The organism is Aeromonas sp. MaB10011B (assembly GCF_017939325.1).
GTDB classification, from domain to species: Bacteria; Pseudomonadota; Gammaproteobacteria; order Enterobacterales; family Aeromonadaceae; genus Aeromonas; species Aeromonas caviae.
This window is the reverse complement of the sequence record NZ_JAGKRK010000014.1, coordinates 1-54,458: the sequence shown is the minus strand read 5'-3', so window position 1 is coordinate 54,458 and position 54,458 is coordinate 1. Positions and strand designations below refer to the sequence as shown.

Below are 54,458 nucleotides of genomic sequence, written 5' to 3'. Positions count from 1 at the left end.
CAGCCCGCTCACCAGTCCCTCGGCCCAGTGCAGTATGGTGTCGATGATGACGCCGTGCTCCATCACCACATAGATGCCGCGCGCCACCGCTACCACCAGGGCAACCCCGATGAGATCCCGCGCCCCGTTCAGGAAGGTCGCCACGTAGTTGGACTCCGGCATCCGGTTGATGAGGGCAATCAGGATGGAGGCGCTGAAGAAGAGGGTGGAGAGCTCGTCGAACCACCAGCCCAGGGTGGGCAGCAGATCGATGCCCAGATCGGACCAGGGCACCACCGCATAGATCATCAGCAGGAAGGTGCCGAAGAAGACCAGCATGGTGAGCTTCTGCTTGCCGCTGAAGGCGAGGTTGCCGCTCTTCATCTGGGAGAACTCGTCGTCATAAACGATATCGGCCAGCACGGAGCGGGACTTGTCCTGCTGCACCTGCCTGGCGTAGCGCATCACGAACCAGGAGGCGAAGATCACCAGCAGCAGCCACTGGATGACCCGTAGCCCTATCCCCTCACCGATGGGGATACCCGCGAAACCAGAGGCGATGCCGGTGGCAAACGGATTGACGGTGGAGGCGAGCACCCCGACCCCGGAGCCGAGCAGGATGATCCCGGCCGCCACCATGCGATCGAAGCCCGCCGCCATCATCACCGGCACGATGAGTGCCCAGAAGGCCACCGTCTCCTCCGCCATGCCGAAGGTGGAGCCACCCAGGGCGAACAGGGCGATCAGCACCGGGATGAGCAGCCGCTCGCGCCCGGCGAAGGTACGCACTATGGCCCCGACCCCGGCATCCAGCGCCCCGCTCTGCATGGTCACCGCCAGAAAGCCGCCGATGATGAGTACGAACAGTGCTACGTCCGCCGCCTTGTGAAAGCCCTGGATGGGCGCCTTGAGCACATCGAATACCCCCTGGGGTTGGGAGGGGAGCTCGGTGTAACTGCCGGGTACCGGCAGCAGTCGCTCGTCACCGCTGTAGTCGGCCACGGCCGCTGCAGCCACCGGCTGCTGGGTCTTGGCCGTCACATAGTTGTATTTTCCCGCCGGCAGCACCCAGGTGAGGGCCGCCATCAGGGCGATGATGATGAAAAGCAGGGTATAAACCGTGGGGAGCTGGCGCTTCTTGGGCGCCTCATGGGATGTGGTCATGGCTTTCGTACCTCGGCGGTGCCGTCTGTGATCCGGACAGCGCAAGCCTAGCGGGTTTGTTCGGGGAAAAAGGTGATCGCGGATAATAAACCTGAGGCAACAGGTTGAGTCTGCTGCAAAAAAACAGGGCCCCGCAGGGCCCTGTCTGTGCTTACGACCGACTTACAGCTCGACCACGTCGAATTGCACGTCCGGATTCACGTCCGCATCGTAGTCCACCTCGTCCAGGCCGAAACCGAACAGGCGCAGGAACTCCTGCTTGTAGCCGGTGTAGTCAGTCAGCTCGGAGAGGTTCTCGGTGGTGATGGAGGGCCAGAGATCACGGCAGGTCTGCTGCACGTCTTCACGCAGCTCCCAGTCATCCATGCGGATGCGGGCCTGCTCGTCCAGCGCCATGTCGGCGCCGTACAGGCGGGTGCGCATCATGCGGTCCACCTGCTCCATGCAGCCCTCGTGAATGCCCTTCTCCTTCATGATCTTGAAGGCCATGGAGATGTAGAGCGGCATCACGGGAATGGCAGAGGAGGCCTGGGTCACCACGGATTTGAGCACGGCCACGTGGGCGGTCCCCCCCTTGGCAGCCAGATCGCCACGGATGGCGGTGGCGGCGCGGTCCAGATCTTCCTTGGCACGCCCCAGGGTACCATGCCAGTAGATGGGCCAGGTCAGGTCGGTACCGATGTAGGAGTAGGCCACGGACTTGGCGCCGTCAGCCAGCACACCCGCATCGCGCAGAGCCGCCATCCACAGTTCCCAGTCCTGGCCGCCCATGACGGTGATGGTGCTTTGGATCTCTTCCTCATTCGCCGGCTCGACGGTGGCGGTGATGATCTGATCCTTGTTGGTGTCGATGGCGGTGGAGGTGTAGACCTCGCCGATGGGTTTGAGGGCGGAGCGCACCACTTCGCCGGTGTCCGGCAGCTTGCGCACCGGAGAGGCCAGAGAGTAGACCACCAGATCGATTTGACCCAGATCCTGCTTGATGAGCTCGATCACCTTGGCACGGCACTCGTGGGAGAAGGCATCGCCATTGATGCTCTTGGCGTAGAGGCCGGCCTCTTTGGCGGCCTTGTCGAAGGCGGCGGAGTTGTACCAGCCGGCGGAGCCCGTCTTGGTCTCGGAGCTCGGCTTTTCGAAGAAGACACCGATGGTGGCAGCTCCGCTGCCGAAGGCTGCGGCAATGCGGGAGGCCAGACCATAGCCGGTGGAAGCGCCGATCACCAGCACCTTCTTAGGGCCATTCTCGATGGCGCCCTTGGCTTGGGTGTAAGCGATCTGGCGACGAACATTGGCTTCACAACCGACCGGGTGGGTGGTGGTGCAGATAAAGCCGCGAACCTTGGGTTTGATGATCATGTGTTGTCTCTTATCCGTTTGATGGATGAAATCGGGGCATAAGATACCTCATTGCGGCCCGTTATGGTGCTCTGATGTGTTGAACTGCGGGGAAACAGGCAGGGATCTGTAGCCCGCCGCGAAAAATGAAAAACGCATCTGGGTTAAACGATAAACAGAGCAGAGGCCACATTTATCAAACTCGGTGAATCAGAAATCACCCAGTTTGAAAGACGCTTAACAGGGGTTTAAACCTCGATTTCATAGGTTGGTAAATCAGGAGCGGGCCCTATGATAGCACCACTCTGGTAGAACGCCTTCTGGCCGATGGCCACCCCTCCCCCTCGCACCACCACCACACCGCCCCCCATCGTTTGCAGCGTCGTCGTCGTGGCACCGACAGCGGTCACGGTGCCAACCAGCAAAGGGTCGGCACCGGGTACCAGCTCCAGGAACTGTTTGAACAGGTTCATACAAATCGCTCCACGCTCAGTTGTTGGCGTACCTTCATGGCCCTGTCCTGCAGCTCTGCAGAGACCCGCACGCTCCGGTTAAAGCCCCTCCAGCCATCCACCGCGAGCAGCGCCCCCGGCAAGATGAGTCCGGTGTCGCTCGATAGCGGCAGCTCGATGGTCTGCCGGCGCTTCGGCATGGTCTTGGCCAGGGCCACCACCCCCTGGGCACGGGCCGCCACCACATCGCACACCAGCGGGTGGGTGATGGTCGATGCCTGTTTCTCCCCTGCCGTGCCTTGGCGCAGCACCCGGGCGCTGATGCCCTGATGACCACCACTGACCCAGACCCCGTTCGCCGCCTGCCCGGGCTGGAAGTCGCTGCCCAGGGTCGTGATGATGGCGCGGGGGATGGCCACGTCTGCCAGCTCCCCGTCGAGCTGCCAAGGGACGGTCGGGTAGCGCGGCTTGATGACCAGGTGCCGGTTGCGCTGGTGCGGCAGCACGAACCCACCTGCCGCCTCGGCCAGGTACTTGATCGCCTCGATCGGGGTCTGGTTGTCCAGGCTGAAAAAGCCTGCCGGTACCAGCCAATCCGGCGCCTGCCAGTCCAGGGTCCAGCCGTAAGGCAGCAGCGCCTCCGCGAGCTGGGCCATGGTAGCAGCCCCTATCTCACTCACCGCCTGGGGTAACACGTGGGTTGGCGACAGGTAGGCTGTGCGCGAGCGCCCGGTCAGGGTCGCCGACTCGCGGGCAAAGCTCTGGCTCGACTGCCAGCCATCGCACACGCAGTCCCACTGCTGGCCGTTGACATGGATGCTCACCTCCTCATCGTCCGTCATGGCCGCCGCCGCGATGCGCGGGATCTGGGCCGTGAACTGCCAGGCCCAGGAGTCGGTGTCGAGTTCGATGCTCAGCGAGGTGGTTGGAATATCGACCCCATCCCTCACCCGTACAATGCTTGCTGTGTTGCTCACCAGATAAACCCTCCGGGTTGGGATAACAATCTGAGCCTGTCCGAACCAGACAAACTCCAGGGAGGCGTCATCACCCCTTGGCCGGCCGAACGCCAGCGAGGCGCTGCGATGACCCGGATCCGGGGGGATGGGTGGCTTTGGCGGCAACGAGAGGCCCCAGGGGGGCTGCATCGCCTCCTCCCAGCGCGACAGCCAGCCCTTGTGCAGCTGCAGACCGGGCTGCCAGCGCTGATCGCGCAGGGTGACGCCGAGCGGGGTGGCCTCCTGCCAGCGGTCGGCTTGCCACACCTTGTCCTGGCGCGGGGGGTTGCGAAACCCGCTCACCTGCCAGCGACCCACCGGCGCCCCCTCGACCCAGAGCGAGCGGGTCACCGCATGGCCGGGGGGCAGGCTGTCGAACCCATGGCCATTGCTCGCGCCGAGGGCCAGCCCCTCGTCGAACGGCACCCGCACGGTGCCATACTCCCTGGGCAGCTGCTCGGCCAGGCCGGTCCACTCGGTCTGCAGGGGGCTGGCCTCCTGCCAAGTGCTGGGGCTGGTCGCCGGAACCAGTTCAGGCCGCTGCCAGTCGCTTTGCACTGCCCGGGTCACCAGCGCAGCCCGCTCGAAATGATCGGTGCTGGTGTGGCTCGGCCCACGGAACACGTTGATGTCGTGGCCGGCCTCGATGGCAGGCAGCAGGGGGCGGGCCGTGCTGGCCAGGGTCGCCTCGATCACCACGGTGGCCGTGACCGTCACCGCCGGGGCGGCCAGCTGGCCGGTCATCACGCCTGGATGCACCGCGACACCGGCCACCGCTGGCAGCGGATGGGCTACCTGCCCCTGCAGCGTGGCGGGCAATATCAGGCCAGGGGAGCAGACGAGCGAGGGCGGCAGGCTGCCCCCCCGTAGCACCGCCAGCCAGCTCGTGACATAGGCGGCGTTCAGTTCGAGGTGGCCGCCGCCCTTGCGAACTTTGCTTAGCTCCAGATTGCCGTCTGTGGGTCTGGCCATGGGTCGCTCCCCTCGGGCTTGGCTTAGGGTTCGGTGAAGGTGGCGGTATTGATGCGCACCAGGGCGCCGGTGAACAGCTCACTGGCGGGGATCTCGATGTCGGCGCCGCTGTCGGGTGGACCCACGTCGAGATCCGCCACAAAATCGCCGTCCCGGTTGGCTATCCTCCCCCAGGAGTGGACCCCGCTGGCGGTGACCAGCTGCTCGGCCAGTGGCTTGAGTGCCAGCACCCCACCCGACACGCTCTGGGTGCAGGGGTGGGGGAACTGCAGCGTCACCAGCAGCACCTGGTCGGTGATGGGGACCCCCGGGGCCGGGCGAGTGCCGGCATAGATCTTGAGGGTCGCGGGACCCGCGCTGCCCTCGTCGATGGCGGCAGCCAGTAGCTGGGCGCGGCTGGTGCGCAAGGGATCTGCAAAGGTAAACATGGCCGCTCCTTACTTGAAATACGGGGTGGGAGTGAGCAGGTCGGCCGCCACCGGGGCGTAGTAAAACTCGAACGTATCCTGTGCCATGACCAGATAACGGTTGGTCAACAACAGGTGATCGAATCGGTAGTTGCCCTGCTCATCGCTGAACGTGATGCCCTGGATGGCCAGATCGCGCCCCAGCAGCACCACCCGCCGGCCCGCCACCCCCTCGCCGTTGATCGTCACCTTGCTGGCGATATAGCCGAGCAAGAGGGGCGACTCGGCATGGCGAAGGGTGGTGCGGCAGCGACCAATGTCGAGGCGGGTTTTCCAGTTCACAGCGGGGGGCGAGGAGACCGCCCGCCCCTCCGGGTTGATATAGGTGGCAGTGACCGTCAGCACCCTGGCCACGGCGCTATCAGGCAGCACGGTGTTCATCGCCATGGCCCCGCGATATCGAAGCCAATCAGCCGCTCGGTGTTGCGGTATTCGGTATAACTGAATCCCGAACTGTCCTCTGTTTTACCTGTTGAGGCAGACAGGTCTATGGCGCCTGCCCCCTTGAGGAGGCGCAGCAGGGATCCCGGTTTGGCGGGGTCGTGGGCGATGTTGTAACGCCACAGCCGCAGGTCGTTTTGCAGTGGCGACAGCACCCCCGGCAGGAACCCCCGGATGGACTGCGCGGTTTGCTCCACGATGGGGATCTTGCCGTCGTTGAAGTAGACACCGTTATCGGGCGCATTGGGGTAGACCACCCCAGCCTGATAGGGGCAACCGAAGGTGTAGCCGATGCCGAGCAGCACGCAGTTGTCCGAGCCTGGCAACTGGTGGTGCATCCTGGCAATCGCAAACAGGGCTCGCCGGTTGATCCAGGCTTGGTTGGAGGCATTCCCTACCGAACCCACCAAAGTGCCAAATTGCAGCACATCGTTATAAATGGGATACCCAGAGGTGCTGGCCAGCCTGGTCCCCCAGTGATAGGCGCTAGATTGGCTCGGGGTCAGGATCCCAGTCAGCACACAATGATAGTTGTCGTTGGGGCGAATGCTGTTGATGTCGCCAAACATCAGCACGGCGGCCATTTTGGTCGAGCTGTAGCGCGGCAGGAAGTAAAACAGCTTGTCGTCGGCCACCAGATCCCACTGCTGCTCGCCGGTGGCATAAGCATGGGAGGCGGGCCAGGCGAACTCCTTGACTAGGGTATAGGTGTTCACATCGGTGACGTTCTCCACCATCTGCGCCTTGGCGTAGTAGTAGCGAAAGCTTGCCGTACCGTTCCAACCAGCAAACGCCGTGTTGTCGATGCGCAGCCGCAGCGCCGTGGCGTCGGCCGCAATGCGCTTGAACACCGCCACCGTGTTGGTGCCATCGACAAACTCCAGCTCCCAGCCTGCAGGGGCTACCTTCATGGTGCCGCCGGCCCCCACCGCAGACGGGGTGCCGACAGGGGCAAAGGTCACCGTGGTGGTGGTCACCGAGAGTACGCGATACTCGCCGTTCCAGTTCAGGTTGACGCCCTCAATCGCCACGATGCTGTCTGGCAGGAAGCCGTGGGCCAGGGCGAAGGTGGCGACCGCCAGGCCGCCGTTCAGGGTGATGGACTGGATGGGGTTGATGTTGAACCCCGTGACCAGGCAGGCTTTCAGCACCGAGATCAGGGTGCCCGCCGTGCCGTTGCCGGTATCGGTTGACAGCAAGGGGGCGCCCCCCATTGCCTCGCTAAACCATTTGACGGGATGGGCCATGGTTGTCTCCTGTAAGGTGGCTCAGGGTGGGGCACTCTGCCCCACCCGGTTAAGTGGCTGGCGCGTCAACGGGGTGCAGGCCCTCGGCGCCGTCACTTTCCTGCACTGCTACCTGTCGCGGTTGACGTTGCCCCGCAGCTGCAGCTCGAACTTGTCGGTCTCTTGCGCCGCCACCGACTGCAGGATGGTGCGGATCACCCAGAGCGGGTACGCCGCCGCCTGAGTGGTGAAGCGCAGTACGTTGCCGCTCGACCAGCCTGCCCCCCATCCCCGCCTGTCCAGCCTGAAATAGGGCTGGCCGTTGTTGGGGTTGATGGGGGCCAGGTCGGTGTTCACGTCCCCCGCCGCAATCTGGCCGATATGCTCCCCGACCAGCACAAAATTGGTACTGGAAGAGAAGATGATGGCCCAGCGCTCCTGCAGGGTGGCGCGGTTGGTGACCTGGATCGGGTAGTCGGTGTCGTTGTACTGCGCCGTGGACTCGTCGCCGTCCCGGTAGTCCTGCCATTTGTTGGTCCAGGTTTTCTGGTCGAACAAATTGGTGTAGCGCGCCCACAAGTCGCCGATGATGAGCGCGCTCGACACCAGGGTGTCGGCGGGGTCGTAGTCGTGGGACAGGGGCCTGGCCAACTGCAGGCGGCCCGAGATCTCCACGTCAGTGACCAGGCTCATGTCCTCGACGCGATGCACCACGTAGAGGGGTTCGGCGTAGCCGGTCAGGCTCAGCGGGTTGGCCAGCGTCACCACGCCGCTGTCGAGGTTGACGCTGTAGAGCGACGTGGCCAGCTGCTTGCCGTCCTTGTCCTCCACATGGGCGTAGGCCAGCCGCACCCGACCGGTGTTGAGCTGCTGCCCCGCCGACACCCCCATGGGGAACGCCGCCTTGCGGGTACTGTGGATCACCACGATGTAGCCCTTGCGGATGAAAGGCACCCGGCCGTCTGACGGCAGCCGCACCGGATCCAGCCCGATGAGATCGGCATTGAGCGGCAGATAGCTGAACACCACGCAGTTGAACCGGATGGTGTCGGCCACCACGCTGATCGGCCGCCAGATCTTGCCGTCCTCCCCCACCAGTTCGGCGTCATACCAGGGCTCGGCCTCGTTGCCGGCGGCCGTGACCTTGCGGCCAAAGCGCGCCGTCACCACGCCGGTCTGGTAGTTCACCCGGCCATCCATGTCGGCGGTGGTGAAATAGCCGTCCCCATCCGCCGTCGCCTCGATGCGCCGACCGGTGGCGGTGTTGGCGCTGATGTAGAGGCTGCCCGGGGCCACGGGGGCGCCAGGGGTACGGAAGGTCACCATGTCCACCGACTGGACGTTAAACGAGGTGGCCAGGGACTGCAGCGACGGCTGGGCCCCCTGCCCCGCCGCCCAGTCGGCCAGTACCGCCAGCCCGTTGCTGTAGTCGATGGTGCCCGCCTGGATGCCGGCGCCGGTCGCCGGATCCGGGTCGCGGTAGAGCAGCCCCTGCCGGTCCACGTAGGTGGACCCGCCCAGGGTGAAACGCATCGAGCCCTCCAGGATCGCCTCGGAGAACCCGGGGGTCACGTCGATGCGCAGTGCCTGGGCGGTCAGGGTCGCGTTCTGGGCCAGGGCGCTGTTGTTGTTGCGGTAGGTCACATCGACCCAGCCCCCCTCGCCATCGGGGAAGGTGTAGGCGGTGTTGACATACTGGAAGCCGGTCAGGGTCCAGCGCATGTCGGTGTACCAGGTGCCTGTCACCGGATCCTGGTGGCTGCCCGCCGGCACCCAGACATAGATGGGCTCCGGCAGCAGGGCGGTGCCGTCCGGCATGAAATGCAGGGTGCCGGCGGTGTAGTTCACCGCCCCCAGCACGTTGCCGCTGGCGTCCATCAGATTGCCCTGGCCGTCATCGGTGAGAGTGATGATGGGGTCCTTCTTCTCGATGGAGAGGATCCGCTCAGACGCTGCCACGATGGCGTAGAGCGCGTTGAATTTCACCCGCACCGACCCCGGGGTCAGGTTGAGTGCCCCGCCGCCGTCCCCATCCAGGGTGATGGAGAGGTGCCCCACCTGGCCGGGGGTCGAGAGGCGCCCCGGCTCGATATGGCGCTCGGTTACCGGCTCGCCGTACTGGTACTGGGCCACGTACTCCTGGCCCAGCGCCGGCAGGGTGATGTGCTCCAGGTCGATGATGCCCTCGGCGTAATTGATGGTGCCGGTGATGTCGCCCCGGATCCGACCATCCCCCACCGCATCGTTGGCTGTCTTGCCGCTGCCCCAGGTCAGGATCAGGCTCTTGGGGGTGATGCCGGTGTGGGGCAGCTGCCAGGCGCTCTTGCTGATGCTGATGGGCTGGCCGCTGCGGTTGGTGTAGTTGACCGGGGTGGCCCAGCTGAACAGGATCGCCGTGTCCACGTCCGGCAGGGCACCCAGGGTCAGCATGACCGAGCCGGTGGCGTGGTTGACCACGCCGGACCCGTAGGACCTATCCGCCCCGAACAGCTCGCCACGGCCGTTGTCCTTCAAGTCGTACCACTTACCTTGCGCCATGTACGACACCGTCAGGGTGCCCGGCGCCGGGGTCGGCTGCAGGGTGATGGTGTAGGCATAGCCCCGGTTGTTGGCCTTGATCTCGATCTGGGCCGTGTCGGCGATGCGCGACGGGCGGGCCGCCGGCCAGAAGCTGATGTCCTTGCTCGCGACGCCGTAGTTCGGGCACTGGGCGTTGAACTCCATCTGCCCCCGGCCGTAGTCGATGGACCCGATCACCGACCCCGCCACCACCAGTTCGCCGCCCTTGTCGGTGATGACGGCGGCGCCGATGGTGATGGTCAGGGTGCCCGGCTTCACGCCGGTGCCGAGGAACAGACCCCGGCTCGGGGCGATGCTGACCACGGTATTGAACGTGACCAGGGCCTGGCCAGAATCCACCAGGCTGGCCAGCTCGCCGGCTGCGGTCAAGTCCACCGCCGGGGTTTCACTGCGGGCCGCCGGCACCAGCTGGGTGAAGATGGTCTTGGCCCGCACCTGCATGGCGCCCAGGTTCACCGCCTCGGCCAGCTTGGTGGTGGCGAAGTAGTTGGCCGCATCGGCCACCACGGTCTCGCGCAGGGCGGTCTTTAGGTTGGTCACCACGTCATAGGGGGTCGGCTGCTCCCCCTCGAAGGTGTAGCGCAGCGGATCCGCCAGCTTGCAGGTCACCACGTTGCGGGTGAACTCGCCCACCCCCGGGATCTGGAACTTGGCCAGCTGCTGGGTCACTTCCAGCACCCGCACGTACTGCTCGAACTCGCCGGCCTTGCCCTCGTTGCCGACCAGCACCAGGGTCTCCCCCACCTCCGGCAGGCGCACCTCGACGCGCTGGAAGAAGCGGATCGCCCGCTGCCCTTCCAGCTGGGTGTCGTACAGAAAGCCGCGCCATTTCGGGCCACGGGCCAGGTAGCGCTCCAGCACGTCGCGGGCCTCGGCGCGGGTGTCGTGGTGATCCCCGGTGCTCATCAGGCACAGGCCCACGCTGGGGTCACTCGGCGGCAGCAGCACCGTGGTGTTGGCGCCGTAGTAGGTGTCGGTGTTGTCGGTCTGCACCGTCAGGAACGCCTTGCGCAGGCTGACATCCCCATAGGCGCGGTCGAGATCGCTCACATCGGGAAACAGGCTGTTGTGCTCGCCGCTCACGATCTCGCGGCCGGTCACCCGGCCACCGCCATCGGGGGTGTCAGTCAGGCGCTGGCTGCCGAGCAGCTTGATGTCGCCGGAATAGATGCTCATCGGATCACCTCGGTAAAGTTCAGTGTCAGGGCATAGGGTTCACCCGCTTCGGGGTCGGCCATCTCGATCAACGGGGTGGCCACGACGCCGGGCCGGCGCCAGAACACCTCCCGCTGCAGCCCATCCAGCAGGGTCAAGGTCATCAGCTGGGCCACCTGGGCCTCCAGCGCCTTGAGTGCGAGCACGGTGGCACGTGGGCAATGGCCCACCAGGGTGATGGGGCGCCCCTCTGGTTTGGCCGTCTCCTCGACCAGGAGAGCGCCAGAGAGCGTCGGCGTGACCACTTGCTCGACGGGGGCCCAGTCGAACTCGTCGCGCCAGATGAGATCATCGGGCAGGTGCAGGCCGTTTAAGGTGACGTTCATGAGCGCAATCCCTGCTGTTTAAGGAGATGAATAAGGGCGGCGGCATTGGCGGCATCGGCCTGCACCTCGGCCTTGGCGCCGTTCGATGCACGCAGCTCGATGATGATCCGCTGGGGTTGCCCCTGGTTGAATGAGCTCTGAGGAACGCTTGATGGTCCGGCTTGGCTGGGGGGCGAGGTGGGGACCTGAGCCTTCTCTGATTCCTTGGCCTGGGCTTTGCTAAGCTCCTGCTGGAGCCTGGTGCGCATGGCCTCCATCTCCTTCTGGAACTTCTCGCCGTAATACTTGCTCCACTCGCTGTAGGCGGGAATGTCCCTGACCTTCTGGCTGTAGCGGGCCAGCTCCTCTTCCACGCCCGCGAGGGTGTTGGCCAGGGCATCGGCGTTGCCGCGCAGGTTGTTGATGTCCACGGTCTTGTAGAAGAACGAGCCAGCGCCCACGGTGCGGGTGACCTCCCCCCGGCCACTGCCCGCACCGCCCCCACCACCTGCCGAGGCCACGGCGTTGCCGGTCTGCTGCGCCTCATCCTGTACGCCGCGAAGGTTGGAGCGCATGGCATCGGTGGCACTCTTGGCCTTGGCGGCCGCCGTATCGAAGCCATCGCCGATCGCCGCCACCGCCTGTTTGGCATCGCCGCTGCCCCCTTTGATCTTGTTCATCGCATCATTGGCGATGGCCATGGAGCGGCTGATGCCGTCCCCGGTCAGCTGGCCCTGCTTGGTCATCGCCTTCATGCGCTCGATCACCGCGTCGATCTCGGCCTTGTTCTTCGCCTGGTTGAACGCCGCCGCCAGGTACTCCTCACAGGCCGCCGAACTGGAGCCGCTGTGCTGCACCAGGGTATCCAGGGCGCCAAGGGTCTCCTTGAAGCTCTCACCAATGCGACCATTGGCCCGCTCGAAGTCCAGCCCCAGAGTTTCGGCTGCCTTGCCCAGCGTGGCGGGGAGCTCTGCCGCCGTTTTCTTCGCCACGGCGTTGATCTCATTCATGTAGTCGCGTGTTTGCTGGGCCTCGGTACCGATCTCTTTGACGGCGGCGGCCCCTTGTCGCCAGCTGCCGGTCGCCTCGTCGTAATGCACCTTGCCCTCGGCCACGGCCCGGTCCATGTCTTCCACACTGGTGATCGCAATGCCCAGCTGAGCCGAGAGCGCCGCCAACTGGCCATTGAGCTGGGCCTGGGTCTGCGCGCGCAGCGCCTGGGACTCCCGCAGCGCCAGCTCCGCCTGCACCAGGTCTTTTAGCGCCGACCCGAAGCGGATGATCTGGCTGATAGATTCCACCGCCATGGCAACCAGCAGCGCCTTGGTGGCAGCCCCCAGTGCCCGCATCCCGATAGCCGCACCGGCTGCTGCCGCTCCTGCCGTGGTCATGCCCCCCGCCGCCGTGGCAGTCGCTGCCGGCAGGGCGATGAACTGGCCATAGAGGCCACGCAGATCGCCAATCCAGCTAGCGACCTTCAGGCCCACCCAGGCCTGAGCCATGATGGTCAGCTCTGTGCGCCACGCCACAGCGGTCTGGATAAACGACTTGAGGGCCTCCCCGAGCGAGACGATGCCATCGGAGATCTTCTTGGCCCATTCCTGCAGGCGGCCATCTTTGGCCATCGCCGCAAACTCGGCGTTGAGCTGGGCCAGCTGGCTCTTGAGCCAGGTCAGCGCCCCGCTATCCGCTACCATGCGGTAGAAGGTTTCCAGGTTGTCCTGAGCGTTGGAAATCAGCCCGGAGAGCAGGCTCATGTTGTTGGCGGCCGCCCCGCTCGACTGGGCCGCTATCTCGTTCATCAGCGCCTGGATGGTGTCCCGGCCGAGCTTGCCGGCTTCCGAGAGCTTCTGCAGCTCGGCGGTGTTCTTGCCGGTCACTTGCTCCAGCAGTTGCCACACCGGCACCCCGCGCTCGATCAGTTGCAGGATCTCTTCGCCCTGCAGCTTCTGCTTGGCCCAGGCCTGGCCCAGCGCCAGGGAGATACCCTGCACCTCCTCGAAGCCACCGCCGAGCTTGTAGGCCTGATCGACGATGCCCTGCATCGAACCGTTCATGGGGTCAATGCCGAAGGCCTTGAGGCGCACGAAGACCTGGGTCACCTCATCGAGCTGCAGCGGGGTGTTCTTAGCGAAGTCCTGGATCCAGGCGGAGGCCTGTTTACCCCCCTCGATGGTGCCCATCACTGCCTTGAGCTGGACGCTGAGGCGTTCGGCCTGATCGCCGCTCTTGAACATGGCGACCAGCTGGTTGGTGAGGGTCTGGATCCCGAACCAGGTACCGGCCAGGGCCACCAGGCGGCCGGTCAGGCTGCCGATGGCCCCCTGGAACCCGCCAGCGCCTTGCCCCCCTTGCACCAGGGAACGCCCCAGCCGTTCGGTCTGGGCCGCACTCTCGCGCAGTTCGCGCTGCAGTCTGTTCTGTTCCTGGGCGAGGTTGCGGGTATCGAGCCCGGCTTGGCCGAGGGCGGTGTGTAGGCGGGTATGGCTGGCAGCCTGGGTGACCAGCTGGCGCTCCAGTTGCTTGACCTCGGAAGCCAGCAGTCGCTCCTGGTCGGTGAGCTGGCGAGCGCTACCCGCCGCCCCCTGTTGCTCGCGGCGCAGTTCGGCCAACTTATCCCGGGAGAGTATGGTGGCCAGTTCGAGCTGGGTCAGGGCGCGGCCGCTGGCCTCGAACTGGGCGATCAGGTCACGCTGCTGGGTCAACCCTTCCAGGGTTTGCGCCAGGCGCTCGGTCTCGGCGGCGGTCTCGTCAGAGAGGGGGCCCAACTCCTGCACCTGCCCCGCCAGCGCGGCCAGATCCTCGCGGCCGGTGACCTTGGCCGCCAGCTCAAGGGCGAGTTTCAGGGTGGAAGAGGTGGACATGGACATTTCCCGAGCGATTAGGAGATGCCCCATGATAACGGGATGGGCAAAGGCGGGGATTTATGATGGATTACAGAGATACGTCACAGGAAGCCTATGAACATTCTGTTATGTAGCACTAATTCATTCTACGACTCTAGATACTTGTACAAACCATATTCCTGACCTGATTACAGGTACGGCGAAAAACGCGCACCGTTTCCAGAGACAAAGCCTTCAAAGATAACCTTTTGAACACTAGTTTATTTCATGGTAGCCAATGTCATTCATTCCGATTATGCTGTGCGACTAGATTGTTGGTATGTGGTAGAGTCCCGTAACAACTTAACACCCACCTTAATTTCGGCATCATCGAGTGACTCGCAATGGAAAAAATCATTAAACTACAACTAGCATTGTTTTTTCAAATACCAGAAGCACGCCCAGACATTCACTACAGCCCCATAAATAATGATATGGGGAATTTATTTGATGGCATGCCGCAGATCATACCACTACCATTTGAGGCTCCGCACGATATTCCACGAGTCACTTTACGCTCAGGAAATGACCGTTACAACTGCAACATCGCAGCATCTAGAATTGACCTAATATTCAATGAGGTTGGAGCACCAGAGTTAGAGTGGCCTGAACTGATGAAGGATTTTTCCTCAAAATCCACATTATTCGTCAAATCAGTATTTTCTCGGATACCAATTGTTAGATTTGGTCTCGTTGGTAGTTTCTTTATCCAAGACAAAAATGCTTCATCAAGCATAAGCAGAAAATACCTTAAACAAGATTTAAGCACTGCGGAAGAAATAAATTTTCGATATAACAAAAGGGCTGAGTCGCACGGGCTGGAATTAAATAATATTATTTCAATAAATACTGCCTCAATGATATTCATTCAAGAGGAAAAAGGGGTTTATATCGAGCGAGATATAAACAACATCCCCACTGACACGCCTCTAAAACAGGAGGAAGTCCTTTCATTAATAACAAAATTCATGCCCACTTATGGTCCAGACCAGATTAAAGGGCTGATAAAATGAGCAACGGCACATCAACTACTCCACCTCAGATACCCAACAGTTCTAGTGCTCAACCTACGGAATCACAGGCTTGGCAAAAAGTACTTGCGGACGCATCTAAACCTAAAACTCCCGCACAAATACGTGCGGCGGGTGAAGTAACGGTAAAAGTAGGTGTTTTATGGTTTGTTGGGGCAACATGTGTGGTACTGGCTGCGTTTGGTGGAGCGATGTTTTTCTATGATGCCAACGTAGCAAAGGATGTTTGGGTTATATTTGGTCCTATCATAACTGCGGGAATAACTGGGACAATTGGTTATTTAAGCGGTGAAAGTAAGGGTTCGAGCAAGTGACGTAATGTCTAATGCCAAAAGATTTGCTTGTTCATTGAATTCGCAAAGACTGCTAGCTTCATCATGATGTGAATGTATTAAGTTAAAACGGCGGGTCTCCCCGCCGTTTTCATTGCACCACCTTTCACACCGTCTCCGGCCGATCCACATAGAAAGGCGCATCCTCGCCATCCAGGGCCAGCAGCTCACCCTCCAGTTCGATCTCGATGGGCTTGTCACTGAGGAAATCCACCGCCTTCTTGGGGGCCAGCGAGGCGCGGGGTACCGTCAGCAGGATGGACTCCCCGCCGATCACACTGCGCCCGTCCAGAGTCAGCTTCGCCTTCACCTCCGGCTGCACGTTGCCGGCGATGCGCGTGCCGGTGACGGCGTTATAGCTGGCACTGACGGTCACCGGTCCGCCGTCTGCCACGGCTCCCGCCTTGGTGGCGCGCAGCAACCCCAGGGCATAGTTGATCTCGAAGTCGGTACCCAGCACCAAAGAGGTGGAGCCCTCTTTCACCACCAGACCGGTGGCCGACAGATTGGTTTTGCCCAGGCTCACCCACTTGGGGTGTGCCGGCAGGGTCACCGGCACCTCGGTAAGCGTCCCCGCGCCCTGGTTGATGGGGCTCTCCAGCCCCATAAAAGCGGCGGCCAGCAGCACCGGCGGGATCTCGCTGGTCTTGATGCTGACCGTGGCCGGCTTGGGCACGAAGTAGGTTTCCCGCGCCTGACCGAGCTTGCCCTTGCGCTTGCTCGGGATGCTGATCTTGTCGCTGTCGGGTTTGACCTCCAGGCTGTTGACGTCCACCGGGCCAATCACCCCGTTCGAGACGTTGTTGGTGAAGGTCTCGATAAAGAGATCCCCTTCCAGGTGCAGTGTTTCGCTCATCAGCGTTCTCCTTTGAATTTCACGGTCACATTGAAGGCGAGCGGCAGAAATGCCACCCCGCCCTGGTAACTCGGTCGGGCAGGACTCGCCGCCCGACTGAACACGCTGCTCTCATAAGGTCGCCCCGCTACGGCCTGCAGGATGCGCCCCATCCACACCCCGGCACGGGGCTGGTTCGGGGTGGCACGGTGCACCAGCAGCACCAGCCAGCTCTGCTCGAAGTGGCTCACCCGCCCGGACTGACTGCCCTCCAGCGGCCGCTCCCCTTGGTAGAGGATGTGGATGGCCGGATGAACCTGCGCCAGGTTGGCGGCGGCCGCCATGTCGGTGGCCACAAACACCTCCTTGAGCCCCTGCGACTTAAGCGGCAGCAGCAGCCCCTTGAGGGCCTCCCCCGCCGCCAGGTAATCGAGCTCAGCCGGGCTGGATGTGGGTCCGCTCATAGGAAGCCCCCACTGCCCCGGCCAAAGACCCGGCCATCGGACTGCAGCTGGGCCAGGTTCTGGCTCTCCACCTGCTCACCATCGGCCGCGAGGCCCAGCGCCAGCTCCCCCTTGCCCACCGATTTCAGGAAGGCCAGGGCCGCCTCATAGCGCTTGGCTATCTGTTCCGGTGCCTGCTCGCCATAGAGGCGGTGGCGGGCAATGTCGGCGCAGATGGGGACCAGGGCGCTCGGCACATGGGCCAGCGGCAACGGGTAGCGTCCCGCCAGGTAGCCATCGATCAGGGCGCTGGCGTCCTGCAGGGCGACGGTGATCGCCGCTTCATCCAGCTCGCCGGCCGGGGTCATGGCGAGGCGCAACAGCTCCGCCTCGCCAAAGCGGGTCACCATATCGCTGACGCTGGCGTAGCTCATTTGCCTTTGCCCTTGCTGCTGACGGGTGCGGCTGCAGGCTCTGCCGCATCAGGGGCCGGGCTCAGGCCGCCCACTGCTGCGTCCAGATCCCCGTTCGTCTGCGGTGCATCAGTCGACGCGAGGGCGACGTCTTGACCCAGGCGGGTGACCACCAGGCGCGGATCGGCCTCCAGGGTCTCGCACTGCACAGGCGACACAGCCAGCTCAGACTTACCAGGTGCAATCGCCAGGCCCGCGCGATAATAGAGCTGACGAACTGTTGATGTGATGCCAACTCGAATAGCCTGTTCCATCTCGTGTTCCATCTCATGTTTCCCTCTGTCTCGTTCCATCCAGGATCCGGTTTAAACGGGGGGTAAACGCCTGTACTGCGCACGTTTAACCCCGCCGTTAAACAGCGCTTACAGGTAGTCAGCCACCACCAGTTCCAGCTTGCCCTTGAGCTCGTTGCTGGAGTTCTCGGAGAGCTCGCGCTCCAGCATCTGGGTCGCCAGCTTCTCAAGCGACGCCGGCACCACCAACAAGGTCGGCTTGATGCCGAGCTTGCGGCCACCGTCTGCCTGGAACTCCCGCATCCGGCTGAAGGCATCCCACAGGTTATCGGGGGTCAGCGCCCGCTTGTTGGCGAACGCCAGTTGCCAGAAGCCGAAGCCGGCGGCATCGCGGCAATCCACCCCGTAGCGGAACTCCTTGCGGGTGAACACCGCCTCGTCGTCAATCTTGGTCATGGCGATGAGCTGCGGCGACTTGCGATCCTGGAAGATCACGGGCTTGAGGGCGCGGCTGGTATCGAGCAGATACCAGGACTCGCCGGTATAGGCGCCATCCACCACCAGGTTGGCCACCATCGTCGGGGAACCGGTGCCATCGGCCTTGGGGTAGACCGGGTGGTCGGTGTCGAAGAAGTACTGGCCGTCGTAGCAGGGGGTGGTAAAGCCAGCCCCCAGCAGGCCGAAGCAGAGCTCGTCGGGATGCACCCCGGCCGAGCGCCCCATCTCGGCGAACAGCGGGGCATAGATGCCCAGCTCGTCGTCCTCGATATCGTTGCGATCGACCCCCACAGTGGCCTCGAAGTCTTCGTTGACGATCTGGTAACCGTGCGCCTTCATCGACTCGATCACCCGATCCCCGATCCACTTGCGCAAGCTCGGGAACTTGCCGAGCCAGCCATAGGTGTTGGACTTGGTGGTCGATTTGATCACGGTGGCGATCTTGGTGTACTGACTCGGCGCCTCGCTCTTGGCGTCTTCAAAGTTCTTCTTGAAGCCGGTGAAGAGGGACTGCAGCAGCGCGGGGGTAATCATGGCCATGGTCTATTCCTTCTCTGGTTAAACGGAACTGCCTTCACGTGAATCGGGGCGTGCTCAGGCCTTGGCCTTGGCAAAGTCCTCGTGGCTGATGCCGAGCTGGTCGGCGGCGTACTTGTCCTCGGCCGAGAGCACGGCCTCCCCTTTCTTCTCCGGCAGGGTGACGGCGGCGGTCTGGCTCGCCGTGAGCGCGGCGATGGCCGGGCGCGGGTCCAGCAAGGCCTTGAGGGCTGCCACCCCCTTCTGGGCGGCGTAGGCGGTCAGGTACTCCTCTTCGGCCGCCACCACCTTGCCGGCGGTGCGGGCCTCCTTGATAAGGGTCGCGGCGTCGGTGGTGTCCACCTGGGCGGTCAGGGCCGCCACCTGGGTGACCAGGGCGTTATAGGTCGCCACCGGCACGTATTGCGCCAGGTCAACCTGGGCTCCTTGTTGTACTGACGTCGTCTGTGCCTTGAGGGCGGCCAGAGCGGTCTTCTCGGCCGAGAGCGCCGCCTCCAGCTCCGGCGCCTTCTTGGCGCTGGCCTGCAGGCTGTCGAGCTCGGTGAGCGCCTTCTGCAGTTGCTCGTCGGTGGGGTCACCGGTCAGCTCGATGCCGAGCTTGGCCAGCAGCTTTTTCAGCAGTTCATTCATGGAGTTCTCCTTGGTGAGGGTGGCCGGCTGGCCGGGTTGGATCAGTTGTGCACTCAAGGCCGCTAGCGCCTGCATGCCCACCACCCCGGGATCGTTGGTGATGGAGGTCATGCGCAGCTCCAGGGGGCGGCCCTGGGCGTCATAGGGGAAGACGGCAGAGAGGAAGCGATACTCTTTGGCCGCGACCAGGGCGGCGGCCCGCTCGGTCCAGCGGGGCTTGATAAAGAGGCCCTGGCCCTCGCGCCACTCGATTTCGTCACCGTTGTACCAACCGGCGGCCGGGGCCTCCTTGCCCGTCTTTTCGACATTGAGGGTCTGGTGGTCGTAGTCGATGAGGATGTCCTGGCCGAGTGCCTTGGCCCGGTTGATCAGGGTGGTGGCGATGGTCTTGTCCAGCTGCCAGTGACCGCCAGGCACGTCAAAGGGGCGGCCATCCCTGGCCTTGAACGGGCCGACCGGCAGCAGTTGATACCAACCGTCATCTTGCTGGGTAAGCTGCGCATCGAGCACAGCCAGCCCCAGGGTGGTGGGTCTGGCATTCAAGATGGCTACGGCAATCGCAGATGGGGGCATCACTCTCACTCCGGCTGGTCACAGCAAAAATCACTGGTGCCAGTGTTAGGGAGGGGAGCTTGAGGTGGGGTTTATGGTGGGTTACTGCAACAGCAGGGGGTGCCGGCACTGTTTAATGGTGTTTAAACACCGTTTTGCTGTGCGAAGAGCGGTCGGGCCATGCCATCGCACCGGCCCTGCCTCCGCAAACGCATTCTGAGGCGCCTGAGCGATTTATGACTCTTCCCCCTCCAGATAGCCACCCACCAGGTCGAGCACCTGTTGCTGATCGGCGGACGATGCCCCCAACCAGGCCCGCTCCGGTACCCCCATACCAAACTGGTGGTATTCGCCATATTCCTCCGGGGTGCCGAAGTAGAGCGCCAGCGGATCGACCTGGTAGTTGAGCATGTCCCGCAGGTAGTCATGCTCGCGCAGGATCAAGTCGTGCCCTTTACGCTCGATGGTCTCCTCTGACAGGGGCAGCCAAGGGGTACCATCGGGGGCCTGCTCGACCTGCCAGCGCTCACGATGGCTGGTCAGCAACATTTCCCCGATATCGGCCAGCACCGGACGCAGATCACCGCTCTTCTCGTAATACCGCTGCAGCTGTTCGAGCACCGGCTCATAGCCTGATGGGGTGATGGTGAGGAATGCCCCTGCCATGTTGCCTCCTTTATCCTGTTACCGTCATACTGAACCCGATCCGAGACGGGTGCGGACCGCCGCCATACCCGAGCAGGAGAGCCCGCCCGGCGGTCAGGGAGTGAGGGCCTTATCCTCGATGTGGATCAACTGCCCCACCCGCTGCCTGCCCACATACTTCAAGTCTGACGTCCCAATCAGCGTCCATGCGGTGAGCACACCGCGCACCGCATTGAACGCCACCAACACGGCATGACCCTTTCTGACCTGGTAGAGCGTGATAAAGCGGGTGCGCAGCACCACCTTGCCCGTCCCGGTATGCTGCTCGAAGCTCTGCCAGATCTCCTGCGGGTTCATCAGCGCGTCCATCAACAAAGGCAGATAGGCCGTGCGCTCTGGTGCAATGTGCTGGCCCAGCACTGCGGCATCCACCAACACCGTCCCTACCGGCGAGGTGATCAGCGCCTCATTGCCCCCCAGCGCGGAGCGCACCGCCGCTATCACCCCCGCCTGGTCAACCGGTTGTTGCAGTGGCTGGGGGAGCCCCCTGGGCACCAACCGTTCCGGGCGCCCTGCACTCTTCCAATTCCCCGGGGTCAGGCTCTGCCAGGCATTGCCCTGCTCACCTTGCCACTGGGCGAACTCATCCTCTGCCAGCCGCCGCCCAAACTTGGCCTCCCCCACCGAGTAGTCAAAGCCGGGGTCGATCCCCTTGGGTACCTGCGACACTTCGCCGGTCTTCTTGTTCAGGTACTCATAGTGACCATCGTCAGGCGCCTCGCCCACCTCGATCCCGTTCAGCTTGGCCCTGACCTTGGAATAACCCTCGACCCGGCACTTGCAGCCCCAGCCGTTCTGGGGGAAGTGGGTCTGCCACCAGGGGTCGTCCCTGGAAAGCGTGACCCCGTTCCAGTACAGGTGCTCCGGGCGGGGGCTGCGGCTGTCACCGTGGCGATAGACCCAGACCGGGAACTGCTGCAACTGCTGCCAGCGCCCGGCGTTATAGGCCTGGCGCATGTTGGTGTCGTAGATCACCTTGGCTCGCCAGGCCAGGCCGGCCTCACTGCCCTCACCGGTGAAACCGGTCCAGCCGTGTTTGGCCACGATAGACTTGAAGTCGTCGCGAAAATCCCGAAGGCTCATCCCCTCGGCGATGGCCTTGTCCACACTCTTGCGCAAGTCACAGAGCAGGTCGTCCTTCATGGCGCCGGCCACAGTGAAAGCCGTGGCATGTTGCCCACGCCAGAGCGCATCCCAGTACTCCCCTTTGACATTGAATTTGTCCCGGAAAAAGTCGATCGCCTGCTGAAAATACTGGCTGCCAGAGCGGGCATCCATCGGCCCCTCTGGCCCCTTCATGAAGGGGCCCAGGCTCTGCCGGCTACGCTTGGTGCTCTTTGCCATCACGCCTCCCCGGGCAGACCCACATCTGCCATGCCGGCCAGTTCAGCGGCCACCATCGCTCGTTGCATCAACATGGCCAGCTCATCGGTTGGCAACTTGCGATAACGCTCCAGCAACCGGTCCCTAAACTCCTCCAGGGAGTCCACCTCCCCCAGTAGTTGCTCGATCTCATCCGCCCAGCCTGCCAGTACATCTTCACCTGCGGCACTGAGCCGTGCAGTCAAACGGTCGGCCTTGTCCAGTGGCTGACGCTCCGCCGCCAGAGTGGCCACGCCCATTCTTTGGGCGGGGATCCCAGCCTTGAGCGCCGCCGTCCCTGCCTGCTTATCGACGATGACCAGCACCTCTTCCCCTTCCTTGGGCGCCGGGATCTGCAGCTTGTCGCGCACCCACTGCGCCGGGATCTGCATCCCCATCCCCACCAGGGCCCGCAGCGGATAGGCCAGATCGCGCATGTCCTCCGGTTCGGTCACGTCGAACTCCAGGCGCGGGCAGCGGCGAGGCCCCTGGAAGCTCTTGCCGTTCAGGGCAAACAGCGGATAGACCAGATCCCGGGTCAGGGTGGCGGCGAGCTGGCGCAGGTCTGCATCCCGCACCTCCTGGCGTACCTCGTTATGCACGTTGCCGAGCGCATTGGTCGAGCTCTTGCCGTCTGCCTGGCTGGTCAAGGTGCCCCCCAGGATAGCCTTGCTCATGGAGCGTTCGCACCAGTCCATCATCACTACAAAGGGGTCGGCCTGGCCGTTCGCCGCGTTCTGGAACTCGATTTCCATCCCCCGGGGGATGATGCCGCCGGCGTTATGACCGATGGAGAGCACCGCCTGCAGCAGGGTCGCCTTCTCCTTCTCGGTGGCCCCTTCCGGGTATTTGCCCAGGCGCACCGGCAGGCCGTAGATCTCCAGAAACTCGGCCAAGTCGCGCACGCTGTAGTTCTTGAACAGGAAGGGCCAGACCAGGGTGCGGATAAGGCCGGTGCGGGCGAGATAGCCGGATTTTGACTTGGCCTTGTGGACCACCCAGCCAAACGGGTTGAGGGCCGCCCCCTCCTTGCTGCCATCCCGCAGCCGCAACTGGTTCCAGTCATCCGGGTGGGTCTGGAACCAGGCGGGATCACGCCAGACGATGCCGGTGGGGAGCTGCAGCCCCTCCACCATCTCCCAGCCGCTGAACTCCTGGGCACTGAACCCCTTGAGCACCGCATCGGTGGCGTCAAAGAGGACGTCATCCAACCAGGTGAAGTCCTCCAGCAGCTCGCGGATCATCTCGCAGTCGCGCTGCTCGGCGGGGGTGGCATTGCGAGGCGGCTCTATGGTCCAGCTCACCCCGAGCAGGGAGCGGCGCCGCTTGCCAAGCTCGCTCTGCAGGTGGGCGTCCTTCTCCTCCATGTCTTCGGCCAGCTCGCACTGGGCGATGAGACTCCCCTCCTCCGCCTCTTTCAGCGCTGCCGCCGCCTTGCCCGGGGTGAGCCCCACCGTGGGGTGTTCGCTGTAGTGACGGCGCAGCTGGGCCAGCTTGGCGTCGTTCTCGGTCTGCGGCTCCTTCTGCAGGCGCAGCGGCTTGCCATAAATGTCGATGATCCCGGCCATTACCAGCCCCCTCTCTCATATCGGTGATAGTCATCGTTGTTGTCACTGCCATGGCCATCACGTTTACCTGGTAGTGGGGTGAACTCGATGGCGCCCCCCTCCATCCAGCTGGCCCGCACCGCCATGGCCAAGGCCACCGCAAAGTCGCCGTGGCGCTGCTGGCCGCCCTGGCCGGTGTTCTTGCCCTTGTCGATCTTGGGCACCCCGTTGATGACCTGGATCTTGCCCAGGTCGTCCTGCACGTCCGCATGGCGCGGGATGATGAGGTTGCCATCCTCGAACTCGGCCTTGAGCTTGGGCATCCACTCCCGATACCAGGGGTCATTGAGCATCACGCACTCGATCATCCCGGCGCCCCAGCGCAGCCGGGCCGCCTCCGCCAGATAACCGCCGTTGCCGGTGGCATCGAAGGCGGCCGCCGTGAAGCGGTGCAGCCCCGAGAGCAGGGTGAACAGGATCTGGCGCTGGGTCTCATAGGGGGCGTTGACCAGTTCCACCGCGAAGGGCACCCGTTTGCGCAGATTGGTCGCGATGGAGAGCGGGACGAACACCGACAAATCCCCTTTGCGGGCGAAGTCCTCGCCGAACACATGGCGGCAGCTGCGATCGAGCGCCTCCAGGTGGGGCTTGAGATTCTCCTCACACCAGATCTCCGCCACCGCCTTGCGGGTCTCCTCGCTTTGCAGCTCGAAGTCCTTCGGCGCCGTGAAGCGCAGGATGGGGATGTCCGGCTGCATGGCCCGCTCGATCAGGGTGCGCTTGATATAGACGCCGCTGCTCTGCTTGGGCACGCAGAAATACTCCTCCAGCGCATCCTCTTCGGTGGCGGTGTCTTTGAGCAGGCCCGCCTTCCAGGCCTCCTCTGCCTCTTGGGACCAGGACATACCTTTGACCTGGCAAATGCGGCGATAGAGCCCCTGGCGGCAGGCGTCATCGAGTGTGATGGTGTGGATGGAGTAGCGTTTCTTGCCGGCGCGGCTGTCGCCGATCAGCTGGTTAAACAGGTTGTCCACGCCGTTGTGGGTGCTGATAAGGCGCACCTTGGCGCCCCACATAGTCAACGCCAGCGCGGCTTTCAGCACCTCGGCCAGCCGGTCGTGGAAGGCGGCCTCATCGATAGTGACATTGCCCTGCATCCCCCGCAGGTTGGAGGGGTTGCTGGAGAGCGCCTGCACCTTGAAGCCCGAGGCGAAATAGACCACGAAGGTAAGGATCGCCTTGTCCTCGTCGTCGGTGAACACCTCCTCCTGGATCTCACCGGCCGCCTTATTGAATGCCTTGGCCCACATCGCCACCGCATCGATAAACTCCCGGGCCATCTCCTTGTTGCTGCCCACATAGAAGTGGTGGCAACCGCCAGCTGGCTTGGATTTGGAAGCGGTAAGCGTGGCGTCGGCCGCCTCCGCCCAGGTGATACCGGTACGGCGGCTCTTCTCGCCAATCTTGAGCGGGCTATCGTCGGCAATCCAAATCTTCTGGTACGGCAGCAGCACCTCGTCAGGGCTGTATTCGGTACCGAGGGTCTGGGCCAACTGCTGGGCGATAGTGGTCTGTACGATCGTGGTCATCAGGCAATCCCCAGGATTTCGCGGCGAATGGCGGCGGCGGCTTCACCGCTCAAGCCCGCCTGGGTGACGATGGCCTCGGTCTTGGCGGCTACCTCCTCGGCAAAGGCCTGGCGGATCTCCTTCTCCCGCTTGTGGCTCTGCATGGCGGTGGATTCGAGGCGCTGGGCCGCCAACATGGCGTTTTTCAGCATGTCGATATCCACCGCTTCCTCCGGGTTCTGCACCTGGGCCAGCATTGCCTTGAACAGCTGGGAGCGGCCGAGTTCCAGGATGAGCTTGGTGGTCTCCCCCATCGGCTTGTCACCGAGTTGGGAGGTGAGCGCCGCCGTGGTCTCCCGCAAGTCGCGCAGGTGCTGACCCACCTGCTCCACCTGGCTGGCGTGGCGGCTGAGCCCTGAGCGGGAGAGCTTGAGATCATCGGGCAGCCCAGCACCCTCGATAAGGCCATTGATCTCGTCCAGGATGGCGGCCTGGCTGTTGCCCTTGTCGCGCAGCATCTCGTTGAGGGCGTTGCGGATAGCTTCGGGCAGCAGCCACACCTTGCTGGCCCGGCCCCGGGTCGGTTTATCGCTCATGGCTGACCCCCTCACGTTTCTGGCGCTCAAACGTCTGCCGAATATCGTTAAGGCCTTTTTTCAACTGGTGGTTGAATGCTTTCTCTACCTGCGCCGCCACCGGGTTGCCCCGTCGCACCGCATTAGCGAAACCCGCCATATGCGGTACCGATTGCTCGATATTGAGCGCGTTAAACACCAGCCCCAGCTGATAAAGCAACTCACGCTCGCGGGCGGTTAACGGTTTCGGTTTCGGTTTTGGCTTGGCCATGCTCAATCCTCCGCCCTGGGCTTCTTGACGCCAGGTACGCTGGATCGCCCTTCGGCCACGTCTTGGCCCCGACCGGTCAGGTGTGCCACCTGCACCTGGGCAAGGCGTTCGATGCGCACCAGCCCCTGCTCATCCAGCCAGGCCAGCAGGGTCTTGACCCGATCCCGGGATACCCGGCCGGTACCCAGCTGATCGAGGCAGTCATTGAGGATCGACTCGTTGGCCGCCCCGCCGATATCGAGCAAGGATCGCAAGATCACCAGGCGTTGCTGGGCGTCCAATATTCCTTGAATGCTCATGGTCTCTCCTTGAGTTCATTTTCCAGCAGCAGGTCGGCCAGGCGGCGGGCCTGGCGCAGCTCCGGCGCCAGTGCCCGCAGCTCGCCGCGCAGTTCGCTTATCTCCAGTTGCAGGGTGTGCAACTCCTTCTCGGTCGGCAGATCCGAGAGTTGCTGCTCGACCCTGGCCACCCTGGCGGCCAGGCCGGTGACATCCTCACGCTTGGCATAGGTCTTGGAGAGCAGGATGATGACGATCAACCCCACCAGACTGGCCAGGGCGTACAGGGGCCCCCAGTTCTTAACGATGAAATCCCACACGGATTGCCTCCTTGCGCTCGAATAGGGTCTGGCACTCGATGCAGCGCGGCGCATCGGGTTCGGCATGCAGCCGTGCAATCGGGATGGGCTCATCACAATCGCAACAGATGCCATCGCCACGGGGTTTGGGCCTTGCCCGGTGGGCGTCAATAAGGCGCCCGGTCCGCTCGGCGTCGAGCTGCTGGGCGCGGTCTATGGGGTCGCTCAAGGGTGTCTCCTGCCCTGCTTGATGGATTATTTGATGACGTGGGTCGCCTTGAGGCGCCCCCAGATGGCCAGCAGGCCGCCGATGGCACTGGCCAGATCCACGGCGGTGGAGACCAGGCTGGTTTGGGTGCCGACATCGACCGGCACGCCGAACAGGCCGGCGATACCGGCACCCACGGCAATGATGCCGCCGATCACTGCGCGGCTTTGGAGCGCAGGCTTTGCTTGGGGTAACAGGGAATCAGGCATGATGGGTTTCCTTCTGTTGAGGTGGGGTAAGACGGGCACGGGCCCGCAGGCGATCCAGCTCGCCCACCGACCGCCAGCCCTGCTCAAACAGGGATTGGCGAGTGGCGTGATGGCTGTAGAGCGGGATGGCCTCCAGATCCGCACCGGCCAGGGCGGCCTTGAGATGGGCGCGGCGCCCATCCTTGAAGCAGGCGAGGTAACGGGGGTTCTTGAGCTCAGGGATGCCAAAATAACCGGCCACCTCGATCCGCTGCTGGGCCCGTTGGTGCTTGTTGGTGAGGCTGGGTTTGCTCATGCCGCCCCCTCACCGAATCGGGTCGAGAGCAGGTAACTCTGCAGGCGCAGCAGGCGGTTGCTCCAGCCATGGGCATTGGCCCACTGACTGGGGTCTTTGCGCACTATGCCAAGCATGAAACCAGCGCGGACCTCCAGCAGTGCGAGCAGCAGGGCCCGGCCACCGTCCCGGCCGGTCTTGGCAACCAGCACCCGCAAGGTTTGCGAGCCCAGCACCCCATCGACCATGACACCGAGCGCCTGCTGCAACTGACGCACCGAGCGGCCTGGGCCGTGATGCACGGCGCCGTCGAACAGGGCGATGGCAATCAGCGGGCAGACGCTATCAACCCGATCGCAACGGGCGGGCAACCAGTAGTTCGCTCGGTAAAACAGCTGGGCGTGGGCAGGGGTCGCATCGCCGACGGCAATATCCGGCCGGCCATCGCGATCGAGATCGAGCATGCCGTCTTTCTTGCCGTCGGCGGCATCGGCCATGCCGAACTTGGTATGGCCGCCACGGTCGGCCGGGTGGTTGACCTCGCCCCCTTCCACATCGGGACGAAGCAACCAGGCAAGCGCTATGGGATAGGTATCAGGCAACATAAAAGGCCCCTCGATAAACTGCGTTATCGCAGCGTACCGAGGGGCCTTTAGGGAGGGGGTTTATGGTGGGTTAATGCTTCGTTTTACGAAACCTTTGAGCCCCTAGAGCTTCTCATTTCAAAACATTTATCGAATAGCTTCTGAGCAAAAAGAAGACTCTCTTTGGCATCGGATTCTGTTACATCCTCAGATAGCTGATAGTCAGCTATACAACGCTTTGCTTTCTGTTGTCTCAATATCGCAGCCAAAGATCTCAGCTTCATAACCTCAAAAGCCTCTTTAGTTTTTGAGGAGTTCAAATAGTCAATCAGGCCTCTATGACCGCTTGATGAGAATGTTGGACAATGCTCCAGAGTGCCCAAAACCTCGTGATACATCGCGTAGTAAGACCTTGCGATAGTATTCCTATACGCAATTTCATCTCCGAATGTTATTGCTTTGGTTGCAAAATCATAGAAATCTTGGCCACAAACTGGCATAGCTATCAGCCCTTCTGCTCGATCATGGCATCATTATTCATTGATGCTTTGAAAAATGCGGTCATGGGTTTGTCATAAACCATTTCATCTTCAGCCATTCTCATGGCCAGCTCGAAGTTGGCATCACACAATATTTCTGGGTCTGCCTTCTCGACCGAAATGACCATAGCCAAATTTCCACCTTGTACAGAAATTTGGTTATCTAGCAGTGACAATCTTTTAAGAGCTGAGACTTCATGGACAACATTAGACAAGCGAGATAGATCTTGAGTGCCTATCCCCACGCGCTCCATGCAACTGGTCAGATCGTTCAACACAGATACAAACCTCGCTGATTCAGACGCCTGCTCTTCAACACTCAAGTACTTCATGTATTTAACACAAAAGTAATTGTACTTTTCTATATCCCGATTCACCCAAAGAGCGTGTTCTACTGCATGGCGAACCAACTCTATAGACTCATAGGAATCCGCAAATGAGTACACAAGCTCATCTAGCTTAGGGTAATCTGCCACATGCTTCAAATAGGTCTTGTAGTTGATAAGTATCACCAACGATGGATACATATGGGCCGCATGCTCAAAAGCTCGTCTTGCCCCATCAACATCTTGATACGCACCTAAAGCCAAAGCATTGAGTAAGGCTCGCTCTTCTGCATCATGTAGTACCTTGATCTCTCTACGGATACGGGCTAGCTCAAGCTCTCCAATAGCTACATTTGATTCAATGTAAGGGGTGAGTTTGTCCATCAACTCACTCATGTTGGATTGCGGCAGTGTCATAGATGAAAAAGAGACCTTAGAAGATTCTGTGACTAGTTGTACGCGAACCATGCAGATCCGACAACCAAATTGGGTCACAAATTCTACGACCAATGTTGATAGAGATCTACAAATGAAAAACCCCGCTATTGTGGGGTTTGTTCGTAACGTGAGGGCCATCGCTATGGATACCCGAACAAGTCAGGCTGCTGGCGGCGCCGTGTCAGCTGCCGCTGTTCTGCCACCACTGCATAAGTCTGCGGTACCGAGAGCCCGTGCTTGCGGGCAAGCTGGTCGATGTTGCGGCCATTGAACTCATCCCAGATGGCTCGGTCCCGCAGCGCCGCCTTGAGATGATCGCCGGTGGGGATGTAATAAGCGCGGCCCCCCATATAGTGGGCCTGCACCAATGCCAGCTTACGGGCCTGGGCCAAGGCCTTATCTGCCGCCATCCCGCCGCGCCCCAGCTCACAGGCGAGCACATCGACCAGCTCGGCCAGTGCCTTGGGCCACTTGGCGGTCAGCTCGGCCGCCGGGATCTGATCCAGTCGGTCCACCAACTGCCCCAAGGATTCATGGTCATCGGCGAACAGGTCCAGATTCTCTTGGCTGCTATCCATGTTGCACCTCCGCCTGCATCTGCTCAAAGGCGACCACAACGGCCTGATAGCCCGCCACCGCACCGCCCCTGCCGACAGGAACACGCCGCTTGGCGGACTGCAACGCCTCAACCATCGCCCGTTTGTGCCAGCGTTTGAGGGACTCCAGCACCGAGTAAGCGAGGGCACCATCGAGCCAGGCCACCCTGGCCACCCCGACCCCCTTGTTGAGCCGCACCGTCTGGCGCTCCACATAGTGATCGAGCGCCGTCTCACTGCCATCACGCAGCAGGCCGTGTTTGGCCATGGTGATCCAGATGGCCCGGATCACCCCTATCTCGGCCGTCCGCACCGGGGTACCGCTGGCAGGGCTTAAACGCTTCTGCTTGCCCCCGTTTACGGCACGTTTAACGGTCGGTTTAAACCCCGCCCCCTTCATGGCCAGCAGCACCTTGTCCAGCTCCTGGATCGTCAGTTCTGCCGCAGAGCGCTTGCCGCTCTGCTGGGCCAGCAGCTCCCGATAGGTTTCTTCATCCAGCCCCAGGGAGCGGCGGCCTACCTGTACCAATCGGATCAAGCGGGTACGCTCATTGCTTGCTGTCATGATTTCTCCCCACTTTTGCCACCCAGATTTGACCGGCGGGCACATCGTTTCCGTTGCGCCACTCAGGGCAATGACTATCGAGCCACTGCTCGGCACCTTGCTGGTTCAAGGGGCCAAACTTCATCACATAGGCCAGCAGGGCCTGCCAATTAGACGCCGCCATGACTGACCTCTGCGGCTCTGGTTTGCTGCAGCTCCTCCACGAGTTGCCAGCGCATCTGGCTGGCCTCCCCTGCCAGGGCGAATAACCCTTGCGCACGGGCCTCTCTATCAAACTGCTTGAGCTGTCTGCACACAGCCCGTTTGTCAGGGGTCGCCTGTGCAATGGCGGCCGCACTGAATATCTTGGTAAGCCGAATATCCATCTCTATCTTGGTCATCGCCGTGCTCCTTGTTCGAGGCGGTGAAGACCTGGGCCCAGGTCGGCTGCTCATCAGTGCCCGGCCACCACGCCGGGCAGACGGGGGAGCCCCCCGTTTCGCTTACTTGACCAGGCGCTTTCGTGCCTTGCTCACAATGGTGGCCAGCATGGCCATCCTGGACTTCTGATTGATGGCCTGACCGTACTGATTGATGAAATCAACGGCCAGTTGCGCATCGTCCAGAGCCTGCTGCGGATTATTCATCAGCAGGCATTCCAGGGAGCTTTTCGCATCGGCCACGCTGGTGTTCAGAAGTGCTTTCACGTTATCCATCCATCCTCCGGCTGCTCATCAGTACCCGACCACCACGCCGGGCAGACAGGGCGGCATGGCCGCCCTGTTTCGCACTGTCACTGCTCGAACTGCAGTGGCATCAGATCCTGGTACTCCTCTTCGCTCAGCGGCGCCGGGCCCAGCCCCAGCACCCATAACAACGCGGCCTTGATACCATCCTCATAGGTGTCATCGGGATAGCAGGTGCCTTCGGTCTCGCTGATCTGTTCACAGAGCTGCAGCTGCTCTTCGGCTTGTTCTACGTTGATATCCATCACGCACTCCTCCCTTACAACTTCGCCAGATCCAGGCTCATCTGGATGTAACGCCCCTGGGCGTCACGCTCGTAGAGCCGCAGATATTGGCTGGTACCGGTCACCTGGATGGCGTCGGCGATCGCCTGCATGGCCTGCTCCCAGTCGGCGTCGTCGATATTGAGCTGACGCAGGGAGAGCACCTGGTTGACGTCGATATGACCGGCCTTGGAAACCCGAAAGGCGTGGTCCACCAGGGCGCGGATCTCGGGGCTGGCGCCATCACTCCAGCGGGCGATGCACTGGTCGATCAGTACCTTGGCCGCCTGGATCCGTTCATCAAATTTGCGGTGCTCCCCTACGGCCCGGATCAGCTTGTAGCGACCGTCGAAACTGAGCAGGTTCACATTGCCCTTGGTGCCACCCCAGGCCACCCCGTACCGCTCGGCCGAGAGGTCCACAAAGTCGGCAATCTGCTGCATGGCGCCGATCTTGAAAGCCGCCAGGCGTGAGCGCTCTTCCTTGGCAGCCGCGATGATGCCCATCACCACCTCATCGCGCAGCTTGTCGGCCGGGGCGATCAGGTTTTCCGGTACCCAGTGACCCTGGGCGTTCTGCCGCATCGGGGTCGTGTCTTTGGTCTGTGCTTCTTGCATAAGGCTCTCCTTGATTTATCCCGTTGTTGTTCGGTGGCCGCTCACTGGCGCCAGTGCAAGACACAACCGCCAAAGCGCACCATGGCCACCTCGCTGACCACGCCAGCCAGGTACTCGCGCCCCCACACTGCCCGCCGGGTCATCTCCGGCGGCAAGGGGCCGGTCACCATCAGCAGCGGGGTATCGCGCACCTGGCCGGTGCGGACCTTGCAACCGTTCGCCGTCAACCAGAGGCGCAGCTGGTCGGCCGTGTTTTGCAGATTTCTGTTCATCCCTATCTCCTTGTGATGCCTCACTGGGCCCACCGCACACCCCGAGCCCGCTGGTTTATTGGCCGTGCTTCTCAACCTTGTCGAGCAACCGGTTGTATTTGATGCCCAGGATTTTGAGCTCTTCGGCAAGCAGCTCTGCCAGAATGCGCAGGCTGTTGCTGGCGTTCTCACCATCGCTTTTTGCCTGGCGGCGCAATCTGGAGAGGGTGGCGTCAGCGTCATAACGGGCGCTTCTGTCTCCACCTTTGCCGCTCTGTTCGACGGCGAGACGCATCGGCCGGCGCAGTTGCTGATCCTCGCTGAGCTGGCTATGGGGACAGCCGCTGTGGCACGCCTTCCAGAGCTTGATATCCATCGGTCTGGTTCCGACCTCATCCGCCCGTCGGCGCTGATGGGCCAGGCACTGATGCACCGGGATCTCCCCCAGAATGGGGCAGGTCACCTTGTGGCCCATCAGGTTCCCCTCCACCAGCTTCTGTACCCGCGCCAGATCGCCAGGGTACTTCTCGTTACAGACCTGGCTGATGGTGGTGCGGGACAGACCGAGCTTGTCGGCCACCACGGCCAACGAGCTGGCCGCCACCTCGGCTTGCAGAACCTCAAGCCACGTGTCCATGAGGGGCCTCCTTCATATCGAACTGGTAAAAACGCTGTTCGTTTTGATCCCAGCATCCCCCCTGTGTGGCCCTGACCATGGGGGCGAATCGCCCTGTATCCCTGACCAACTGGTAGCGATTCTGGTCACCCTTCACTTTGAAACGCTCAATCTTGTCCACCAGCCGGACATAACCAGCCCGGACCAGGAAGGTGGTGAAGGTACTCGCGCCGCTGTCATCTACCCCAGACGTGATCGCGAGGTCATTCAGGGTGAAAAAACGGCTGATTTTCATGGTGTTCCACATCTTTTGTTGAACCGTTTTGCGCCGTATCCGCCGCTTCTTGCGGTGCTTGGTGCTGCGGTTTCCTGACCCGAATTGAGGTGTTAGCGCTGCATCCACAACCTGATAACGACTGCCCCGGAACGATATACGGCGACCAAATGGTTTCTGGTAGACACAGCGCAGATGGCCACTTGCCAACCAGCGCCGAACAACCAGATAGACATTCCCCAGCTTTAATGGGCTGGCTGCCGCTAACTCCAAAAGATCAAAGGATTCTTGCTGGCACATCCACTGCCAAGCCGTCTCTGCATTGGTGTTTACACTTTTCCCGACCACTGGTATCCCTCCCGTGCTTTGTTGTTATTTGCTGGAATCCAGTGGCTACCGGCTGCGGCGCACGTCATGCAGCAGTTCGCTGGCGTCCACGTCCTCCAGCCGGATAATCCGGGCATCGGAGGCCATGGCCATCTTCTCGATCTTGTCCAGGGCCGAGACGATGGTGCGCACCACCCCGTTGGAGCGCTTGCGGATGAGGTCCAGCAGGGCGTCGTCGATCTCCACGTCCACCTCCAGCATTTCGCTGGCAATCAGGGAGACGTCTTCCAGGTCGGCCGGCTTGAACTCAATCCACTGGGAAATGCGGTTGAACAGTTGCTTGCGCTGGCTGATGCGGCGGGCAATCTCCTCCATCCCTACCAGGATCAGCGGCTGTTCGGTGGCGTCGTAGATATCGCGCAGGGTCTCCATGATGCGGGCATTGCCGACCACGTAGTCCGCCTCGTCCACGAAGATGGCCAGCTCCTCGGCTCGCACCGCTTCGACGATGCTGTCCACCTGCCCCCGCAGGTTGTGGCGCTGGGGAATGCCGATCTCCTTGGCGATCTGCTCCAGCAGGCTGGTCACGGTGTCGGCCTTGTAGCAGCGCACGTAGATGCCGTTCACTTCGTCCTGGTTGAACAGCCACTCCACGGCGGTGGTCTTGCCAAAACCGGATGGCCCGTGGATAAGACCGATGCCTGGCACGATGCTGGAGCGGTTGAGCAGGTTGTCGAGCAGCTGCTCGGTCTTAATCATATTTTTGACTTCGACGATTTTGTGTCTCATAGTGTTTTTGTCCTTATGAGGTAGTAGATGTACAGGGCCGCTCGTTAACCTTTTGCCTGGGTATTGCGAGTGGCCCTGATGTTTTCCAGATGGCGGTGGATCCGTTTTGCCATCAACTTGTGGCTGTAGAGGTACTTGGTCAGCCATTCCTTCTCCCGCTCAGTCAGCGGGGCATCCAACTCCTTCTCGGCCAGATAGATGGCCTGCTCGTACTCGGTCTTGAGTGCCCTGGATTCTTGCCCGGCCGCCGCCTGGGCACGGGCCGCTTTCTCCTCGCGGTGGGCTTCTATCGCAGCCAGTTCGGCGGCGCTGAATTGCGCCGGTTCGCGGGGAGCGGTAACGCCTGAGAGTGCGGCCAGTGCCGGGTTATCGAGCCCGAGATCGCCGCGCTGGAACTGAGCCACATCACGGGCCTGGTCAACGAAGTGACGCACCACATCCTGATGCAGCTCGTTGACGCCGAAGGTCTTGGCGAGACTGCGCATTTCGCGGCGAAAGCTGGCCAACGCCTTGGCATCGGCGCGTTTGGCGGCGCGGAAGGCATCCGGGCTGACGCCATTGCCCAGCAGGTCGAGGTTCACCGCCTCGATCCGTTCGTTCCAGTCGCCAGTGCGGTACAAGATGGCGCGACCCACGTCGCTCGGGTCGAGAAACACGCTGACCCGCTGGCTCTTCCAGCTGTTCTCCAGCAGCTCCGGGGCGCTGTATTTGAGGCCGCCAGCCTTGATAAAGCCCTTGGAGACCGTGGCCTCACCGATATGGTTGAGCAGCAGATCCAGCGCCGATTCATCGCCGATGGCGCGGCGCTGGTAACGGGCGCTCTGGTATTTCTCGTTGGGGGTCATCCCGAGCGAACTGTGTTTGCGGTTGTGATAGCGGGCATCCAGCCAGTCATCGAGCAGGGTCTGCAGCTCGGCCGCAGTCATGGCCAGCTCATAGAGCTCCTTCTCCGCATTCGGCTTGCGCTTCTCCTCCAGCCGTTCGGCAAAGCTCTTGCGAGCCTCGATCACCTGACGGTCAGCCACGCAGTGACCGACATAGCCAGGCAGCAACTCGATCAGGCCGTGGGAGAGAGTGCGGAAAAAGCGTTCGATATGCGGCTTCTCCCATCCCGAGTAGGCGTTGGAACGGCTGACATTCATGCCTAGCAGAGTGCAGATGGACATGACCCGCTGGCTCACGTAATCGGAGCCGTTGTCGGTGCGCATCACCCCGTTGTCGTTGAGGGTGCCCCAGGCCAGCAGGGTCTTGCGCAGCAGCAGGCAGATCCCCTCGCTCGATGAGGTTTTGGCCACCAGCAACCGCACCCGACGGGTGAACACATCGATCACCGCGATGATGCTGTGACGACCTTCCACCAACATGGCATCGACGGGGGTGCTGTCGAACTCCCACACGTCGTTGGGCTGGCCCATCCAGGGGTACATCTCCTCGATGGCGGTGCGGTACTTGTTGTTGTAGGCATCGGGGTTGGTGGCATAGGTAAAGGCCACCTTGTTCTCTGCCAGCCACTTGACCAGCCAGCGTCGCAGGGAGGACTGGCTCGGGATCTGCCAGCCAAGCTGGTTCATCTCGCTGTACTGGGTCGCCAGTTCATGCAGCGCCCCCCACTTGTTGGCCAAATGCGGTTTGGCAGTGATCAATGCCGTGAGGAAACGGGCCAGATCCGGGCTTTGCTCGACGCTGGATGGACGCTCCCGCTGGTAGTTCCCAGCCAGCGCCGCCGGACCGGCATCCGCCAGGGTGCCTTGCCAACGTCGCAGGGTGATCAGGCTGAACGGCTTCTGTTGCTCATAGACGCTCGCAGGGAGTGACAGGCTGCGGGTACGGTATGCCTCGATGAAGGCGCGGCGCCCCACCTCCCCTTGCTGACAGGCTTGATAAGGGGTCAGGTAGATATCGGCGGCCTGCAGGATCAACAGCCTGGCATCCACCTTCTTGCGGGCGGCAGCGCCCAGGGTCAGCAATTTACGCCCCGCATCCGGCTTCACCGGCACCTCGCGGGCAAGCAGCTTGGCCATCGCCTTGCCGCCGGCCGCATGATCGGTCACCGCTTGCCCCTGCTGGGCGACGGCCTGCTCTGCTAGGTAACGCCGGGTTTCTGCGGGCAGCGAACTGATGTGGTATTCAACGCCTTTGCCTTTCTCGCGCTTACGACTTTGCCACTCTTCACGCTCAGCCTTCTTGCGCACACCATCGGGATAGGCTGGCATGCCAATCAATCCGGCCAACCCTTGGGCGGTGAACCAGGTACTCATTGGCCACCTCCCAGCAAGTCGATGCCCAGCGAGTCGGAAAGCTGCCCCATGATGGAACGGCTTTCCCTGCGCTTGGGACTGACGCCCATGGATGGGGCATATTGTTTGATGCAGCGCTGCACTGCTCTGGGATGCAACCCTTTGGCGCGGGCCCAAGCAGCCTGGGAATATCCGCGTTTTATGAGCTCAGCCCTGATCCACTCTGGTGTTTTCCCTGACATACTCACCCCGTTTCGGTATCATCAAGTGTCGCGGCGCGTATCTTCATCACTCATAAAAGAATGATTTTATGTCGCAATGCGTCACATATGAATGATTGATCACCCCAAAAAGATTGACAAGTCTTTTTGTGCGGAATTTTTTGTCTATCGACTCACCAGCAATAGCCACTAGCCGAGAATTCCTTGTATGTCAGAGCGTTATGAAGAAAAACCACAAGCAGCACAAAAAGACGGTGAGGTATCTTTTCTGACGGTTGGAATGGATACTCTCAGTGACCGCCTGGATGAGTTACGTGGGAGTCTGAGCTACAAGGCATTCGCCGAGTTGGTGGGAATGAGCGAGTCGGGGATGCGCAAATACTTCCCCCCGTTCAATTCGCTGCCCACCATCGACAAGGCGCTGCGCATTGCGCGAACGTGCAATGTGAATCTGGAGTGGCTGGCCACGGGCCAGGGCCCGAAACATCCCGATGGGGTTGCCGAGCAGGCGGTGCGACCTGATGAGTTTGATGAGGAGTACGCGCTGATCGATGGCTACCATGTCACCGTGAGTACCGGCCATGGTGCGTTTAATGATGATCATGAGGTTAAACGCAAGCTGGCCTTTCGCCGCAAGTGGCTCACGTTCCGTAAGTTGAGCCCGGATAACCTGGTGGTGGTCTTTGCCAAAGGCGACAGCATGGAACCCACCATTCACTCTGGCGACTCCATCCTGGTCGATATCAGCAAGAATCAGATCGAAGATGGATCCATCTTCGTGTTGCGGCTGGGAGAGGAACTCTATGCCAAGCGCTTGCAGAAGAACTTCGATGGCGGGATCACCATCATCAGCGATAACCGGGTTGATTATCCCCTGCAGGTCGTTCCCGCCAACCAGCTGGAAAGCCTGGCCGTGATCGGCAAGGTTGTCTGGGCGGGGCACGATTTTTTTTAAATGACAGCGCTACAGACAGTCACTTAAACCCGGATTTAAACCACTAGCTGTAACCACAAACGGAAAAAACAGGCGGTCAGCCTGTTTTTCATTTTCAGCGCACCACCCCCGAAGATCGTCCGTGTTCTTTCATTTTGATACCGCCCGCGCCTGGCACCACAGAATCCCCCTCGAAGCCTTGTCAGCCTTGAGTTTGTCCCACGAGATCCCACTTACTTTCGGCTGCTCCCGGTTTTTTCATTCTCAGTGGTCGGTTACAGGATCCGTCGCTTTATGCCGCCATGGCACACCCATTGCGCAGGAGATCTCCCCGCCATGGACCAGAGAGAGGCGACGTGAGGACCGGAATGTCGCTCCCGAAACGAGGCCGTTGTCTGACCTTGCGCCATGTACTAGTGTGCAAGGAAGAGTATTCAAGGAGGAGTCTATGTCACGCATGCTGGTCATCTCTCTCACCTGCTTGGGGCTTGCCACCGTCCCCGTTGTCCAGGCGGCAGTCTATCAATGCGCCCGCGATGGGCAGATCACCTTCAGTGACATCCCCTGCAGCAGCGACGCCAAACCCATGGCACTCAATGTCTATACCCCCTCCCCCGAGGCGGTGGAGCAGGCGGCCAACCAGACCCGGGAGATAGAGCAGAGCCTGGCGAACGGCCAGAAACAACGCCAGGCCGAGGCGCTGCGCACCGAGATCGAGGCCAAAAAGCAGAAGATGAACAACGAGATGACCCAGATCACGGAGAACAAGGCAAGATCCCGCAATGTCTCGGCAGAGATGCAATCGGTCACTACCCGATATCAGAAAGAGATTGAGTCCCTGAACCAGAAACTCTCTACCTTGCAGGCAAAATAAACACTCTCTGTTTCGGGACAGAAAATATACAGAAGCGGCAATGTCGTCACGGGTTCACACATGCCGGATATCCAAAAACTCACACCCTTGGCCGTTTATTTCTCACACCAGAGAGTCAGATAGCGGCTATTTCCAGATCCCCGCCTCCACCTAATTTCACTGTGCCCATATAAGACTCATTAAATACCCATGTAGGCCACATGGCGCGCCACTGGGTTCATATGAAGGCGATATATAGAATAGTCAGTGCCAAAAGAGGCGCCTTCATGCCAATATTCCCTGGGGCCCAAAGTGGTCCACGAGATAAATAACCTTGGTACGAGACCCTACAATTAAGAAGCTATTTATCAACATTGAAAAATAAAAAGTTAATTTGAGTACGATGACGACTCATCAGGACGCAATGCTATTGTTAATTTACTCATATTTGGTCGTTATCCCATTCAAGGGTCTCATGGAGGAGCGCTGTCATGTTCTGGAATCAAAAAGCAAGCAAGGAAGCCAGTGAGCAAGCGGCAAGGGTGGTGGAACTGGGGGCATTTGAACAGGCTATCCAGTTGCAGGTCCCCTTCGTCCAGTTCACCCCGGCGGGAGTGGTCACCTTCGCCAACGCGCTGTTTCTCAAGATCGTGGGATTTGAACGTGACGAGGTGATCGGCAAGCATCACAGCACCCTCTGCTTCCCCGACGACGTCAATACCCGGGATTACGAGACCTTGTGGCAGGATCTGCGCCACGGCGTCTCCCGCAGCGGTCGCTTCATTCGCCAGTCGAAATCCGGCAAGGCCGTGTGGCTGGAGGCGACCTATTTCCCCATCGTGATCGACGGCAAAGTGGTGCGGATCGCCAAGGTCGCCTCCGACGTGACCCAGCAGCAATCCACCCTGGAGCGCACCCAGGCACTGCTGGCAGCCCTGGACAAGTCCCTGGCGGTCATCGATTTCCAACCCGATGGCACCATCATCACCGCCAACCAGAATTTCCTCAACTGCTTTGGTTACCGGCTGGAAGAGGTGGTCGGCAAGCATCATCGTCTCTTCTGTGACACCGAGTTCTACCAGAACAACCCCCATTTCTGGCAGGATCTCGGCTCGGGTGACATCAAGTCCGGGCTTTTCATGCGTCTGGGTCACCGGGGGGAGAAGATATGGCTGGAGGCCACCTACAACCCCATCTTCAACCACGAGGGCAAGGTGGTCAAAATCATCAAGCTGGCGAGCGACATCACCGAGCGGGTGGAGAAATCCATCTCCACCCGGGAAGCGGCCCAGAAGGCGTGTGCCATCGCCAGCGAAACCGTCGCGAGCGCTGCCAGGGGGCGGGAGGTCATCGACAGGGTGCTCGACACCTCCTCTCACATCAACACCTCGGTCAATGCGGTCAGCAAGCAGATAGAGCAGCTCAACCAGCAATCCAGGAGCATCGAATCCATCATCTCCACCATCAGCGGCATCGCGGATCAGACCAATCTGCTGGCCCTCAACGCGGCCATCGAGGCGGCCCGCGCCGGGGAACAGGGACGGGGATTCGCGGTCGTGGCCGACGAGGTGAGGCAACTGGCGGCGCGCACTTCCAGCTCCACCAGCGAGATCGTCACCGTCATCAAGCACAACTCGGAGATCACCTCCCAGATCACCCAGACTGTCTCCGTCGTCTCCGACAAGGCGGTGGCAGGTCAGGAGCAGGCCACCATCATCGCCGACGTCATCAAGGAGATCATCGAAGACGCCAACTCGGTGTCGGACACCGTCAAGAGCCTCTCCATCTGAGCAACAGCTGCCAATGAAAACGGGGGGTCCAGGCCCCCCGTTGTCATTGCTGTCCGCCCACCCTAAACCCGCTCAGCCATCCCCCAGGAGATAGTGTCTGGCTTCCTCGTCCGCCAGCGCGAGGGCGTTGTCCCATAGCGCGGCGATGCAGAGCCCCTCCTCCCCCACAGCTTCCTCTTCCAGCGCCTCCAGGGCTCTGGCATCGGCCAGGGTAAAGGGGGGATGGCTCAACAGGCTTTTGGCCGCGGCCAGCAAGTGCATGTCGCTCATCGGTCGGCTCCTTCTTAGACAGCGTGTTTCCCTGCCCAGACTGTAGCCCAATGACGGCGACTCATCCCCCGGTGGCGACTGCCTGCGCACGCTTCCTGCCGGACGGCAGTTGGCCCACCCCGATGCCGGCCAGCACGGCGGCACAGGCCACCCATTGCAGGGCCGTGAGCGTCTCTCCCAGCAGCAGATAGGCGAGCAGCAGGGTAAAGACCGGTATGAGGTTCACATAGGCAGCCGCCAGGGTCACCTTCACCTGGGTCACCGACCAGTTGTAGAGCAGGTAGGCACCAAGTGTCACGAAGGCGCCGAGGAAGAGGATGACCCCCATGTCCTGCCAGGCCCAGCTCGCGGGCCAGGGCGCACTGAAGGCAAAGGGCGCGAAGAAGAGCATGCCGACGAAGGCCTGCAACGCTGTCAGTGTCATCACGCCGTAGCGGCTGGAGAGCTTCTTGAATACCACGGAATAGGTGGCGGCGCAGAGCATGGCGCCCATCTCCAGGCTATTGCCGAGCAGGGCGTTGGGGGCGAACTCGTCGGCGCCCTCCCCCAACCCCAGCAGGGCGATGCCAACGATGGCGATGGCAAAGCCCAGCAGCTGGCGGCGACTCACCCGCTCTCCAAGCAGTACGAAGGCCACCAGAGCCACCATCAGGGGAAGCAGGGCACAGACCATACCGGCCTGGCCGGCACTGGTGTAACGCAGGGCGTTGACTTCAAGAAGAAAGTAGAGGCAGGGCTCAAGCGCTCCCATCAGGGCCAACCAGCGCCAATCCCCCTTCTGGTAAGTGACGCGGCCAAGCTGGCGGTAGCAGAGCAGCCAGCAACAGGACGCCACCCCCATCCGCATGAAGAGCACCTGACCGAAGGACCAGATTTCCAGCACATGTTTGAGGGCGATGAAGGAGCTGGACCAGAGCAGCATGGCCAGGGTCAGCGTCAAGACGGGTAAAGGGCGCACAATGCCTCCATGAATTGGGCATTCGAATAATAACCATACGGCCTTGCGGTTGTCTAAAGGCACCTAACATCAGATAATACGGCCGCCTTCATACCGGATAACCCATCTTCAATGACTGAGTACCTGCTTTTACTGGTCGGCACCGTGCTGATCAACAACTTCGTGCTGGTGAAGTTCCTCGGCCTTTGCCCCTTCATGGGTGTCTCCGGCAAGCTGGAAACCGCCATCGGCATGGGTCTGGCCACCACCTTCGTCATGACGCTGGCCAGCGCCTGCTCCTATCTGATGGAGCACTACATCCTGATCCCGCTGGAGATCGCCTACCTGCGCACCCTGGGCTTCATTCTGGTGATCGCCGTGGTGGTCCAGTTCACCGAGATGGTGATCCGCAAGAGCAGCCCGACCCTCTATCGCCTGCTCGGCATCTTCCTGCCGCTCATCACCACCAACTGTGCCGTGCTCGGCGTGGCGCTGCTCAGCATCAACGAGCGCCACAACTTCATCCAGAGCATCATCTACGGCTTCGGGGCCGCCGTCGGCTTCTCCCTGGTGCTGATCCTGTTTGCCGCCATGCGTGAGCGGCTGGTGGCTGCCGACGTGCCGGCACCGTTTCGTGGCGTCTCCATCGCCATGGTCACCGCTGGCCTGATGTCGCTGGCCTTCATGGGCTTTACCGGCCTCATCAAGATATAACGCTATGATTCACATACTCTTTGCCATTCTGGTGCTGGCCCTGCTTGCCCTGGCCTTCGGCATCATTCTCGGCTTTGCCGCCGTCAAGTTTCATGTGCAGGCCGATCCCATCGTCGATCAGCTCGATGCCCTGTTGCCCCAGACCCAGTGCGGCCAGTGCGGTTACCCGGGCTGCAAACCCTACGCCGAAGCCCTGGCCAATGGCGACAAGATCAACAAGTGCGTGCCCGGTGGCGACGCCACCATGCGCAAGATTGCCGACCTGATGGGGGTCGAGCCCCAGTCTCTGGACGGCGGTGAAGACGCGGCAATCCCCGTCAAGAAGGTGGCCTTCATTCACGAAGACATGTGCATCGGTTGCACCAAGTGCATCCAGGCCTGTCCGGTCGACGCCATCCTGGGTGCCACCAAGGCGATGCATACCGTCATCGCGGCCGAGTGCACCGGGTGCGACCTCTGCGTCGACCCCTGCCCGACCGACTGTATTGAAATGATCCCGGTGCCGACCACGGTCGACAACTGGAAATGGGATCTGGCCAAGGTCGCCATTCCGGTCAAGATAGTGGAATAAACAGCGGAGTAACCATGCAGCATCTGCTCGAACGCATCAAAGCCGGCACTCTGTGGGATTTTCACGGCGGCATCCATCCCCCCGAGAACAAGCACCAGTCAAGCCTGACCCCCGTCGTTGACGCGGGCCTTCCCCCACAGCTCATCATTCCGGTGCGCCAGCACGCGGGTCCGGCCGGCGAACTGCTGGTGCGGGTGGGGGACAAGGTCAAGAAGGGGCAACCCCTCACCCGTTTTGACAAGGGACGCATCGTGCCGGTGCACGCTTCCACCTCGGGCACCATCACCGCCATCGAGCAGCACACGGTGGCGCACCCCTCCGGTCTTGACGATCTCTGCATCCTCCTCACCCCGGACGGAGACGATGCCTGGGGCGAGCGCACACCCCAGCCTGACTACTGGAACCTGGAGCGGGGGGCGTTGCTCGAGCGCATCCAGCAGGCCGGCATCGCCGGGCTCGGCGGCGCCGTCTTCCCGACCCACAGCAAGCTCGACGGCCGTGGCCAGCTCACCGAGATCCTCATCGTCAACGGGCTGGAGTGCGAACCCTACATCACCACGGATGACAGGTTGATGCAGGAGTACGCCGACGAGATCATGGACGGCATCCGGGTACTCAAGCACCTGCTCAAGCCCAAGCTCACCCTGATCGGGGTGGAAGATAACAAACCGGCGGCCATCGAGGCCCTGACCCGCCATGCCAGCGACGCCGACGTGCTGGTCAAGTCGGTACCGACCAAGTACCCCTCCGGCGGCGCCAAGCAGACCATAGAGCTGCTCACCGGACGCCAGGTGCCCAAGGGAGGCCGGGCGGTGGACATGGGCATCATGGTGCTCAACGTCGCCACCGTCTTTGCCATCAAGCGCGCCATCATCGATGGGGAGCCGCTCATCGAGCGCATCGTCACCCTCACCGGCGACGCCTTCAAGAAACCCGGCAATGCCTGGGTGCGTCTGGGCACGCCGGTACGCTGGCTGCTCCAGCGTTTCGAGCTGCAACCGGAGGCGGATCAGCGGGTGATCATGGGGGGCCCCATGATGGGCTTCACCCTGCCCCACGCCATGGTCCCTGTGGTCAAGGCCACCAACTGCCTGCTCTCCCCCACCCGCGCCGAGCTGCCGCCCCCCGGCCCGGAACAGGCCTGCATCCGTTGCAGTGCCTGCGCCGATGCCTGCCCCGCCACCCTGCTGCCCCAGGAGCTTTACTGGTACAGCCGGGTCAAGGAGTACGACAAGGCCGAGAAGCTCAACCTCTTTGACTGTATCGAGTGCGGCGCCTGTGCCTGGGTCTGCCCGAGCGAAATCCCCCTGGTGCAGTACTACAAGATCGCCAAGGATGACATCCGCGAGGCCCGTGCCGAGGCCGAGAAGGCCGAACGAGCCAAGCAGCGCTTCGAGGCCAAGCAGGCTCGCTTCGAGCGTGAGAAGGCGGCCCGCGAAGCCCGCCACGCCGAAGCCGCAGCCCAGCGTCGCCAGGCCATGACGACGGCCGGGGGCGAAGATCCGGTCGCCGCCGCCCTGGCCCGCATCAAGGCCAAACAGGAGACGGCCCAGGTGGCCGTGAGTGAACCCGCACCGGACAACGAGGCCATGATTGCCGCCCGTGAGGCGCGCAAGCAGGAGGCCATCGCCCGTCGTGCCGCCAAGGCCGCCAATGGCGAGGGCAATGGGCTGGCTGACACCCCGGCACTAGGGGAGCAACATCCCAAGGCAGAGCTGGATCCCAAGAAGGCCGCCATCGCCGCCGCCCTGGCACGGGCCAAGGCCAAGAAAGCCGCCCTGGCGCAAGGGGACACGCCGATGGTCGCGGGTGAGACATCTGTAAACACAACCGATAACGCCATTGAGGCCCCGGCTGCCGCATCCGAGCCCGCCGCCGAGGTGGACCCCAAGAAAGCGGCCATTGCCGCCGCCATCGCCCGGGCCAAGGCCAAGAAAGCCTCACAGGCGCAAGGTGATGGGCCTGTGGTCGCGGGTGAGACATCCGTGAACACAACCGATAACGCCGTTGAGGCCCCGGCCGCCGCATCCGAGCCCGCCGCCGAGGTGGACCCCAAGAAGGCGGCCATTGCCGCCGCCATCGCACGGGCCAAGGCCAAGAAAGCCGCCCAGGCGCAAGGTGATGGGCCGGTGGTCGCGGGTGAGACATCCGTGAACACAACCGATAACGCCGTTGAGGCCCCGGCCGCCGCAGAGGTGGACCCCAAGAAAGCGGCCATTGCCGCTGCCATCGCCCGGGCCAAGGCCAAGAAGGCCGCCCAGGCGCAAGGGGATGGGCCTGTGGTCGCGGGTGAGACATCCGTGAACACAACCGATAACGCCGTTGAGGCCCCGGCCGCCGCATCCGAGCCCGCTGCCGAAGTGGACCCCAAGAAGGCGGCCATCGCCGCCGCCATCGCCCGGGCCAAGGCCAAGAAAGCCGCCCAGGCGCAAGGTGACGGGCCGGTGGTCGCAGGTGAGACATCCGTGAACACAACCGATAACGCTGTTGAGGCCCCTGCCGCCGCATCCGGACCCGCCGCCGAGGTGGACCCCAAGAAGGCGGCCATCGCCGCCGCCATCGCCCGGGCCAAAGCCAAGAAGCTGGCGGCCGAGGCTGCCTCCTCCCCTTCGACCGACAAGAGCCACTGATCCATGTTCAATATCGCGAGTGCGCCCTTTGCCCACAACCGCAAACAGACCCAGACCCTGATGGTGCTGGTGATCCTGGCCTGCCTGCCCGGCTTCCTGGCGCAGACCTGGTTCTTCGGCTGGGGGACCCTGATCCAGATCCTGCTGGCGCTGGTCACGGCCCTGGGTTCGGAGGCCCTGGTCCTTCGCCTGCGCGGCCGCCCCGTCAAACCGGCCCTGCTGGATGGCAGCGCGGCGCTCACCGCCGTGCTCATCGGTCTCTCCCTGCCCCCCCTGCTGCCCTGGTGGATGCTGGTGCTGGGCACGGCGTTCGCCATCATCATCGCCAAGCATCTCTATGGCGGGCTCGGTCAGAACCTGTTCAATCCTGCCATGGTGGCCTATGTGCTGCTGCTGGTCTCCTTCCCGGTCCAGATGACCAGCTGGCTGCCCCCCTCCAGCATCGCCGCCTACGACATCGGCTTCGCCGATGCGGCCTCGGTGATCTTCACCGGCTTCAGCCTCGACGGCTACAGCATGCTGCAGCTCAAGCAGGGGGTGGATGGCCTGACCATGGCCACGCCGCTGGATACCTTAAAGACCGGACTGACCCAGGGACTGACCGCCACCGAAGTGATGACCCACAAGGTCTTCGAGGGCTGGGGTGGTATCGGCTGGAGCTGGGTCAACCTCGGCTACCTGCTGGGAGGCCTCTTCCTGCTCCAGCAGAAAGTGATCAACTGGCGCATTCCGACTGCCGTGCTGGGCGCATTGCTGCTCGCTGCCACCCTGGGCTATCTGGCCACCCCGGATGCCACCGCCACCCCCATGCTGCACCTGTTCAGCGGTGCCACCATGCTCGGGGCCTTCTTCATCGCCACCGATCCGGTGAGTGCCAGCACCACCGCAAAGGGGCGCCTCGTCTACGGTGTGCTCATCGGCGTGCTGGTCTATGTCATCCGCCGTTTTGGCGGCTATCCGGATGCCTTCGCCTTCGCCGTGTTGCTGGCCAACCTGTGTGTTCCCCTGATTGACAGTCTGACCCGCCCCAAGGTCTATGGAGCCCGTCGCAAATGAACCCACATCTGAATTGCCACAGACGCGAGACAGGGAGCCTCCCATGTTGAAAAGCATGCGCAAGAATGGCCTGACCCTGGCCCTCTTTGCCCTCGGCTGCACCGCCATGGTGGTGCTGACCAACGAACTGACCCGGGATCGCATCGCCCACCAGCAAGAGCTGGAGAAGCTGCGCACCCTGCAGGCCCTGCTGCCCGAGGGGAGTTATGACAACGATCTGGTGGCCAGTTGCAAGCTGGTCAGCAGCCGGGAATACCTGGGCAGCGATGAGCCCATGCCCCTCTATACCGCCACCCTCAAGGGGGGGCATACCGGCTACGCGCTGGAAACCGTGGCCCCCGATGGTTACAGTGGAGCCATTCGCATGGTGGTCGGCACCGATGCCAAGGGGGCCGTCAGTGCGGTCAGGGTGCTGGCCCACAAGGAAACCCCGGGGCTTGGTGACAAGATAGAACTGAAGAAATCCAGCTGGATCGACAGCTTCACCGGCAAGTCCCTCACGGCCGACAACGACACCACCTGGGCGGTGAAGAAGGATGGCGGCGAATTCGACGCCTTCACCGGGGCAACCATCACCCCGCGGGCCGTGGTCAAGGCGGTGAAAAATTTGCTGAGGCTGCAACAGGAGCACCCCGAACTGCTGCACGATGCCCCCTCCTGCCATACCAACCCCTAACGCCGGAGCACACGCTATGGAACAAGTCGACGTGATTGACACGGCCAGCCAACCCGCCGGGGAAAGTGGCCGCCGCGAAGAGCTCAAGGAGCTGATGCTGCAGGGACTGTGGAAGAACAACCCCTCCCTGGTGCAGGTGCTGGGACTCTGCCCCACCCTGGCGGTCTCCTCCACCTTTACCAATGCATTGGGGCTCGGCCTTGCCACCATGGTGGTACTGGTCTGCTCCAACCTCGCCGTCTCCCTGGTGCGCAACTGGGTGCCCAAGGATATCCGCATCCCGGTCTACGTGATGATTATCGCGGCCCTGGTGACCAGCGTGCAGCTGTTGATGAACGCCTACACCTACGGCCTCTATCAAGCGCTCGGCATCTTCATCGCCCTCATCGTCACCAACTGCGTCATCATCGGCCGCGCCGAAGCCTATGCCTCCAAGAACCCGCCCCTGCTTGCCGCCCTCGACGGCTTCATGATGGGGCTGGGCTTTACCCTGGTGCTGCTGGTACTGGGGGGCCTTCGCGAGATCATCGGCATGGGCACCCTGTTTGACGGTGCCGAGCTGCTGCTGGGTGACTGGGCCAAGTCATTGCGCGTCGAGCTGTTCCACGCCGACGCCAGCCTGCTGCTGGCGATCCTGCCCCCCGGCGGCTTCATCGGCCTCGGTTTGATGATCGCCGGCAAAAACGCCATCAACGACTGGATGGGCCGCAAGCAGAGTGCCGAGAAGGCCCACTGCACCGTGCCGGCGGCGGGCGCCCGCACTACCCAGCTCTGAGACAAGAGAGAGCCATGAACAACCAGAAACGCAGGCTGATCCTGGAGCGGTTGCGCGATGACAACCCCCATCCCACCACAGAGCTCAACTTCACCACGCCCTTCGAGCTGCTCATCGCCGTGCTGCTTTCGGCCCAGGCCACCGACGTGAGCGTCAACAAGGCCACCGACAAGCTCTATCCGGTGGCCAACACCCCCCAGGCCATGCTGGATCTGGGGGTGGATGGGGTCAAGGAGTACATCAAGACCATCGGCCTGTTCAACACCAAGGCCGAGAACGTCATCAAGACCTGCGCCATTCTGCTGGAGCGCCACGGCGGCGAGGTGCCGGAGAATCGCGAGGCCCTCGAGGCCCTGCCCGGCGTCGGCCGCAAGACGGCCAACGTGGTGCTCAACACCGCCTTCGGCTGGCCCACCATCGCCGTCGACACCCATATCTTCCGGGTCTCCAACCGCACCGGCTTTGCAGTGGGCAAGAACGTCGATCAGGTGGAGGAGAAGCTGCTCAAGGTGGTCCCCGCCGAGTTCAAGCTGGACGTGCATCACTGGCTCATCCTGCACGGGCGTTACACCTGTCTCGCCCGCAAGCCCCGCTGCGGCTCCTGCATCATCGAAGATTTGTGCGAATACAAAGAGAAGGTCTATCCCGAGAGTTGATCTGCAGGCCTCTGCGGATCCGGTCTCGGGCAATGGATTCAAGGCAGTACCAATCCACCAACCCGGAGAATTGAGCAATGAGAATTCTGCATACCATGTTGCGCGTCGGCGATCTGCAACGTTCCATCGACTTCTACACCCGAGTGCTGGGCATGACACTGCTGCGCAAGAGCGAGAACAGCGAATACAAGTACACCCTGGCCTTCGTCGGCTACGGCGACGAGAAGGATGAAGCCGTCATCGAGCTCACCTACAACTGGGGCGTGAGCGAATACGAGCTCGGTTCCGCCTATGGTCACATCGCCCTGGAAGCGGACGACATCTATGCCACCTGCGAGGCGCTGCGCGCCGCCGGCGCCAAGATCACCCGCGAACCGGGCCCTGTGAAGGGCGGCACCACCGTCATCGCCTTCGTGGAAGACCCGGACGGCTACAAGATTGAGCTGATTGCCAAGAAAGACGCCGGTACCGGCCTGGGCGCCTGAGCCCACGCCGCCTGGCGGTGAGAAAAACAACGGGGCCCAGGGCCCCGTTTTCATTGGCTGCGGCCACCGTCAGGCCAGGCGGAAGCGCCCCATGCTCTGGCGCAGACCCGCCGCCAGCTGGCTCAGCTCCAGACAGGCTTTGGCGGTGTGATCCGCGCCGGTCGCGACCTCGTTGGAGGAGTCGTTGATGCGCGCCACGTTGCGGCCCAGCTCATCGGAGACCGCATCCTGCTCGCCACAGGCACTGGCAATCTGGATCGCCATGTCGGCTATCTGGGCCACCGCCTCTTCAATCTGACGAATGCCCGCGCTGGTGCGTTCGCTCTGGCTCACGCACTGGCGGATCATCTCGCAACTCTGGCCGGTCACCGACTTCGCCCGGTTGGCACGGGCCTGCAGGGTCTCGATGATGGCGACGATTTCGCCGGTGGAGGCCTGGGTACGCCCCGCCAGGGTGCGCACCTCGTCGGCCACCACCGCAAAGCCGCGTCCCTGCTCACCGGCACGGGCCGCCTCGATGGCGGCATTGAGTGCCAACAGGTTGGTCTGGTCGGCAATGCCGCGAATGACATCCACCACCAGGTTGATCTGGGCGGACTCTTTCTCCAGTTCACTCACCAGGTTGCCCGCCTGCTCCATCTCACCAGCCACCCGGGTGATGGCATCCAGGGCCCCCTGCACATCCTGACTGCCGCGACGAGCCAGGGCATTGGCAGAGCTTGCCGACTCCGAGGCCACCTCGGTGTTGCCCGCCACATCCGCTACCGTCGCCTTCATCTGGGCCATGGCGGTGGCGACCTGGGCTATCTCCTGCTGCTGGCTCTGGATCCCCTGGGATGATTGCTCGGAGACCGCGCTCACCTCCTCGATGGCGGCCCCCAGCTGGGTCACGGCGGCGGCCACCTCCTCGATGAGCCCACGCAGGTTGTCCTGCATCTTGAGGGAGGCGCTGGCCAGCATCCCCAGTTCGTCCTGCCCGATGTGCTGGCGATCCAGCCGATGGGTCAGATCTCCCAGGGCGATGGCATTGGCCTGGGCCACCACGGCTTGCAGGGGCAGGCAGATCTGGCGGGTGAGGAACCAGGTCATGACCCCCATGAAGATCAGCAGGGTCGCGATGCTCACCACGGCAAAGGTCATCACCATGGTGACGCTGCCAAGCAGGCTGCCACGGTTCTCTTCCACAAAGCCAAGATTCACCTTCACCAGGGCACGCACCGCCAGCTCCAGCTCGGTGTAGAGCCCGTTCGAGCGAAACAGCGCCTCCCTGGCCTCATCCCTGCTGCCCTGGAACAACAGGGCATCCACCTGGTTGACGGCCCCCAGATATTGCAGCCACTGCTGCTTGACGCGGTTGAAGGCCTGGCGTTCATGCTCGGCCCCCACGGTTGCCTCGTAGGCATCCATGACCTGCTGCACCTTGCCCAGGCTCTCCTGGATGCGGGCGCGGCGAACCTGCCTGTCGACGGCATCTTCCACCATCAGCAGGGCAAACTGGGCACGGCGCACATAGGAGACGTCGTAGAGCAGGTTGTCAACCGAGAGCACGCTTGGCAGGGTGGAGTCGGTGAAGTTCAATACCCGATCCCGAATGTCCCGCAGTTCGGTGGCGAGAAACAGGCCGAAGACGGCGTTGATGACAGCAATGACCGCAAAGACGGCGGCAATCTTCTTGCCGATGGAGAGATGCTTGTAAGACATGTTGGCTGGTGATCCTCGACTGCAGATGTGCAGTGACACAATGATCACATCCGTGTAAGCGGTGACCCGAGACTCCTGACGGGAAATGACGATGGGAGCAAAGAGAGGGGATCCCTTGCTTCCCGCTCGCCCCACGCCGGGCCTTGTGCCCGCCACGAGGCTGCCAGCACAGTAGCGACCAGCTCGACGCAAAACTTGAGCCGATTGCCACAATCGGTCCGTCGTCATGGACAAAGCAGGGGCCAGGTTATGTAATGGCCGTTCGTCTCTCCCCATTCCTGTCTTCAGAGGCCCCATGGACAACGTATCGACCCTCTCCCCTTCCTGGTCTGTCCAACTGCGCGAGCAGATAGCGGATCGCCCCCTCATCGCCCTGGGGCTGCTGCTCGCCCTGGTCGCCGTGCTGCTGCTCTTGGTGCAGAGTCTCGTCATGCTGGCAGCAGGAGAGATCACGGCCGGGGTACGCTATGGCCTCATTGGCGGTGCTGCGGGTTTTGCCGCCACAGCGCTGGGCGCCCTGCCTGCCCTGTTCCTGCGCGCCGTTCCCCAACGGGTGGAAGATGCCATGCTGGGGTTCGCCGCCGGCATGATGCTGGCGGCGAGCGCCTTCTCCCTGCTGCTGCCGGGGCTCGAGGCCGCCGAGGGGATCACGGGTGACGGCTTCCTCGCCGCCGCCGTGGTGGTGGCCGGTATGACCCTCGGGGTGCTGCTGATGCTGGGACTGGATCAATTCACCCCTCACGAACACGACAAGACCGGCCCCTGTGGTCCCGGCCATGAGAGCTGCTCACGGGTCTGGCTGTTCGTCTTCGCCATCGCCCTGCACAACCTGCCCGAAGGCATGGCCATCGGGGTCAGCTTCTCCCAGGGGGACATGACGGTGGGACTGCCCCTCACGACCGCCATTGCCCTGCAGGACATTCCCGAAGGACTGGCGGTGGCGCTGGCCATGTGCGCAGCCGGTTTTCGCCCGCCGGTGGCCGTGCTGGTCGCCATCGGCAGCGGCCTGCTGGAACCGCTCGGCGCCCTGCTCGGGGTAGGACTCGCCAGCGGCATGGCCATCGCCTACCCCATCGGCCTCGGGCTCGCGGCCGGTGCCATGCTGTTTGTGGTCTCCCACGAGGTGATCCCGGAAACCCATCGCAACGGCCACCAAACCCACGCCACCCTGGGCCTCATGGTCGGCTTTGCCCTGATGATGACCCTGGATACCGCGCTGGGATAACGCGTCGGCCCCCCGTGCACTCCGTAGTTTCCCACAAAGCGCTTCCCGAGCGGCTGGCCCTGTTCGCCAGCACACTGCAACGGCTTGCAGAGCGCGGCGAGCCGGCCACCCTTGTCCAGCACTACCACTGACGCAGGAGATGCCCCGCCAGCCCCATAGGAATGCTCGGCGCCACCGCCAAGTTTTGCTATCATCCACGCCAACTTTTTCGGCCCAGCGGCCATCGAGACGAGGTAGATGATGAAAGTAGGTATTATCGGCGCCATGGAGCAGGAAGTAGCCCTCCTGCGCAGCCAGCTGAGCGAGCCCACAACCCTGCAACTGGGCGGCTGCGAGTTCTATCAGGGCAAGCTGGCCGGTAAAGAGGTGATCCTGACCCGCTCCGGCATCGGCAAGGTCGCCGCCAGCGTCGCCACCAGCCTGCTGCTGGAGAAGTTCGCTCCCGATTGCGTCATCAACACCGGTTCCGCCGGCGGCTTCGCCCAGGATCTGCACATCGGTGACGTGGTCATCGCGAGCGAGATGCGCTTCCACGACGTGGACGTGACCGCCTTCGGCTACGAGATGGGCCAGATGGCCCAGCAGCCCGCAGCCTTCCCCTGCGACGAAAAACTCATCGCCCTGGCACAGGCCTGCATTGCCGAGCAAGGCAAGCACCAGACCAAGGTCGGGCTCATCTGCACCGGCGATCAGTTCATGTGCAAGCCGGACGCCATCGCGAAAGCCCGTGCCGACTTCCCGCAGATGCTGGCGGTGGAGATGGAAGGGGCCGCCATCGGCCAGGTGTGCCACATGTTCAAGGTGCCCTATCTGGTGGTACGGGCCATGTCGGACATCGCCGGCAAGGAGCAGGTGGAATCCTTCGATGCCTTCATCGAGGTGGCGGGTCAACACTCCGCCGAAGTGATCATCGCGCTGCTCGGCAAGCTGTGATCGACGCCCCCTCCTGGGATGCTCTGATGACCGCCCTCGCCTCCACGACGGCGGCCATCATGGTGGGGGCCGCCCTGCTGGAGGCCCTGCTGCCCTGGCCCGCACGCTTTCGACCCGGCGCAGCCGTGCCTCTGCTCACCCGCCTCGGCCAGAAGGTCTATCGCCCCGACGGCACGCCACGCCAGCAGAGCCAGGCCGGGCTCCTTGCCCTGCTGGTGGTCTGGGTGCCCTGCGCAGCCGGTCTCTGGGCGGTGCGCAATCTCTCCCTGTCCGAACCCCTGTTCGACCTCCTGTTCCTGCTGCTGATGCTCGAATCCCGCCCCTTGCGGGAACTCGCCCGGGGGAGCCGCGCCCTGACGACCCAAGAGACGCTGGTCGTGGCAAGGCTGCAGGTCGCCCCCTGGCTCAAGCGGGAGACCGGCAAGCTCTCGGTGATGGGGTTGAACAAGGCGGTGAGCGAGACCTGTGTACTGCGCCTCGTCGGTCAGTGGGCCGCCCCCCTGCTGGGCTTTGCCCTGGCCGGGGTACAGGGTGCCCTGCTGGTGCGGATCGCCCAGTTGACCCATCTGGCGTGGAACCCCAAGCAAAGCGCGTTCGTCCACTTCGGCCGCCCGGCTGCGGCGCTCTATCAGGGTTTCTGCACCCCCGCCATCCTGCTGCTGGCGCTCCCCCTGTGCCTGACCCAGGTGCGCGGGCTGGGCAACAGAGTGCGGCCTGCGCTGCATTGGCCCCATCCCGCCATGGGGGTCCTGCTCGCGCTGCTGGCCCGGGCGACGGGCAGCCGACTCGGCGGCCCCCGCTACTATCAAGGCCAGCTGGTGCGCTTTCCGGTATTTGATGAGGGGAGCGAACCCGATGCCAACCTGCCCCTGCGCCTGCTGCAGCGTCTGCAGCTGACCGGCTGGGGCTGGCTCGGGCTCTCGCTGCTCCTGACATGGATGGCGCTCAATCATGGCTGATCGCGTTTCCCTTCGTGCCCTGGGCCTGTTTGTCTGCCTGCTGGGCACCTCACTGTGCGCCATGGCCACCCCGCCGCAGCGCATCGTGAGCCTCACTCCCCATCTGACGGAACTGCTGTTCGATATCGGCGCCGGGGATCGCGTGGTCGCCACCGACGATGCCTCCGATTACCCCGCCGAGGTGACCAACCTCCCCCGGGTGGCCAACTATCGCAGCATCAACCTCGAGGCGCTGCTGGCCCAGAAGCCGGATCTGGTAGTGGCCTGGCGCTCCGCCCAGGCCCGCATGCTGGGCCCGGTCGAGCGCCTCGGCATCCCCGTCTTCTACTCGGAGCCCACCGACTTTGCCTCCCTGGCCACCGAGATGCGCAGCCTGGGGCATCTGCTCGGGCTCACGCCCAGGGCCGACGAGCAAGCCCGCGCCTATCTGACCCGGCTCGACGCCCTGGCTGCGCGCTACGGCGAGCCCAAGCCCCTGTCGGTCTTCTATCAGCTCTGGTACCCGCCGCTCACCAGCGTCAATAATTCGACCTGGCCGGGGCAGGCCATCACCCTCTGCGGCGGACGCAACATCATGGCGACGACGGGAGCAGCCTACCCCCAGGTCGGGCTGGAGCAGGTGATCAAGGCCAATCCCGGGCTTATCCTGGCTGGCGGCCGGGATCCTTCCGTGCTGGATCACTGGCGGCAGTGGCCCATGCTGGACGCCGTCAAACACCAACGGCTCGCCCTCATCAACGCCGATGAGCTGCACCGCTTCACCCCCCGCGCTCTCAACGCGGTGGAGCAGGTATGCGAGGCGATCGAGGATGCTCATACGGGACAAGGTGCTGATTAGTATGTATGGAGATGGTATTCACCTGACAGTTGCCCACAAAAGGGAGTGGTCATACGGCTTCAAACCGGATAACAAAACGGTACCCCTACCGTGTTATCCGGAGTCACCGTATGACCACCAACGAGAAAGTAGCACGTCGTAAACTCAG

At 62.3% G+C, this 54,458-nt stretch carries 61 protein-coding genes and 2 other RNA genes (1 of these 63 running past the window's edge); 17 read left to right on the top strand and 46 right to left on the bottom strand.

What is annotated here, in order from left to right; all coding sequences use genetic code 11:
- From J9893_RS06625 to J9893_RS06580, 10 genes are all read right to left on the bottom strand, one after another.
- Nucleotides 1-1,143, bottom strand: the 5' portion of a protein-coding gene (locus tag J9893_RS06625; RefSeq protein WP_010674027.1) for a YfcC family protein. It extends 333 nt beyond the left edge of the window; 1,143 of the gene's 1,476 nt are visible here — the first part of the coding sequence; it begins with the start codon at nt 1,141-1,143; its stop codon lies beyond the left edge, outside the window.
- Between the two features lie 162 nt (nt 1,144-1,305).
- Nucleotides 1,306-2,499, bottom strand: a complete 1,194-nt coding sequence (gene fabV / locus J9893_RS06620; RefSeq protein ID WP_041212832.1) for an enoyl-ACP reductase FabV — start codon at nt 2,497-2,499, stop codon at nt 1,306-1,308.
- A 227-nt stretch (nt 2,500-2,726) separates the two neighbouring features.
- On the bottom strand, nt 2,727-2,951 hold the full coding sequence (locus J9893_RS06615) for a hypothetical protein (RefSeq protein WP_109113040.1): 225 nt from the start codon (nt 2,949-2,951) through the stop codon (nt 2,727-2,729).
- Nucleotides 2,948-4,900: a hypothetical protein gene (locus J9893_RS06610; RefSeq protein WP_210600134.1), complete on the bottom strand. Its 1,953-nt coding sequence runs from the start codon at nt 4,898-4,900 to the stop codon at nt 2,948-2,950. The genes J9893_RS06615 and J9893_RS06610 overlap by 4 nt, the downstream gene beginning before the upstream one ends.
- A 23-nt stretch (nt 4,901-4,923) precedes the next feature.
- A complete protein-coding gene (locus J9893_RS06605) occupies nt 4,924-5,328 on the bottom strand; it encodes a hypothetical protein (protein ID WP_210600135.1) in 405 nt (134 codons plus the stop codon).
- 9 nt (nt 5,329-5,337) lie between these two features.
- A complete protein-coding gene (locus J9893_RS06600; RefSeq protein WP_210600136.1) occupies nt 5,338-5,754 on the bottom strand; it encodes a hypothetical protein in 417 nt (138 codons plus the stop codon).
- Nucleotides 5,745-7,055, bottom strand: a complete 1,311-nt coding sequence (locus tag J9893_RS06595; protein ID WP_210600137.1) for a hypothetical protein — start codon at nt 7,053-7,055, stop codon at nt 5,745-5,747. Before J9893_RS06595 ends, J9893_RS06600 begins: the two co-directional genes overlap by 10 nt.
- 108 nt (nt 7,056-7,163) lie before the next feature.
- Entirely contained in the window at nt 7,164-10,790 is a 3,627-nt protein-coding gene (locus J9893_RS06590; protein WP_210600138.1) for a curculin (mannose-binding) lectin protein, read from the bottom strand.
- Nucleotides 10,787-11,155, bottom strand: a complete 369-nt coding sequence (locus tag J9893_RS06585) for a hypothetical protein (protein WP_103261841.1) — start codon at nt 11,153-11,155, stop codon at nt 10,787-10,789. The genes J9893_RS06590 and J9893_RS06585 overlap by 4 nt, the downstream gene beginning before the upstream one ends.
- The gene (locus J9893_RS06580; protein WP_210600139.1) at nt 11,152-13,998 is read right to left on the bottom strand and encodes a tape measure protein; all 2,847 of its coding nucleotides are present in this window, start codon (nt 13,996-13,998) and stop codon (nt 11,152-11,154) included. Before J9893_RS06580 ends, J9893_RS06585 begins: the two co-directional genes overlap by 4 nt.
- Nucleotides 13,999-14,363: 365 nt before the next feature.
- Between J9893_RS06580 and J9893_RS06575 the strand changes: the two genes are divergently transcribed.
- Nucleotides 14,364-15,032, top strand: coding sequence for a hypothetical protein (locus J9893_RS06575; protein ID WP_210600140.1), 669 nt, complete (start codon nt 14,364-14,366; stop codon nt 15,030-15,032).
- A complete protein-coding gene (locus J9893_RS06570; protein WP_210600141.1) occupies nt 15,029-15,364 on the top strand; it encodes a hypothetical protein in 336 nt (111 codons plus the stop codon). The genes J9893_RS06575 and J9893_RS06570 overlap by 4 nt, the downstream gene beginning before the upstream one ends.
- Before the next feature lie 124 nt (nt 15,365-15,488).
- Here J9893_RS06570 and J9893_RS06565 read toward each other — a convergent pair whose 3' ends face one another.
- The 33 genes from J9893_RS06565 to J9893_RS06405 all read right to left on the bottom strand — a co-directional run bounded on the left by J9893_RS06565 (nt 15,489) and on the right by J9893_RS06405 (nt 36,107).
- Nucleotides 15,489-16,238: a hypothetical protein gene (locus tag J9893_RS06565; protein WP_210600142.1), complete on the bottom strand. Its 750-nt coding sequence runs from the start codon at nt 16,236-16,238 to the stop codon at nt 15,489-15,491.
- Nucleotides 16,238-16,681, bottom strand: coding sequence for a hypothetical protein (locus tag J9893_RS06560; protein ID WP_210600143.1), 444 nt, complete (start codon nt 16,679-16,681; stop codon nt 16,238-16,240). Before J9893_RS06560 ends, J9893_RS06565 begins: the two co-directional genes overlap by 1 nt.
- Entirely contained in the window at nt 16,678-17,094 is a 417-nt protein-coding gene (locus J9893_RS06555) for a phage protein Gp36 family protein (RefSeq protein WP_210600144.1), read from the bottom strand. Before J9893_RS06555 ends, J9893_RS06560 begins: the two co-directional genes overlap by 4 nt.
- A complete protein-coding gene (locus J9893_RS06550) occupies nt 17,091-17,399 on the bottom strand; it encodes an HI1506-related protein (RefSeq protein ID WP_246875516.1) in 309 nt (102 codons plus the stop codon). Before J9893_RS06550 ends, J9893_RS06555 begins: the two co-directional genes overlap by 4 nt.
- 96 nt (nt 17,400-17,495) lie before the next feature.
- Complete coding sequence (locus J9893_RS06545; RefSeq protein ID WP_210600145.1) at nt 17,496-18,404, bottom strand: Mu-like prophage major head subunit gpT family protein; 909 nt, start codon at nt 18,402-18,404, stop codon at nt 17,496-17,498.
- Between the two features lie 54 nt (nt 18,405-18,458).
- Nucleotides 18,459-19,604, bottom strand: coding sequence for a phage protease (locus J9893_RS06540; protein ID WP_210600146.1), 1,146 nt, complete (start codon nt 19,602-19,604; stop codon nt 18,459-18,461).
- Between the two features lie 213 nt (nt 19,605-19,817).
- Complete coding sequence (locus J9893_RS06535) at nt 19,818-20,249, bottom strand: phage virion morphogenesis protein (protein ID WP_210600147.1); 432 nt, start codon at nt 20,247-20,249, stop codon at nt 19,818-19,820.
- A 93-nt stretch (nt 20,250-20,342) separates the two neighbouring features.
- A complete protein-coding gene (locus J9893_RS06530) occupies nt 20,343-21,632 on the bottom strand; it encodes a PBECR2 nuclease fold domain-containing protein (protein WP_210600148.1) in 1,290 nt (429 codons plus the stop codon).
- Nucleotides 21,632-23,218 carry a DUF935 domain-containing protein gene (locus tag J9893_RS06525; RefSeq protein WP_210600149.1) on the bottom strand — a complete coding sequence of 529 codons (1,587 nt, stop codon included), beginning with the start codon at nt 23,216-23,218 and terminating at the stop codon, nt 21,632-21,634. Before J9893_RS06525 ends, J9893_RS06530 begins: the two co-directional genes overlap by 1 nt.
- On the bottom strand, nt 23,218-24,786 hold the full coding sequence (locus J9893_RS06520; RefSeq protein WP_210600150.1) for a terminase family protein: 1,569 nt from the start codon (nt 24,784-24,786) through the stop codon (nt 23,218-23,220). Before J9893_RS06520 ends, J9893_RS06525 begins: the two co-directional genes overlap by 1 nt.
- Nucleotides 24,786-25,361: a DUF3486 family protein gene (locus tag J9893_RS06515; RefSeq protein WP_210600151.1), complete on the bottom strand. Its 576-nt coding sequence runs from the start codon at nt 25,359-25,361 to the stop codon at nt 24,786-24,788. Before J9893_RS06515 ends, J9893_RS06520 begins: the two co-directional genes overlap by 1 nt.
- Nucleotides 25,351-25,611: a hypothetical protein gene (locus J9893_RS06510; RefSeq protein WP_210600152.1), complete on the bottom strand. Its 261-nt coding sequence runs from the start codon at nt 25,609-25,611 to the stop codon at nt 25,351-25,353. The genes J9893_RS06515 and J9893_RS06510 overlap by 11 nt, the downstream gene beginning before the upstream one ends.
- Before the next feature lie 2 nt (nt 25,612-25,613).
- Nucleotides 25,614-25,910 carry a hypothetical protein gene (locus tag J9893_RS06505; protein WP_104452627.1) on the bottom strand — a complete coding sequence of 99 codons (297 nt, stop codon included), beginning with the start codon at nt 25,908-25,910 and terminating at the stop codon, nt 25,614-25,616.
- Nucleotides 25,907-26,209 carry a DUF2730 family protein gene (locus tag J9893_RS06500; protein ID WP_081332095.1) on the bottom strand — a complete coding sequence of 101 codons (303 nt, stop codon included), beginning with the start codon at nt 26,207-26,209 and terminating at the stop codon, nt 25,907-25,909. The genes J9893_RS06505 and J9893_RS06500 overlap by 4 nt, the downstream gene beginning before the upstream one ends.
- Nucleotides 26,190-26,417 (bottom strand): TraR/DksA family transcriptional regulator, encoded by a 228-nt coding sequence (locus J9893_RS06495; protein WP_042074576.1) that lies wholly within the window; start codon nt 26,415-26,417, stop codon nt 26,190-26,192. The genes J9893_RS06500 and J9893_RS06495 overlap by 20 nt, the downstream gene beginning before the upstream one ends.
- A gap of 26 nt (nt 26,418-26,443) precedes the next feature.
- Nucleotides 26,444-26,665, bottom strand: coding sequence for a hypothetical protein (locus tag J9893_RS06490; RefSeq protein ID WP_010674002.1), 222 nt, complete (start codon nt 26,663-26,665; stop codon nt 26,444-26,446).
- Nucleotides 26,658-26,960, bottom strand: a complete 303-nt coding sequence (locus tag J9893_RS06485; protein ID WP_210600153.1) for a hypothetical protein — start codon at nt 26,958-26,960, stop codon at nt 26,658-26,660. The genes J9893_RS06490 and J9893_RS06485 overlap by 8 nt, the downstream gene beginning before the upstream one ends.
- Complete coding sequence (locus tag J9893_RS06480) at nt 26,957-27,544, bottom strand: glycosyl hydrolase 108 family protein (protein ID WP_210600154.1); 588 nt, start codon at nt 27,542-27,544, stop codon at nt 26,957-26,959. The genes J9893_RS06485 and J9893_RS06480 overlap by 4 nt, the downstream gene beginning before the upstream one ends.
- Before the next feature lie 484 nt (nt 27,545-28,028).
- Entirely contained in the window at nt 28,029-28,772 is a 744-nt protein-coding gene (locus J9893_RS06475; RefSeq protein WP_210600155.1) for a hypothetical protein, read from the bottom strand.
- Between the two features lie 194 nt (nt 28,773-28,966).
- Nucleotides 28,967-29,404 carry a Mor transcription activator family protein gene (locus J9893_RS06470; RefSeq protein WP_210600156.1) on the bottom strand — a complete coding sequence of 146 codons (438 nt, stop codon included), beginning with the start codon at nt 29,402-29,404 and terminating at the stop codon, nt 28,967-28,969.
- Nucleotides 29,397-29,987, bottom strand: coding sequence for a regulatory protein GemA (locus J9893_RS06465; protein ID WP_210600157.1), 591 nt, complete (start codon nt 29,985-29,987; stop codon nt 29,397-29,399). Before J9893_RS06465 ends, J9893_RS06470 begins: the two co-directional genes overlap by 8 nt.
- Nucleotides 29,971-30,150 (bottom strand): hypothetical protein, encoded by a 180-nt coding sequence (locus J9893_RS06460; RefSeq protein ID WP_210600158.1) that lies wholly within the window; start codon nt 30,148-30,150, stop codon nt 29,971-29,973. The genes J9893_RS06465 and J9893_RS06460 overlap by 17 nt, the downstream gene beginning before the upstream one ends.
- Complete coding sequence (locus tag J9893_RS06455; RefSeq protein WP_210600159.1) at nt 30,137-30,367, bottom strand: hypothetical protein; 231 nt, start codon at nt 30,365-30,367, stop codon at nt 30,137-30,139. Before J9893_RS06455 ends, J9893_RS06460 begins: the two co-directional genes overlap by 14 nt.
- Before the next feature lie 40 nt (nt 30,368-30,407).
- Nucleotides 30,408-30,471: hammerhead ribozyme type II (locus J9893_RS06450), an RNA gene on the bottom strand.
- Nucleotides 30,470-30,682, bottom strand: coding sequence for a hypothetical protein (locus J9893_RS06445; RefSeq protein WP_128342244.1), 213 nt, complete (start codon nt 30,680-30,682; stop codon nt 30,470-30,472). The genes J9893_RS06450 and J9893_RS06445 overlap by 2 nt, the downstream gene beginning before the upstream one ends.
- Before the next feature lie 5 nt (nt 30,683-30,687).
- Nucleotides 30,688-30,757, bottom strand: an RNA gene (locus J9893_RS06440) — hammerhead ribozyme type II.
- A gap of 2 nt (nt 30,758-30,759) precedes the next feature.
- Nucleotides 30,760-30,957: a hypothetical protein gene (locus J9893_RS06435; protein WP_042074589.1), complete on the bottom strand. Its 198-nt coding sequence runs from the start codon at nt 30,955-30,957 to the stop codon at nt 30,760-30,762.
- 14 nt (nt 30,958-30,971) lie between these two features.
- Nucleotides 30,972-31,592 (bottom strand): DUF3164 family protein, encoded by a 621-nt coding sequence (locus J9893_RS06430; RefSeq protein WP_210600160.1) that lies wholly within the window; start codon nt 31,590-31,592, stop codon nt 30,972-30,974.
- 41 nt (nt 31,593-31,633) lie between these two features.
- Entirely contained in the window at nt 31,634-31,864 is a 231-nt protein-coding gene (locus J9893_RS06425; RefSeq protein WP_042074593.1) for a hypothetical protein, read from the bottom strand.
- A 55-nt stretch (nt 31,865-31,919) separates the two neighbouring features.
- Nucleotides 31,920-32,480 (bottom strand): transcriptional regulator, encoded by a 561-nt coding sequence (locus J9893_RS06420; RefSeq protein ID WP_210600161.1) that lies wholly within the window; start codon nt 32,478-32,480, stop codon nt 31,920-31,922.
- Entirely contained in the window at nt 32,464-33,081 is a 618-nt protein-coding gene (locus tag J9893_RS06415; RefSeq protein ID WP_210600162.1) for a hypothetical protein, read from the bottom strand. Before J9893_RS06415 ends, J9893_RS06420 begins: the two co-directional genes overlap by 17 nt.
- A 45-nt stretch (nt 33,082-33,126) precedes the next feature.
- Complete coding sequence (locus J9893_RS06410) at nt 33,127-33,849, bottom strand: ATP-binding protein (RefSeq protein WP_210600163.1); 723 nt, start codon at nt 33,847-33,849, stop codon at nt 33,127-33,129.
- A 44-nt stretch (nt 33,850-33,893) separates the two neighbouring features.
- Nucleotides 33,894-36,107, bottom strand: a complete 2,214-nt coding sequence (locus J9893_RS06405; RefSeq protein ID WP_210600164.1) for a DNA-binding protein — start codon at nt 36,105-36,107, stop codon at nt 33,894-33,896.
- 408 nt (nt 36,108-36,515) lie between these two features.
- Between J9893_RS06405 and J9893_RS06400 the strand changes: the two genes are divergently transcribed.
- The 3 genes from J9893_RS06400 to J9893_RS22055 all read left to right on the top strand — a co-directional run bounded on the left by J9893_RS06400 (nt 36,516) and on the right by J9893_RS22055 (nt 39,884).
- Entirely contained in the window at nt 36,516-37,262 is a 747-nt protein-coding gene (locus J9893_RS06400) for a helix-turn-helix transcriptional regulator (protein WP_081332097.1), read from the top strand.
- A gap of 427 nt (nt 37,263-37,689) precedes the next feature.
- Nucleotides 37,690-38,115: a DUF4124 domain-containing protein gene (locus tag J9893_RS06395; RefSeq protein WP_104455716.1), complete on the top strand. Its 426-nt coding sequence runs from the start codon at nt 37,690-37,692 to the stop codon at nt 38,113-38,115.
- Between the two features lie 470 nt (nt 38,116-38,585).
- Nucleotides 38,586-39,884: a PAS domain-containing methyl-accepting chemotaxis protein gene (locus tag J9893_RS22055; protein ID WP_198497579.1), complete on the top strand. Its 1,299-nt coding sequence runs from the start codon at nt 38,586-38,588 to the stop codon at nt 39,882-39,884.
- A gap of 72 nt (nt 39,885-39,956) precedes the next feature.
- Here J9893_RS22055 and J9893_RS06385 read toward each other — a convergent pair whose 3' ends face one another.
- Both J9893_RS06385 and J9893_RS06380 read right to left on the bottom strand, forming a co-directional pair.
- Entirely contained in the window at nt 39,957-40,154 is a 198-nt protein-coding gene (locus tag J9893_RS06385) for a hypothetical protein (RefSeq protein WP_210600165.1), read from the bottom strand.
- Nucleotides 40,155-40,215: 61 nt separating this feature from the next.
- Nucleotides 40,216-41,112, bottom strand: coding sequence for a DMT family transporter (locus J9893_RS06380; RefSeq protein ID WP_041212829.1), 897 nt, complete (start codon nt 41,110-41,112; stop codon nt 40,216-40,218).
- Between the two features lie 111 nt (nt 41,113-41,223).
- Here J9893_RS06380 and rsxA point away from each other — a divergent pair, with 111 nt between their 5' ends.
- The 8 genes from rsxA (at nt 41,224) to gloA (ending at nt 48,654) form a co-directional block, all read left to right on the top strand.
- A complete protein-coding gene (gene rsxA / locus J9893_RS06375) occupies nt 41,224-41,805 on the top strand; it encodes an electron transport complex subunit RsxA (protein ID WP_039038677.1) in 582 nt (193 codons plus the stop codon).
- Nucleotides 41,806-41,809: 4 nt separating this feature from the next.
- Entirely contained in the window at nt 41,810-42,376 is a 567-nt protein-coding gene (gene rsxB, locus J9893_RS06370; RefSeq protein WP_042017194.1) for an electron transport complex subunit RsxB, read from the top strand.
- Nucleotides 42,377-42,390: 14 nt separating this feature from the next.
- Nucleotides 42,391-45,006, top strand: coding sequence for an electron transport complex subunit RsxC (rsxC, locus tag J9893_RS06365; RefSeq protein ID WP_210600166.1), 2,616 nt, complete (start codon nt 42,391-42,393; stop codon nt 45,004-45,006).
- Between the two features lie 3 nt (nt 45,007-45,009).
- On the top strand, nt 45,010-46,062 hold the full coding sequence (gene rsxD, locus J9893_RS06360) for an electron transport complex subunit RsxD (RefSeq protein ID WP_010674314.1): 1,053 nt from the start codon (nt 45,010-45,012) through the stop codon (nt 46,060-46,062).
- Between the two features lie 43 nt (nt 46,063-46,105).
- Nucleotides 46,106-46,738, top strand: a complete 633-nt coding sequence (gene rsxG / locus J9893_RS06355) for an electron transport complex subunit RsxG (RefSeq protein ID WP_210600167.1) — start codon at nt 46,106-46,108, stop codon at nt 46,736-46,738.
- Between the two features lie 16 nt (nt 46,739-46,754).
- On the top strand, nt 46,755-47,513 hold the full coding sequence (locus J9893_RS06350) for an electron transport complex subunit E (RefSeq protein WP_010674312.1): 759 nt from the start codon (nt 46,755-46,757) through the stop codon (nt 47,511-47,513).
- Nucleotides 47,514-47,527: 14 nt separating this feature from the next.
- The gene (nth, locus tag J9893_RS06345) at nt 47,528-48,169 is read left to right on the top strand and encodes an endonuclease III (protein ID WP_005302279.1); all 642 of its coding nucleotides are present in this window, start codon (nt 47,528-47,530) and stop codon (nt 48,167-48,169) included.
- Between the two features lie 77 nt (nt 48,170-48,246).
- The gene (gloA, locus tag J9893_RS06340) at nt 48,247-48,654 is read left to right on the top strand and encodes a lactoylglutathione lyase (protein WP_010674310.1); all 408 of its coding nucleotides are present in this window, start codon (nt 48,247-48,249) and stop codon (nt 48,652-48,654) included.
- Nucleotides 48,655-48,723: 69 nt separating this feature from the next.
- Here gloA and J9893_RS06335 read toward each other — a convergent pair whose 3' ends face one another.
- Nucleotides 48,724-50,355, bottom strand: coding sequence for a methyl-accepting chemotaxis protein (locus tag J9893_RS06335; protein ID WP_010674309.1), 1,632 nt, complete (start codon nt 50,353-50,355; stop codon nt 48,724-48,726).
- Between the two features lie 295 nt (nt 50,356-50,650).
- On the opposite strand from J9893_RS06335, the gene J9893_RS06330 reads away from it, so the two are divergent.
- From J9893_RS06330 to J9893_RS06315, 4 genes are all read left to right on the top strand, one after another.
- Entirely contained in the window at nt 50,651-51,580 is a 930-nt protein-coding gene (locus J9893_RS06330) for a ZIP family metal transporter (protein ID WP_128345017.1), read from the top strand.
- A 240-nt stretch (nt 51,581-51,820) separates the two neighbouring features.
- A complete protein-coding gene (gene mtnN, locus J9893_RS06325; protein ID WP_010674306.1) occupies nt 51,821-52,513 on the top strand; it encodes a 5'-methylthioadenosine/S-adenosylhomocysteine nucleosidase in 693 nt (230 codons plus the stop codon).
- A 26-nt stretch (nt 52,514-52,539) separates the two neighbouring features.
- Nucleotides 52,540-53,472 (top strand): cobalamin biosynthesis protein, encoded by a 933-nt coding sequence (locus tag J9893_RS06320; protein ID WP_210600168.1) that lies wholly within the window; start codon nt 52,540-52,542, stop codon nt 53,470-53,472.
- 61 nt (nt 53,473-53,533) lie between these two features.
- On the top strand, nt 53,534-54,310 hold the full coding sequence (locus J9893_RS06315) for a cobalamin-binding protein (RefSeq protein ID WP_246875518.1): 777 nt from the start codon (nt 53,534-53,536) through the stop codon (nt 54,308-54,310).
- Nucleotides 54,311-54,458 lie beyond the last annotated feature (148 nt).

Bases quoted from the DNA above. Each gene is read 5' to 3' on its own strand.
- J9893_RS06425 (WP_042074593.1), bottom strand. From the start codon at position 31,864: ATGAACAGAAATCTGCAAAACACGGCCGACCAGCTGCGCCTCTGGTTG.
- J9893_RS06410 (WP_210600163.1), bottom strand. From the start codon at position 33,849: ATGAGACACAAAATCGTCGAAGTCAAAAATATGATTAAGACCGAGCAG.
- J9893_RS06565 (WP_210600142.1), bottom strand. From the start codon at position 16,238: ATGAGCGAAACACTGCACCTGGAAGGGGATCTCTTTATCGAGACCTTC.
- J9893_RS06510 (WP_210600152.1), bottom strand. From the start codon at position 25,611: ATGGCCAAGCCAAAACCGAAACCGAAACCGTTAACCGCCCGCGAGCGT.
- J9893_RS06400 (WP_081332097.1), top strand. From the start codon at position 36,516: ATGTCAGAGCGTTATGAAGAAAAACCACAAGCAGCACAAAAAGACGGT.
- fabV (WP_041212832.1), bottom strand. From the start codon at position 2,499: ATGATCATCAAACCCAAGGTTCGCGGCTTTATCTGCACCACCACCCAC.
- J9893_RS06520 (WP_210600150.1), bottom strand. From the start codon at position 24,786: ATGACCACGATCGTACAGACCACTATCGCCCAGCAGTTGGCCCAGACC.
- J9893_RS06570 (WP_210600141.1), top strand. From the start codon at position 15,029: ATGAGCAACGGCACATCAACTACTCCACCTCAGATACCCAACAGTTCT.
- J9893_RS06455 (WP_210600159.1), bottom strand. From the start codon at position 30,367: ATGACCAAGATAGAGATGGATATTCGGCTTACCAAGATATTCAGTGCG.
- J9893_RS06395 (WP_104455716.1), top strand. From the start codon at position 37,690: ATGTCACGCATGCTGGTCATCTCTCTCACCTGCTTGGGGCTTGCCACC.
- J9893_RS06610 (WP_210600134.1), bottom strand. From the start codon at position 4,900: ATGGCCAGACCCACAGACGGCAATCTGGAGCTAAGCAAAGTTCGCAAG.
- J9893_RS06480 (WP_210600154.1), bottom strand. From the start codon at position 27,544: ATGTTGCCTGATACCTATCCCATAGCGCTTGCCTGGTTGCTTCGTCCC.
- J9893_RS06330 (WP_128345017.1), top strand. From the start codon at position 50,651: ATGGACAACGTATCGACCCTCTCCCCTTCCTGGTCTGTCCAACTGCGC.
- J9893_RS06525 (WP_210600149.1), bottom strand. From the start codon at position 23,218: ATGGCCGGGATCATCGACATTTATGGCAAGCCGCTGCGCCTGCAGAAG.
- rsxA (WP_039038677.1), top strand. From the start codon at position 41,224: ATGACTGAGTACCTGCTTTTACTGGTCGGCACCGTGCTGATCAACAAC.
- rsxB (WP_042017194.1), top strand. From the start codon at position 41,810: ATGATTCACATACTCTTTGCCATTCTGGTGCTGGCCCTGCTTGCCCTG.
- mtnN (WP_010674306.1), top strand. From the start codon at position 51,821: ATGAAAGTAGGTATTATCGGCGCCATGGAGCAGGAAGTAGCCCTCCTG.
- J9893_RS06405 (WP_210600164.1), bottom strand. From the start codon at position 36,107: ATGAGTACCTGGTTCACCGCCCAAGGGTTGGCCGGATTGATTGGCATG.
- J9893_RS06575 (WP_210600140.1), top strand. From the start codon at position 14,364: ATGGAAAAAATCATTAAACTACAACTAGCATTGTTTTTTCAAATACCA.
- J9893_RS06315 (WP_246875518.1), top strand. From the start codon at position 53,534: ATGGCCACCCCGCCGCAGCGCATCGTGAGCCTCACTCCCCATCTGACG.
- J9893_RS06430 (WP_210600160.1), bottom strand. From the start codon at position 31,592: ATGCAAGAAGCACAGACCAAAGACACGACCCCGATGCGGCAGAACGCC.
- J9893_RS06540 (WP_210600146.1), bottom strand. From the start codon at position 19,604: ATGCCCCCATCTGCGATTGCCGTAGCCATCTTGAATGCCAGACCCACC.
- J9893_RS06515 (WP_210600151.1), bottom strand. From the start codon at position 25,361: ATGAGCGATAAACCGACCCGGGGCCGGGCCAGCAAGGTGTGGCTGCTG.
- J9893_RS06465 (WP_210600157.1), bottom strand. From the start codon at position 29,987: ATGACAGCAAGCAATGAGCGTACCCGCTTGATCCGATTGGTACAGGTA.
- J9893_RS06475 (WP_210600155.1), bottom strand. From the start codon at position 28,772: ATGGACAAACTCACCCCTTACATTGAATCAAATGTAGCTATTGGAGAG.
- rsxG (WP_210600167.1), top strand. From the start codon at position 46,106: ATGTTGAAAAGCATGCGCAAGAATGGCCTGACCCTGGCCCTCTTTGCC.
- J9893_RS22055 (WP_198497579.1), top strand. From the start codon at position 38,586: ATGTTCTGGAATCAAAAAGCAAGCAAGGAAGCCAGTGAGCAAGCGGCA.
- J9893_RS06350 (WP_010674312.1), top strand. From the start codon at position 46,755: ATGGAACAAGTCGACGTGATTGACACGGCCAGCCAACCCGCCGGGGAA.
- J9893_RS06590 (WP_210600138.1), bottom strand. From the start codon at position 10,790: ATGAGCATCTATTCCGGCGACATCAAGCTGCTCGGCAGCCAGCGCCTG.
- J9893_RS06335 (WP_010674309.1), bottom strand. From the start codon at position 50,355: ATGTCTTACAAGCATCTCTCCATCGGCAAGAAGATTGCCGCCGTCTTT.
- J9893_RS06605 (WP_210600135.1), bottom strand. From the start codon at position 5,328: ATGTTTACCTTTGCAGATCCCTTGCGCACCAGCCGCGCCCAGCTACTG.
- J9893_RS06615 (WP_109113040.1), bottom strand. From the start codon at position 2,951: ATGAACCTGTTCAAACAGTTCCTGGAGCTGGTACCCGGTGCCGACCCT.
- J9893_RS06595 (WP_210600137.1), bottom strand. From the start codon at position 7,055: ATGGCCCATCCCGTCAAATGGTTTAGCGAGGCAATGGGGGGCGCCCCC.
- J9893_RS06505 (WP_104452627.1), bottom strand. From the start codon at position 25,910: ATGAGCATTCAAGGAATATTGGACGCCCAGCAACGCCTGGTGATCTTG.
- J9893_RS06470 (WP_210600156.1), bottom strand. From the start codon at position 29,404: ATGGATAGCAGCCAAGAGAATCTGGACCTGTTCGCCGATGACCATGAA.
- J9893_RS06555 (WP_210600144.1), bottom strand. From the start codon at position 17,094: ATGAGCTACGCCAGCGTCAGCGATATGGTGACCCGCTTTGGCGAGGCG.
- J9893_RS06385 (WP_210600165.1), bottom strand. From the start codon at position 40,154: ATGAGCGACATGCACTTGCTGGCCGCGGCCAAAAGCCTGTTGAGCCAT.
- gloA (WP_010674310.1), top strand. From the start codon at position 48,247: ATGAGAATTCTGCATACCATGTTGCGCGTCGGCGATCTGCAACGTTCC.
- J9893_RS06600 (WP_210600136.1), bottom strand. From the start codon at position 5,754: ATGGCGATGAACACCGTGCTGCCTGATAGCGCCGTGGCCAGGGTGCTG.
- J9893_RS06420 (WP_210600161.1), bottom strand. From the start codon at position 32,480: ATGGACACGTGGCTTGAGGTTCTGCAAGCCGAGGTGGCGGCCAGCTCG.
- J9893_RS06550 (WP_246875516.1), bottom strand. From the start codon at position 17,399: ATGGAACACGAGATGGAACAGGCTATTCGAGTTGGCATCACATCAACA.
- J9893_RS06485 (WP_210600153.1), bottom strand. From the start codon at position 26,960: ATGAGCAAACCCAGCCTCACCAACAAGCACCAACGGGCCCAGCAGCGG.
- J9893_RS06580 (WP_210600139.1), bottom strand. From the start codon at position 13,998: ATGTCCACCTCTTCCACCCTGAAACTCGCCCTTGAGCTGGCGGCCAAG.
- J9893_RS06585 (WP_103261841.1), bottom strand. From the start codon at position 11,155: ATGAACGTCACCTTAAACGGCCTGCACCTGCCCGATGATCTCATCTGG.
- J9893_RS06560 (WP_210600143.1), bottom strand. From the start codon at position 16,681: ATGAGCGGACCCACATCCAGCCCGGCTGAGCTCGATTACCTGGCGGCG.
- J9893_RS06320 (WP_210600168.1), top strand. From the start codon at position 52,540: ATGACCGCCCTCGCCTCCACGACGGCGGCCATCATGGTGGGGGCCGCC.
- J9893_RS06435 (WP_042074589.1), bottom strand. From the start codon at position 30,957: ATGGATATCAACGTAGAACAAGCCGAAGAGCAGCTGCAGCTCTGTGAA.
- J9893_RS06530 (WP_210600148.1), bottom strand. From the start codon at position 21,632: ATGGCAAAGAGCACCAAGCGTAGCCGGCAGAGCCTGGGCCCCTTCATG.
- J9893_RS06490 (WP_010674002.1), bottom strand. From the start codon at position 26,665: ATGCCTGATTCCCTGTTACCCCAAGCAAAGCCTGCGCTCCAAAGCCGC.
- nth (WP_005302279.1), top strand. From the start codon at position 47,528: ATGAACAACCAGAAACGCAGGCTGATCCTGGAGCGGTTGCGCGATGAC.
- J9893_RS06545 (WP_210600145.1), bottom strand. From the start codon at position 18,404: ATGGCCATGATTACCCCCGCGCTGCTGCAGTCCCTCTTCACCGGCTTC.
- J9893_RS06445 (WP_128342244.1), bottom strand. From the start codon at position 30,682: ATGGATAACGTGAAAGCACTTCTGAACACCAGCGTGGCCGATGCGAAA.
- rsxC (WP_210600166.1), top strand. From the start codon at position 42,391: ATGCAGCATCTGCTCGAACGCATCAAAGCCGGCACTCTGTGGGATTTT.
- rsxD (WP_010674314.1), top strand. From the start codon at position 45,010: ATGTTCAATATCGCGAGTGCGCCCTTTGCCCACAACCGCAAACAGACC.
- J9893_RS06535 (WP_210600147.1), bottom strand. From the start codon at position 20,249: ATGGCAGGGGCATTCCTCACCATCACCCCATCAGGCTATGAGCCGGTG.
- J9893_RS06460 (WP_210600158.1), bottom strand. From the start codon at position 30,150: ATGGCGGCGTCTAATTGGCAGGCCCTGCTGGCCTATGTGATGAAGTTT.